The sequence below is a fragment of the Halomonas colorata genome, assembly GCF_014897985.1.
In the GTDB taxonomy this organism is placed as follows: Bacteria; Pseudomonadota; Gammaproteobacteria; order Pseudomonadales; family Halomonadaceae; genus Vreelandella; species Vreelandella colorata.
This window is the reverse complement of sequence record NZ_JABUZA010000031.1, coordinates 1-57,193: the sequence shown is the minus strand read 5'-3', so window position 1 is coordinate 57,193 and position 57,193 is coordinate 1. Positions and strand designations below refer to the sequence as shown.

The following is a 57,193-nucleotide window of genomic DNA, read 5'->3' as shown; positions in this document are numbered from 1 at the left end:
CGACGCTGAACGAAGACGATCTCAGTGCACTGTTGCCCTGGCACTGGAAAGAAACCTTACCTACCTGAGAAATGCTTGACTAGATGTGGTTAGTGGCGCGCTTACGGTGAGAGTAAACTGCAGGCCTGTTTTATCCGCCATGGTATCGCTCCTTGAACCGCGTTTGCTAATGAGAAACGCTTAGGGTAGCGGGCTGAGCGGGAAGGGCAACCCTTGGAGGTTAAGAGGCGTTAATCTCTTACAGCGTTGTAAGACATTGCTTACAAAATTATTGGCATCGGCTTACAAAGACGGTGGAAGACTAAAAAATTAGCGTTTTCGCATGTAAGAAATGAGTAACGATTATGGTCAAGCAACGAAAAGCTTTTGGCATGGATGTGCTTAAGTACTGAGGCGATAACTACCGAGGCAATAACTGCAGAAAGGGAAATGTCTTACACGCAGGAAGACAAGTAATAGCTTATAAAAAGAATGCTAATAGTAATAAGAACCTAAAAAGGCAAATGCAGCGATGCGCTGAGTTGATTGAGGTGGCTTAGCGTTGGTGCATCAACGCGTTCATATTCCAAACGGGTGATCAGCCGGTTAATGGTGACGGTGGCGCCAAAGCCTTGCAGCCAGGCGGTGCCGCCTTCGTCTGCACCTTGAGGCTGGTCGGTATCGCCGCGCCATTCGGTCAGGCCAGACTTAGCGTACATACTGAAAGCCCCCATACGGATGCCTGCCACAATGGCGCCGCCTAAACTTAGCGTATCCATGATCATGGGTGACATGCTGGAGGCAATCGGCACTTCTTCGCTTTCGCGGTAGGCAATTTCAGCGCCAATATCTAATTGGGGGAGTTGCCAGGGACTAAACCCGGCCGTTAAGCGAAAACCGGATGTGTAGGTGTCCAAACTGCTTAAATCGCTGCCTTCCAGTACCACGCCGTTATCGAGTCGCATGAGCTCGCTCTCCGGCATGGCATAGGCAATTGCTGGCACCTCGTCATTGGCGACAGCGGCTACAATAGTTAAATTCAAACCGATAACACTGTACAGGATAGCGCCAGCCAAGCGTTTCATTGGCGTTCCTCATCCTTGGCTTTAATTATTATCCCCACCAGCATAGCAACTGGCTTTAAATTCTACCAAGTTAATTGCCTGCTGCTTGAGGTTAAAAAGCAGGTTTTTGCCCATTTCCTGGAAGCGCTCACCAAATACCCACTGCGGCGAAAGGATTGGCATCTGGGCGGTTTGCTCTTTATTGCCCTGGCGCTCACGCCACTCCAGGGCGATATCGCTCCAGTCAACGCAGTGCTCAAGCGTAAAGCCGCTTTGCTGCAGTTGCTGGGTAAGTGCCGTTTGGCTAAGCAGGTGCGAGTGCGTGGGTTCTGTCGCCCAGGGCACAGGGTAGCGCAGGGCGTCTACATTAGGCCCGCTCACTACTTCATGCATTACCAGCTGCCCGCCAGGGCGTAATACCCGGTGGCTTTCGGCAAACACCCGGGTGGCATCAGGCATATTGAGCAGGCTGTGCTGAAATAAAAGCGCGTCAAAGGTGTTATCTGCAAACGGTAGGGCAGTCGCATCTCCCGTTATCCAGAAAAGCGGCGTTGAGTGGGGTTCGCTCAACTCACTTAGCGCTTTATTGAGTGCGTTAAAACGGTGGGTAATGTCCAGGCCGGTCACCTGAAAACCCTGCGCTGCGCCTTGGCGCATTAACCCGCCCAAGCCTGCACCAATATCCAGAACGCGTGGATGAAGGGCTGGGTCAAGCAGCGCGAGCAACCGCGTAGTGGCCGTTACGCCGCCGATATGCAGCTGATCAAGCGGGGCCAACTGGTGCAGGGTAGGGCCCGCCGGATAATGGCTGCGAATTTGCGCCAGCACATCGGCATCGCGCAGCCCCTGCTGGTAATGCTCAGCCAAACGCGGTGCGTCTGTCATGACGGTGATTCTGGATTCAATCCCAGCTCTTGAGTGGAAATTTCGCGCATCTTGAATTTCTGGATTTTGCCGGTCACCGTCATGGGGAATTCATTGACGAATTTAAAGTAGCGGGGGATCTTGAAGTGGGTGATCTTGCCTTTACAGAACTCACGCAGGTCTTCGCCGCTAATCTCACCCGCCGTAGCGTTGAGTTTTACCCAGGCAACCAGCTCCTCACCATATTTTTTGTCGGGCACGCCGGTGACCTGCACATCGGAAATCGCCGGGTGGGTGTACAGAAACTCCTCGATTTCTTTGGGGTAAACGTTTTCACCCCCGCGAATCACCATGTCTTTAATACGTCCGACGATCTGGATATAACCCTCTTCATCCATGGTGGCCAAGTCGCCGGTATGCATCCAGCCGGATTCGTCGATGGCCTCACGCGTGGCCTGCTCGTTGTTCCAGTATTGGAGCATGACGCTATAGCCCCGGGTACACAGCTCACCGATTTCACCGCGGGGTAAGATGGCGCCATTGCCGGGGTCAACAATTTTGCTCTCCAGATGCGGCTGGGTACGCCCCACGGTGGAAACCCGCTTTTCAATACTGTCATTTGCGCCCGTTTGGGTAGAAACCGGGCTGGTTTCAGTCATCCCGTAGGCGATCTGCACGCCCTTCATGTTCATCTTGTTGATGACTTGTTTCATGATCTCGGCTGGGCAAATCGAGCCTGCCATGATACCGGTACGCAGTGAAGAGAGGTCGGTGTTGGCAAACTCGGGGTGATCCAGCTCAGCGATAAACATGGTAGGCACGCCGTAGAGCGCGGTGGCTTTTTGTTCGTGAACGGCTTTGAGTACTTTACCGGGGTCAAAGCCTTCATCGGGGTAAATCATCGCCGCTCCATGGGTCATACAGCCCAGATTACCCATGACCATGCCAAAGCAGTGATAAAGCGGCACCGGAATGACCAGACGATCTTCGCTGGTAAAGCCCATGCTTTCAGCCACAAAAAAGCCGTTATTAAGAATATTGTGATGAGAAAGCGTGGCGCCTTTCGGAAAGCCGGTGGTACCCGAGGTGTATTGAATATTGATCGGGTCGTCAAACTGAAGGGTGCTTTGCAGGTCGTTTACGTCGGTTTGGCTAACCTTGCTCGACTCCTGCATTAAATCTGACCAGCGCCACATGCCGGGATGTTTCTCGCTGCTTAAGTTAATCACGCACTCAAGCTGGGGTAGCTTTAGCGATTTGAGCGCACCTTCTGCACTGGTTTGAAGCTCCGGCGCCAGCTCATAGAGCATGCCGCGGTAGTCTGAGCTTTTGAAACTGTCGGCGCAGACCAAAAAACGCGCGCCGGATTGGTTAAGCGCATACTCAAGTTCATGAGTACGGTAAGCCGGGTTGATGTTGACTAAAATGGCACCAATTTTGGCGGTAGCGAATTGGGTTAATGTCCACTCGCTGCAGTTAGGCGCCCACATACCGACCCGATCACCACACTTCACGCCAATGGCCAGTAACGCACGTGCGCAGCGGTTTACCTCTTCATGAAGCTCGCAGTAGCGCCAGTGAATATTCTGGTGCAGCACAATCAGGGCATCGTTATCGGGATACTGCGCGGCAATTTGATCGAATTTATCGCCGATAGTCATGCCCAGCAGCGGTTTGTCAGCGGTGCTGCTGGCATAGCTGGGCAGGGCTTTAGATAGGCTGGGGTCATGTAGCGCCATGATGTCTCTCCGTATTTTTATTGTCTGATCGAGCAGGCCGCGTTGATGAGGGTTAGCTTGAGCGTGCGCCTCTGGCCAGGGCAACTTTTGAGGTCGGCTTACGGCCCAGCGCCTGGGTAATCCAATTACCGGTATCCAGCACGGCCTGCAGATCAATCCCCGTTTCAATGCCTAAACCTTCCAGCAGGTAAAGCACGTCTTCGGTGGCGACGTTACCGGAGGCACCTTTGGCATAAGGGCAGCCGCCCAAGCCGCCGGTCGCAGCATCAATCACGCTGACACCTTCTTGCATGACCGCATAAAGATTGGCGATGGCCATACCATAGGTATCATGAAAATGCGCCGCCAGCCGATCGATCGGCACCTGCCCGGAAACGGCCTCAATCATGCGCTTGGCAGCCAGCGGCGTACCCACTCCAATGGTGTCACCGAGGGAAATCTCATAGCAGCCCATGTCATAAAGGGCCTTGGCCACCTGAGCGACTTTCTCAGGGGGAATATCGCCTTCATAAGGGCACCCCAGCACACAGGAAACGTAGCCGCGCACACGCACATTCGCATCACGTGCGCGCTTGAGCACAGGCTTGAAGCGCTCAAGGGATTCAGCAATCGAGCAGTTGATGTTCTTTTGTGAAAACGCTTCAGAGGCCGCACCAAATACCGCTACTTCATCGACGCCTGCGGCCAAGGCATTTTCAAGCCCCTTGAGATTAGGGGTAAGGGCCGAGTAAACCACGCCGGGAGTACGGGTAATGCCATGCATTACGTCGGTCGCATCGCCCATTTGCGGCACCCACTTGGGTGATACAAAGCTTGCCGCTTCAATATGGCGGATGCCGGCATTGGCGAGCCGATGAATCAGATCGATTTTGGTCGCGGTAGGCACCATTGACCCGGGCTCGTTTTGCAGGCCGTCTCGGGGGGCCATTTCGAACAGGCGCACGCGCTGGGGAAGGCTGGATTGGCGCAGTACCATGGTCAAGCTCCTTATTCGCCTGGGGCGAAGTCGAGTAATACATCACCCTGGCTAACGGTATCGCCTGCCTGAAAGCGGAAACCTTCCACGCGGCCGTTAGTCGGCGCGGTCATGGTGTGTTCCATCTTCATGGCTTCCATGACCATCAGGGGAATGCCTTTTTCGACGCTCGCCCCGGCTTCAACCAGCAGCGCCACCACCGTGCCATGCATGGGAGCGGTAAAGCTCGCCTGCACTTCATGCTGGCCGTGATCAATCGCATCAATGCGCTGCCAGTAAAGGCGGGTTTCGCCCTGCGGGTCGACCATGATTAACACATTGCCATCGCGCTGGGCATGCAGGCGGCGGCGATGCCCGTTAAGGGTAATCGCCACGGCATTGCCGGTAAGCGGTTGAAGGCTGGCGCTAAAGGTTTGCTCATTAACGGCGTGGCCATTAATGGTTAGGTGCCACTCTGGGTCACCCGGGTGTCGTTTGCCTTCCACAACCACTAGGGGGCTTGCATCCTCCGGCGCTTGAGAGTGCTTGGGATCGTGCAGGGCAATGCGCACCGTGCGTGGCGCGTTAAGCCGAAAGCCATCATGGCGATCCCAGGGCGAATTGCTTTCGCACTCCTGGGCCAGCTGGTGTAACGCTAGTAACGCGGCGCTGGCATAGTCTTCAGGCTGGTAGTGGTGCGCGGCAAACAGGGTGGCCTCGTGGCGCTCGATAAACCGTGTATCCAGCTCTACGTTCTTAAACGCGGGGTGAGTCGCCAGGCGCTGCAAAAAAGCCCGGTTGGTGACCACGCCCTGTATATCGAGGGCCGCTAGCGCGCGGTTAAGGGTGGCCAGGGCGGCATCCCGGTCACTGCCATGCACAATCAGCTTGGCAAGCATGGGGTCGTAGTGCATGGAAACCGTATCACCGCTTTCCACACCGCTATCCAGGCGCACCTGCTCGGCCTTTAAGTCGGTGTCCGCTAAATCGAGCGCAAAGCGAGTAAGCTTGCCCGTGGCGGGTAAAAAGTCCTGATCAGGGTCTTCAGCATAAAGGCGTGCTTCAAAGCTATGCCCGGTGATCGTCAATGCTTCCTGTGTGCAAGGCAGCGATTCACCCATTGCCACCCGCAGCTGCCATTCGACCAGATCCTGGCCGGTGATCATTTCAGTCACCGGGTGCTCGACCTGCAGACGGGTGTTCATCTCCATAAAGTAGAACGCCCCGTCCTGGCCTGGCGAAGCATCCAATAGAAACTCAACCGTGCCCGCGCCCACGTAGCCAATTTCCTGAGCGGCACGCACGGCTGCATTACCCATCGCCGCGCGTAGTTCCGGCGTCATGCCCGGGGCGGGGGCTTCTTCGAGGACTTTTTGGTGGCGGCGTTGAATGCTGCAGTCGCGCTCGAATAGGTACACGCCGTGGCCCTGACTATCACAAAATACCTGTACTTCCACATGACGTGGCTGGACCAGGTATTTTTCGATAAGCATACGATCATCGCCGAAAGCGGCTTTAGACTCGCGGCGACAGCCTTCCAGCGCTGCCTGAAAGGCCTCGCTTTTTTCGACCACGCGCATGCCTTTACCACCGCCACCGGCGCTGGCTTTGAGCATGACCGGGTAACCGATTTTATCGGCCTCAGCCCGGAGCAGGTCATCATCCTGGTTATCGCCGTGGTAGCCCGGCACCAGCGGCACATCTGCATTGGCCATGCGCGCTTTGGCGGCCGATTTATCCCCCATGGCGGCAATGGCTGACGCGGGCGGCCCGATAAAGGTAATACCCGCTTCTTCGAGTGCTTTTACAAAGGCGCCGTTTTCTGAAAGAAAGCCGTAGCCGGGATGAATGGCGCCACTGCCGGTGCGCTTGGCGGCGTCAATCACCGCCTCGATATTCAAATAGCTTTCGCGCGCAGCGGCGGGACCAATACGAATGGCTTCATCGGCTTCACGTACGTGGCGGGAGTTGGCGTCGGCATCGGAATAAACGGCAACGGTTTTAAGCCCCATAAGGCGTGCCGTGCGCATTACCCGACAGGCAATTTCACCCCGGTTGGCGATCAGCAGGGTGTCAAAGGGCGTGGTGCGCAGGTTAGATTCAGACGACGTTAGGTGGCTCATGAGCGGCGCTCCTTGGCATTGCCGGATAGAGGCGTTTCAGCCCAGGCGGGGCGACGCTTTTCAAAAAATCCAGCCAGTCCTTCCTGGCCTTCCTGGCTAACCCGCAGCTTGGCAATCACCTGACAGGTTTGTTCGCGTGTGGCGTCAGAATCAGGCGACTGGCTGACCGTTTGGAGCAGCGCTTTGGTAACCTGCTGCGCCTGCGGGGAACCGGCGAGCAAAGTTTCCAGCATGGCATCTACCGCGCTATCCAGTGCGCCGTGTTCAACGACCTGATGGGCCAGGCCCAGACTGAGTGCGGTGGGCGCATCAATGACTTCAGCGCTCAACGCGTAACGGCGCATCTGGCGTGCGCCGAGTGCGCGGTGTACATAGGGGCTAATGACCGCAGGCGAGAGGCCAATCTTGACTTCTGAAAGGCAGAACCTGGCTTTATCGGAGGCAATAACGATATCGCAGCAGGCGGCCAAGCCTACGGCGCCACCAAAGGCTGCACCCTGAACCCGGCACAGCGTGGGGCAGGGCAGCGTATCCAGGCTGTGCATCAGCGTGGCGAGCTTGCGCGAATCGGCCAGATTGTCTTCAAAATCGTAATCGACCATGCGCTTCATCCAGTTCAAATCCGCGCCCGCTGAGAAGCTATTGCCTTCAGAGCCCAGTACCACCACGCGTACCTCACCGCTTTTAATCAGCATCTGAAGCTTGTCGAGGTGTGCATTCAGCTCGGCAATTAGCTGGTCATCAAAGGCGTTGTGAACGTCCGGGCGATTAAGGATTAAGCGGGCAACACCTGCATCTATGGTTAACGTTGAATTCGTCATGATAGGCCCCTTACATCCGGAACACGCCGAAGCGTGTCTCTTCAATCTCAGCGTTCATGGCCGCGGCCAGCGCTAAACCCAGTACATCGCGGGTCTGTAGCGGGTCGATTACGCCGTCATCCCAGAGCCGGGCACTGGCGTAGTAAGGGTGTCCCTGGTGCTCATACTGTTCGCGGGTGGGCTGCTTGAACGCCTCTTCGGCCTCTTTAGTCCATTCGCTGCCTTCGCGCTCATACTGCTCGCGCTTAACCTGAGCCAGTACGCCAGCGGCCTGCTCGCCACCCATGACGGATATACGCGCGTTGGGCCACATGAATAGCATATTAGGATCATAAGCGCGGCCGCACATGCCGTAGTTACCCGCCCCGAAGCTTCCGCCAATCAGCACGGTGAATTTGGGTACCTTGGCACACGCTACGGCGGTGACCAGCTTGGCGCCATGCTTGGCGATACCTTCATGCTCGTACTTGGAACCCACCATGAAACCGGTGATGTTCTGCAGAAAAATCAACGGAATTTTGCGCTGGGCGCACAGCTCAATAAAGTGGGCGCCTTTGACGGCACTCTCTGAAAACAGCACGCCGTTATTAGCCACAATACCCACCGGGTGGCCATGAATATGCGCAAATCCGGTGACCAAGGTGTCGCCGTAGTAGCGTTTGAATTCATCAAAATCAGAGCTGTCGACGATGCGCCCGATGACTTCACGAACATCAAAGGGCTTTTTAAGGTCGGTGCCCACAATGCCATAAAGCTCCAACGGGTCGAGCTTGGGCGGCTCGGGAGCCTGCATGGCAAGCTTGCCGCGCTTTTGCCAGTTCAGGCGCGAGACACAGGCCCGGGCAAGCTGCAGGGCATGCATATCGTTTTCGGCATAATGGTCGGCCACGCCGCTGACCTTGGCATGTACATCGGCGCCGCCCAACGCCTCGGCACTGATGCTTTCACCGGTGGCCGCTTTGACCAGCGGCGGGCCACCCAGAAAGATGGTGCCTTGCTCTTTAACGATGATCGATTCATCGGCCATGGCGGGCACATACGCGCCGCCTGCCGTGCAGGAACCCATCACCACGGCAATTTGCGGAATGCCTTCGGCCGACAGGGTGGCCTGATTATAAAAAATGCGCCCGAAGTGGTCGCGGTCAGGGAAGACTTCATCCTGACGGGGTAGAAAGGCACCGCCGGAATCGACCAGATAAATACACGGTAGGCGATGCTTGCGGGCGATTTCCTGGGCGCGAATATGTTTTTTGACCGTCAGCGGAAAGTAGGTGCCGCCTTTTACCGTGGCATCGTTGGCCACAATCACGCATTCAACGCCTGATACGCGCCCAATGCCGGTCACCACACCGGCGGCCGGTACGTCGCTTTCATACACCTTGTGGGCAGCAAGCGCTGAAAACTCTAGAAAAGGCGAGCCTTCGTCGATCAGGTGATCGATGCGGTCACGCACAAACAGTTTACCTCGGCTCTCATGACGCTCACGAGATTTAACGCCGCCACCCTGGGCAACGGCCGCGGTGAGTTCATGCAACTGGGTAACCACGCCACGCATCGACTGCTCATTGGTCTGAAAGAGCTCGCTACGTGGATTAATCTGAGTGCTGAGAATGCTCATGGCGCGCCTCTACTGGCTTTCGGTGAAGAGTTCGCGGCCAATCAACATCCGCCGAATTTCACTGGTGCCCGCGCCGATTTCATAAAGCTTCGCGTCGCGCAGCAGGCGCCCGGTGGGGTATTCGTTGATATAGCCGTTACCGCCCAACAGCTGAATGGAATCCAGCGCTACCTGGGTGGCTTTCTCGGCACAGTAGAGGATGACGCCGGCGGCATCCTTGCGCGAGGTCTGGTCGCGATCACACGCGGCCGCGACGGCATACAGATAAGCGCGGCAGGCATTCAGCGTGGTATACATATCCGCCACTTTGCCCTGTACCAGCTGGAACTCACCGATCGACTGATTAAACTGTTTGCGCTCATGAATATACGGCATCACGACATCCATGGCGGCCTGCATGATGCCGACCGGCCCTGCGGCCAGTACGGTGCGTTCGTAGTCCAGTCCGCTCATCAATACGCGCACACCTTTGCCTTCTTCGCCCAGCACGTTTTCAGCGGGAACCTCGCAATCCTGAAACACCAATTCGCAGGTGTTGGAGCCGCGCATGCCCAGCTTGTCGAGCTTCTGCGCCGTGGAGAATCCCGGCATGCCTTTTTCGATCAGGAAAGTGGTAATGCCTTTGGACCCGGCTTCCGGGTCAGTCTTGGCGTAGACCACCAGCACATCGGCATCGGGGCCGTTGGTGATCCACATTTTGTTGCCGTTTAGAAGGTAGTTATCGCCGACTTTTTTAGCCCGCAGCTGCATGGAGACCACATCGGAACCAGCGCCAGGTTCGGACATGGCTAGCGCGCCGACGTGTTCGCCGCTGATCAATTTGGGCAGATATTTGGCTTTCTGTTCGGCGGAGGCGTTGCGCTTGATCTGATTCACACACAGGTTGGAGTGGGCACCGTAAGACAGTGCGACCGATGCGCTCGCCCGGGAGATCTCTTCCATGGCGATACAGTGGGCAAGATAGCCCATGCCACTGCCGCCATCTTCTTCAGACACGGTGATGCCTAAAAGGCCCATGTCGCCAAACTTCTTCCATAAGTCGTTAGGAAATTCATTATTGCGGTCGATTTCCGCGGCGCGCGGGGCAATTTCGCTGGCGGCGAAGGCATTGACCTGCTCGCGCAGCATGTTCATTTCGTCATCAAGACCGAAATTCAGTTCTGAGTAGAGAGAGTGCATGGTCAATCACCTGTTTATTAGAAATTGTTTATGAGAAATTGCTTATTGAAAATCATTGTTGGATAGGGAATGAGACGCCACGAAATCTTAAGTAGACGATGAAGCCTGAATGCGTTCTTCATCGGATTGTTTTTCGTGTAGCTCCTCAAGCGCCTGACGGCAGCGAATCTCGGCACTTTCAAGCTCCAGCTGTACCATGGTGATATCTTTCATCTGCTGTTCAAGCGCTGCCCGGCGTTCGCCGATTTTGTTCAACATAAGCTGCAGCTGTTTTTCACTACCGCTGCGGGTCTCATCCCAAAGCTCAAATAATTCTCGGATCTCCGCCAGTGAAAGCCCCAGCCGTTTGCCCCGTAGGGTCAACTTTAGCCGTACTCGATCCTTGCTGCTGTAAATGCGTGTTTGGCCCCGCCGTGCCGGGTGAAGCAGTTCCTGATCTTCGTAAAACCGAATGCTACGGGTGGTGACGTCAAACTCGCTGGCCAGTTCGCTGATCGAGTAGGTTTTGCTCATGGGTTAATTCTCTTCAAAAGGGGCTGTTCCTATGGAACACTGCTGATGAGGCTAAAACAAGTTTACGTTAACGTAAAGAAGTCATTGCCTAAGCCAATGGTTTAATGGTTTGGTTTAACTCTATGTAAAATAAATACTTAATGTTTTATTAGCATTTAATGTTATTTTTTGTAGACCAAAGTTGTAATTGTAATTGCCTGCTAGAGATTGCTAGTTTGCACTTAAACCTTACGTAAAGGTAAAGATGCATTGCCAGCTAACAATAATAACGAACCTACCTCATTAAAGCGGTAAGGAGCTGGTGAAACGTCAGCACGAGAATTGCTCAGCATAAGAACAACAAGAGGCTTATTGCTCTATGAGTGCAGACAGTACTTCCGCAAACAGTACTTCCGAGAACAGTACTTCCAAGAGCAGTACTTTCACGACCGGTACTTCTACACAAAGTGCTTTGGCAACAAGTGCTTCGACAACAAGTTCTTCCCAAGCGCCAGTGCTCGAAACGCGAGGGCTGACAAAAGCGTTCCGTGGCTTTACGGCGGTGGATAACGTTAATCTCAGCGTTCAGGAAGGCCATATTCATGCCCTGATCGGGCCTAACGGTGCCGGTAAGACCACCGTCTTTAACTTACTCACCAAGTTTCTTCCCCCCACGCGGGGCGAAATTCTGTATCACGGTAAGCCGATTACCGCGCTTAAATCCAACCAGATTGCCCGGCTTGGTTTAGTGCGTTCATTTCAGATTTCCGCGGTGTTTGCCCATATGACGGCGCTTGAGAACGTACGCGTTGCGCTTCAGCGCCAGCTCGGCACATCCTTTCACTTCTGGAAATCGGAAAAATCCCTAGATCACCTTAACGAGCGTGCCTTGGCACTGCTTGAAGAAGTGGGGCTGCGCGAGTATGCCGATACGCTAACGGTTGAAATGCCTTATGGGCGCAAACGGGCGCTGGAAGTTGCGACGACGCTGGCGCTAGACCCTGTGATGATGCTGTTGGATGAGCCAACCCAAGGCATGGGGGCCGAAGACGTTGACCGCATCGTAGCGCTTATCAAACGCGTTTCCAAAGGGCGAACGGTCCTGATGGTCGAGCACAACCTGAGCGTGGTGAGCCGCCTGTGTGATCAAATCACGGTGCTTGCCCGGGGCGCTGTTCTGGCTGAAGGGGACTATGAAAGCGTGTCGCGCAATCCGCTGGTGCGTGAGGCGTATATGGGCAGCGACGCCGCTGAACAAGAGAGGGCCAGCGCATGAGTATTGCCGATGCAGCAGCCGTTGATACGCAAGCCGCGGCGCCCAGCACCCACGTTCAGCCGCGCGAAATGCTTAGGATAAAAGACCTGCACGCCTTTTATGGCGAATCGCACATTCTTCACGGGGTGAACTTTGACGTAAAGCAGGGCGAGCTTGTCACCCTGTTAGGCCGCAACGGCGCTGGGCGAAGCACCACGCTTAAGGCCATCATGAACATGGTAGGACGGCGAACGGGCTCTATCGTCATCAACGGCCAGGAAACACTGGCGATGAAGCCCCACCATATTCCACGTCTGGGTATTGGCTATTGCCCTGAGGAACGGGGGATTTTCTCAAGCCTGGATGTTCATGAAAACCTGCTGTTACCGCCTACGGTCAGTTCGGGCGGTATGAGCTTGGACGATATTTACGCCATGTTCCCCAATTTATATGAACGGCGTAAAAGCCAGGGAACGCGGCTTTCCGGAGGCGAGCAGCAGATGCTGGCCATGGCACGCATTTTACGTACCGGCGCACGCCTTTTGCTGCTGGATGAAATTACCGAAGGGCTGGCGCCGGTCATCGTGCAAAAACTGGGCGAGGTGTTGGTGCTGCTCAAGGCCCAAGGGATGACCATTGTGCTGGTCGAGCAGAATTTCCGCTTTGCCGCACCGCTTGCCGACCGCCACTTTGTGATGGATCACGGCCAGATAGTAGAAGAGATCAGCGCCGCACAGCTACCTGCGCGGCGCGAGCATCTCAATTCGATGTTAGGGGTATAACCAGGTTACGTCGCAACACAACAACAAAGGCTTAAGGGCCAGGAGACGAACATGACGTTAATGAAAAAAACATTGGTTGCCAGCATTGCCGTAGCAGCTGCTTCCAGCATGGCAATGTCGACAGCGCAGGCCGAGATCAGTGACGGCGAGGTGCGGATTGGCTATCTGGCCGATATGTCGGGTACTTATCGCGATCTGGCCGGGCCCGGTGGATTATCGGCGCTTGAGATGGCGATTGAAGATTTCGGTGGCAGCGTTAATGGCTCGCCCATTGTGGTCTTCAGCGCCGACGACCGTAATAGCGCCGACGTAGGTACCAACACGGTGCGTGAATGGATCGATCAGCGCAACGTGGATATGGTGGCGGGCCTGGTGGCCTCTTCTGTTTCGATCGCCGTTACCAAAGTGCTTGAAGAGAACGATGGCTTAGGCATTGTATCCGGTTCGGCGGCTTCAAGTATTACTAACGAGCACTGCACACCGAACCATATCCACTGGGTTTATGATACTTATCCGCTGGCCAACGGTACCGCTAAAGCGGTGGTCGAGCAGGGCGGTGATAGCTGGTTTTTGCTCACTGCTGATTACGCCTTTGGCCATGCGCTTGAAGCCGATGTCACTAACGTAGTGGAAGCTAGCGGTGGTGAAATTGTTGGCGGTGTCCGCCATCCGTTCCCAACCAATGACTTCTCTTCTTATATCCTCCAGGCCCAGGGTTCTGGCGCCAAAATTGTTGGTCTGGCCAACGCCGGTGCGGATACGGTTAACGCGATTACCACTGCGAGCCAGTTTGGGTTGACGCAAAGCGGCCAGCAGCTTGCGGGCCTGCTGATATTCTTGAATGACGTGCATGCGCTAGGCCTTGAGGCCACCCAAAACCTGCTGTTAACCACCGGCTGGTACTGGGACATGGATGACCAGGCACGCGAATGGTCCGAGCGCTACTTCGAAGAAGTTGGCCGCATGCCCACCATGGTACAGGCGGGTATCTATTCAAGCACCATGCATTACCTGCAAGCCATTGAAGCCGCGGGCACCGACGATCCTGAAACCGTACGTGCCCAGATGGCTGAAGAGCCCATCAATGACTTCTTCGCCCGCAACGGTCGTATTCGTGAAGATGGCCGCATGGTGCACGATATGTACCTGGCGCAGGTGAAAACCCCGGAAGAGTCCACCGGTGAGTGGGATCTTTACGAAATCCTCAGCACCATTCCTGCCGAAGAAGCTTACCGCCCGCTGTCTGAAAGCCAGTGCAAACTGGTACAGAACTAAGCTCCGTCTTAGTCATTATTCAGCGCCAGGGCATTGTTAAGCGCTAAGTCATTATTAAGCGTTACCGCTTGGGTCGCCGGGTAAGGCGGCCCAACGCGGCGAGGAGATTCGTGCTATGACGATGATATTTGGTGTGCCCATGGCGGTGTTCATGGGGCAGCTCACCCTGGGGCTGGTCAACGGTGCGTTTTACGCGCTGTTAAGCCTGGGGCTTGCCGTCATTTTTGGCCTTTTAAAAATCGTCAATTTTGCACACGGCGCGCAGTACATGCTGGGCGCATTTGCGGCCCTTTTGGGGTTTCGTTATCTGGGGATTAACTACTGGCTGGCGCTCATTTTAGTGCCGCTGGTGATTGCTGGGCTAGGCATGCTGGTAGAGCGTTTTCTACTGCGCCGCATTGCCCATTTGGATCACCTGTATGGGCTTTTATTAACCTTCGGGTTGGCGCTTATTTTTGAGGGCACGCTGGTTAACTTCTTTGGCGTTTCAGGTGCCCGCTATGCAACGCCTGAAATACTCCAGGGCGGGCTGAATCTGGGCTTTATGTTCTTGCCTACGTATCGGGCCTGGGTTCTGGTGGCCGCACTCGCCATGTGCCTGTTTACCTGGTTTATGATCGAGCGCACCCGGCTAGGCGCCTATTTACGCGCGGGAACCGAGAACTCGCAGCTGATGCAGGCATTCGGAGTCAACGTACCGCTGTTGATCACCCTTACCTATGGCTTTGGCGTAGGGCTGGCGGCGTTTGCCGGTGTACTGGCAGCACCGCTTTATCCGGTTTCGCCGACCATGGGGTCAAGCCTTTTGATTGTGGTGTTTGCCGTGGTCGTTATCGGCGGGATGGGGTCGATACTAGGCGCTATTCTCACCGGGCTGGGGATGGGCATTATTGAAGGGTTAACCAAGGTCTACTATCCGGAAGCCGCCAATACGGTGATTTTCCTGGTGATGATTTTAGTGCTCATGTTGCGCCCAGCTGGGCTGTTCGGGAAGGAGGCATAGCCATGACCGAATCTCACACTTTGAAAGCGCCTTCTGTGGTGGCAAAACGCCAGCGCCGGGCCAATCAGCGTCGTACGCTCTTCTATATTGCACTGGTCGTGATGGGGTTGGTGGCACCGTTTCTAGCGTACCCCGTGTTCTTGATGAAGATACTCTGCTTCGCGCTGTTTGCCTGCGCCTTCAACCTGCTGCTGGGTTACGCAGGATTGCTGTCTTTTGGCCATGCTGCGTTTTTGGCCACCGGCGGCTATGTAACGGGGTATTTGCTGGCAAGCTACCCGGGGCTTACCCCTGAGCTTGGAATTATTGCCGGTACGCTTTCGGCCACGCTGCTAGGCGTGTTGTTCGGCGTGTTGTCTATTCGCCGCCAGGGCATCTACTTTGCCATGGTGACGCTGGCGTTGGCGCAGCTGATGTTCTTTGTGTTTATCCAGGCACCGTTTACCGGCGGGGAAGATGGACTGCACGGCGTGCCGCGGGGCAATCTGTTTGGGCTTATCAGCCTAAGTAACAATCTGGCGATGTACTACTTCGTGTTTACGGTTTTCCTGCTCGGCTACGCGCTTATCCAGCGCACCGTGCATTCGCCGTTTGGCCAAGTACTGAAAGCCATTCGTGAAAACGAGCCGCGGGCCATTTCGCTGGGTTACAACGTGGATGCCTATAAGCTGGTGGCGTTTGTTATCTCTGCGGCGTTGGCGGGGCTTGCCGGTTCAACCAAAACCGTGGTGTTCCAGCTGGCGTCCCTTACCGATGCCCACTGGCATATGTCGGGCGAGGTCATCCTGATGACGCTGTTAGGCGGGGTAGGCACGTTGCTGGGGCCGATCATGGGCGCAGGGCTAGTCGTCAGCTTGCAGCATATTCTGTCCCAGTCGCCGCTGGGCAACTGGGTAAGCGTGATGCTGGGGCTAATCTTTGTGGTCTGCGTACTAAGCTTTCGAAGCGGTATCGTAGGGGAGCTTGGCAATATGTATCGTAAAAACTTCAAGTAACTTCAGGCTGTTTAAAACCGCGCTGTTTTGGTTGAACAGGCCTTTGGATGTGGCGCCTTCGAGGCGCCTTTTTTATACGCGTAAATGAGTCGCTCTACACCGAAGGTCGTGGGCGCCAAATGGTTGCGCAGCACTGGTTTAGGCGATAAGTTAACGTAAACGTCAATTACAACGACAACATCTAATGTGTGTACACATTAGCGGAGATTGGCCATGAACTTTGAGTTGAGTGAAGACCAGGTAGCCTTTGCCGATATGGCGCGGGCCTTCGCCCAAAATGAGCTTGAGCCCCATGCTGCACAATGGGACGCCGAGGCTATTTTTCCCGTAGACGTTATCCGTAAGGCCGGTGAGCTGGGCTTCTGCTCGCTTTACGCGCCGGAAAGCGTGGGCGGGCTGGGTCTTTCCCGGCTGGATGCCAGCATTATCTTCGAGCAGCTTTCCATGGGCTGTACCTCTACCACGGCGTATCTCACCATCCACAATATGGTGACCTGGATGCTTGCCGATTTCGGCCAGCCCGATGTGGTTGAGCAGTGGGGGGCGAAGCTTGCGACCGGCGAGCTGCTCGGCTCTTACTGCTTAACCGAGCCCAATGCGGGTTCCGATGCGGCCTCGCTTAAAACCACGGCCAAGCGCGATGGCGAACACTACGTGCTCAATGGCAGCAAGATGTTTATTTCCGGCGCGGGCAGCACCGATTTTCTGGTGGTGATGGCGCGTACCGGCAGTGAGGGCGCTGGTGGCGTTTCCGCGTTTGCCGTGGATGCCAAGTCGCAAGGCATTAGCTACGGGCGCAAAGAGGACAAAATGGGTTGGAACAGCCAGCCTACCCGAATGGTTACCTTTGAAGACGTCCGCGTACCCGCCAATCACCTGCTGGGTAGCGAAGGTGATGGCTTCAAGATCGCCATGAAAGGTCTGGATGGCGGGCGGATCAATATCGCTACCTGCTCTATCGGCACAGCGCAGCAGGCGATCAATAAGGCCCGCGAATATATGCTTGAGCGCAAGCAGTTCGGTAAGCGTCTGGCAGAGTTTCAGGCCCTGCAGTTTCGCCTGGCCGATATGGTCACCGAGCTGGTAGCCGCCCGCCAATTGGTAAGAATGGCCGCGACCAAACTGGATGCCGGCCACGCCGATGCCACCACTTACTGCGCCATGGCGAAACGTTTTGCTACTGATGTGGGCTTTAACGTCTGCGATGAGGCGCTGCAGCTATACGGCGGCAACGGTTATATCAAGGAGTACCCCATGGAGCGCTATGTGCGTGACACGCGGGTACATCGAATTCTGGAAGGCACCAACGAGATTATGCGCCTGATCATTTCGCGCCGAGTGCTCGCCGATAACGCCGCCGAACTATAAATCTACCGGACTATAGTGATAGTCACTGATTACCTATCAAGGATGGTTGAATGAGTAGCGTACTGTTTACCGAGCACTCTACCGACGATGGCCATGCGATCGCTGAAATCAAACTTAACGCCGAGCGCTCGCTGAATGCGCTAACGTTAGACATGATTGAGGCCATCCTGCCCCAAATAGACGCCTGGGAAGCCGACGAGCGTATTGTCGCCATCCTGCTGGATAGCGCAGGTGAGAAAGCCTTTTGTGCGGGCGGCGATGTGGTCAGCCTTTATAAAGCCATTACCGGCCAAGGCGACCCCAACTTCCCTGAGCGGTTTTTCGAGACGGAATATCGCCTGGATTACCGGCTCCACACCTATTCAAAACCGGTTATTTGCTGGGGTAATGGCATCGTGATGGGCGGCGGCATGGGGCTTTTAAACGCCAGCAGCCACCGTGTGGTCACAGAAACCTCCCGCTTAGCCATGCCCGAAGTGACCATTGGCCTGTATCCCGATGTAGGCGCCAGCTGGTTTTTAAACCGTCTGCCGGGCGGTGCCGGGCGGTTTCTAGCTATGACCGGCAGCCAGATTAACGCCCCTGATGCGCTAACCCTGGGCCTGGCCGACCGCTGTATCGCCAGCCATTACCGCGACGAGCTTATTCAAAAGCTTATGAACGCAACCTGGGGTGCCGGGGAAAATACCGATGCCCACGGCGTGGTAAACCGCACTCTGCGCGAACTCGAGCAAGCCTCTAAAGCCGATTTCGCGGAGCTGGATACGCCGGTGGGTAATTTCGCCCCGTTGATTCGCGAACTGATGGATCACGACACCGCTGAGCAGATGGTCGCCGCGCTACTTGCCGTAGAAAGCGACGATAAATGGTTCAACAAAGCGCAAAAGACCTTGGCCCACGGCAGCCCGGTTTCCATTAAATTGATCGATGAGCAGCTAAAGCGCGCCAAACATATGTCGCTTGCCGAGGTGTTCCAGTCAGAGCTCGCACTTTCGGTGCAGTGCTGCCGTCATCGCGAGTTCCCGGAAGGCGTACGTGCCTTGCTCGTGGATAAAGACGGCCAGCCCGCCTGGACCTATGCCGATGTAACGGCGGTGGAAGACAGCTTTATCGACGAGCTTCTAGCCTCGCCGTGGCCGGAGAGTCCGCTCGCTGATCTTAAGTGAACCAGACAAAGCAGACGTTCTTGAGCGTTAACAACCAACAATAAGGACAATATTATGGCTATCGTGGCATTTATCGGTTTAGGCAATATGGGCGGCCCCATGGCGGCCAACCTGGTCAAGGCCGGTTACACCGTGCGTGCATTCGACCTGTCAGAAGCCGCTTTGGAAACAGCCCAATCGCAAGGCTGCGAGGTGGCAAGCTCGGCCCGTGAAGCCTCCGCCGAGGCAGATTTTATTATTTCCATGCTGCCTGCCGGCAAGCATGTAAAAGCGCTGTACGTTGATGGGGATGTGCCGCTGTTTGACGTCGTCCAACAGAGCGCGCTGATTATTGACTGCTCGACCATTGATGCCGATACGGCGCGCAACGTTGCCGATATCGGTGAGAAGCGCGGCATCAGTTTTGTGGATGCGCCGGTGTCCGGTGGAGTAGGCGGTGCCCAGGCAGGCACGCTGACCTTTATTGTAGGCGGCAGCGACGCCCAGTTCGCGAAGGCCAAGCCCGTACTCGATGCAATGGGCAAAAATATCTTCCACGCGGGCGACCACGGTGCGGGGCAGGTGGCTAAGGCGTGCAACAACATGCTGCTATCAGTATTGATGGCGGGCACCTGTGAAGCGATCAATATGGGGGTTAAAAACGGTTTAGACCCCGCGGTGCTGTCTGAAATCATGAAGCAAAGCTCGGGCGGTAACTGGGCGCTAAACGTTTACAACCCATACCCTGGGGTAATGGAAAACGCCCCCGCGTCAAAAGGCTATCAAGGGGGCTTTCAGGTAGACCTGATGATCAAAGACCTGGGGCTTGCCATGGATGTCAGCCAGCAAAGCGCCGCCCCCGTGCCCATGGGCTCTGCCGCACGGGCGCTGTTTACGCTTCATAAAGCCGACGGCAACGGCAAACTCGACTTCTCCAGCCTGATGCAGTTTTATCAGGATAAGAAAGGTGAAGGGTGAAGGGTGTGGGGCGAAAGATGTTGTAGCGCGTGGTAACGAATCTTGCGAGGCTCGAGCAAATGAGGCACCCGCAGTGGCGGCCCGGCGCGAAAGGGCGACGAAGTCGCCCCACACCTAAACCACCTTTATCTCACGGCGTGATCGGGTAAACTCTTAAAAAAACCAACCAATAAGGAACGTTATGATCACGCTGTGGGGTCGCAATAACTCGACCAACGTTAAAAAAGTCATATGGGTGCTTGAAGAGCTGGAAGTACCTTTCGAGCAAATTCAGGCGGGCCTTCAACACGGGGTCAATAACACCCCGGAATACCTGGCAATGAACCCTAACGGGCTGGTGCCGGTATTAAAAGACGACACCACTGACAGCGTGCTTTGGGAATCCAATACCATCATTCGCTATCTGGCCGCGCAATATGGCCAAGACAAGCTCTGGGTAGAAGACCCGGCAAAACGCGCCCAGGCAGAAAAATGGATGGACTGGTCAAGCAACACGCTTTCGCCCGCCCACCGGGTGATTTTGATGGGCTATGTAAGAACACCGCCCGAGCAGCGTGATAACGCCAAGATCGAAGTGGGCATGCAGAACTGCGAAAAACTATTTGAACTGCTGGATAACGTACTCGCCAAGCAGGCATGGTTCTCCGGCGAGGAGTTTGGCCTGGGTGATATCGCCGTCGCGCCGTTTATCTACAATTTATGGAATATAGGCCTGACCTGGCAGCCGCGCCCTAACCTGGAGCGTTGGTACCAACAGCTAACTGAGCGGCCTGTATTTCGTGATGTAGTAATGATCCCAGTTACCTAAACCGCTTCATCTTTATAGCCGTATCCTCCGCGGGTGCGCTAACGCTTACACCGCGCTACAAAATCAATGGTTTCAAATGCTTGCTCGCGATGTGGTGGTTCGCGTTGTCTAAACCGTTTCACCGCTGTGGCCGCATCCTCCGCGGGTGCGCTAACGCTTACACCGCGCTACAAAACCTGAAATATGCGAAATTTCAAACCTGTAGCGCGTGGTAACGAGTAGTGAGCGCAGCGAGAAACGAGGCACCCGCAGCGGCGGCCCGGCGCGAAAGGGCGGCGAAGCCGCCCCAACAACCCTGAACCGGGCTAAAACCCCGCCTCCAACACCGCCAACTCACGATTCAACCCCCGTAAAACCTCACAACCTACTTCATGCCGCTCACCACTCCCAATCAACGGTCCTAAAATCGCCTCGCGCTCGGTAAGCCGCTTAGCCTCCACATCTTGCAGCATCGACGCCTTATTGTTCGCCGTCTTCTCAATAACGTCCCAAGCCAGCGCCAGCCAGTCATCCAAACCGCTGTCACCGTTAGGCGCCTGAACTCCTTCGGCCAACATAATCGCCGCCACCTCCTCAACAACCGCCTCAACACGGCCTGCGTAAGCAGCGCCACGCAGCTCACCGTTACGAATTCCATTTAAAGCCACCAATGGATTAATCGCCGCATTCACCGCCAGCTTCTGCCAGAGGCGGCTGCGAATATCATCCACCGCCGTGGCCGCAAGCCCGGCTTGAGCAAGCTGATGGGCTATCTGCTGAGCCAACGCACCGTGGCGATTCTCCAGATCCCCCACAAACGTATGCCCACGCCCCGCATGCACCAAGTTTTTATCACCGGTTAGATAAGCGCCCTCCGTAGTTGTGGCACAAAGCACTGGCCCCGGCCAAAGCTCAGTCAGCCTCGGCTGAGCCAAAAAACCGTTCTGCCATAGCACCAGTGGGGTAGTTGTAGAAAAAATGCTCGCCACGCTTTCCAACGCCGCTTCAGCAGCCATCGCCTTGGTGGTGATATGCACACAAGCGGGCGGCGCTGGCGCCTTGGCTAACAGTTGTGAAGTGGTTATCACGTTTAAGTGCTGGCTACGCGGCTCGCCTTCCGGTGTCGTTATCGTTTGCTGCGCAGGCAGCGCACGGCGACCGACTAGTGTGACGTCAGCAAGAGGGGAGAGCGAATGGGCCAACAGGCGGCCGATCGCGCCAGGGCCGAGAATCCAGTGTGAGGTCATTGAGTATGTACTCAGCAGCGGTGTTGTCGATCAGCTTAGCTTGTTTGCTATGCAGAAATGAAGGCGAAGTGAGAGAGTTCAGAGAGACGTCTAATTGCTAATGACGATGCTTAGTATTATCTGCTGGCGTTAGGGCTAGGCCGATTTTGTGAATGTTAGTGAGGGTTTTAGCCGTAGCGCTTATTAGGGCGAAGTACAACGACGAGGGCCGTAAGGTACTGTGCTTAATGCCCTCTTTCGACCCAAAGTGAGCAAAGCTGGTTGCTGGGAGGATTCAATCCCAAATGTCTTTCGGCTTCAGATGAGCCTTATGGTCAAACAGCTTGCATAAGCGGATAGATGATCGCTTACAGCAAGTTGAACGAGTGCCCACCACCGTATCGACGTGCTGCGCATTGCGCTCGCCAAACACTTATGCATCGTTTGAGAATCCGACCACCGTACCGAAATGTTATGTGGTAGAGCGCAGTTTGTGCTTTGACGACATGCCAGCAGGTGCAAACGTAAGCCTACTGGCAGCGGCTGAATAGACTTGCCAACCCTTAAGAACCGACTGTGTCGGGCGGGGGGCTAAGATTAGCGAGCTATGCGGGTGCTGGCGTCGGTAAAGCCGATCAGCGAAATATCTAGATCCATGCGCTCTCCGCGTGGATCAATAATGCTGAGGGTTGCCGTATTACCACTGCGGAGTTGCTGCAACATCGATGGTTCAATAGGGGTGTCAGCACGGCACCCTTGCTCCTGGCAGACCTGATAGGGGAACTGGATTGGCTCACCGTTACCCACTTTCAATTGCAAGCCCGCGGCTAGACGTACCCCCAACGGCACGAAGAAGCTCATCACCGGGTCATCGATCTGGGGCGGATAGTCGAGAATTACCTGCATCAAAGGCTGGTCGCTATTAGGTCGAGTAATCAATTGCGACATCGCACAGGGGGTCTGACCCTCGGCATTACGCTGGCAACGGACCTCCCAATCCTGGAACGACTCGGTGGTGGCATTATTACCGGCAGCCGTGGCCGGTTGCTGTTGGCTGAAGGCATTGGGAGACAATACCAAGATCGATAATAGCCCCATCCTACAGAGGTGTTTAGTAAGATAGTGTGGCATTGGCGTAACCTCCTGTTGGTTCGCTGACGGTGGATAATAATAACTACCATGCACGCTTGTTCGCTTGAGGTCGAGTTCTTGGATGACGAAATCGTGGGCTACGTAGGTGAACTTAAAGCACTAGGCAGTTCATGCCGCCGATAACACCGGTAACCAAAGCGTCAAAGCAACCAGCGTTGCCAATATCACCGGCGGCGTGATTAGCAGGCCGATTTTCATATACTGGCCCCAGCCAATCTTGTATGCCTTGCCAGCTAGCACGTGTAGCCAGAGCAGTGTGGCAAGGCTGCCAATCGGGCGAACTTGGGGCTCAGGTCATTGCCGATGACGTTAGAGTAGAACATCAATTCCTGCGTTACGATGGGCACGTTCGTCGGATTATCACCGCAGACATTATTGAGTGGCGCTTGGAATGCTGGCGATGTTTTCGCTACTTCAATTCGTTAGAAAAACGCCGTACAGCGTCTACCACCTGTTTGGCACCTTCCTGAATCTCGACAATTACGGTGCCCGCTTGGCTTGCCAGTTCCAGGCCTTGCTCGGCTTCTTCTCGGGTGCTGAACATCTGGCGCCTGACGTCATCTGAAAGCACCTTGTTTTTCTCGACGACGCTTACAATCTCTACGGTGGCGGCACTGGTGCTGGCTGCCAACTTTCGCACTGCGTCGGCAACCACGGCGAAGCCGCGCCCCTGTTCACCGGCTCTGGCGGCCTCGATAGCGGCGTTTATGGCCAGCAGGTTCGTCTGCACCGCAATACCGCCGATGGTTTGTACGATGGCATTAATCTGTAGTGATTGCTTGCTCAACGCATCTAGGCTTTCGGTAGCGGCCTCCATCTCCGAGGCTATCTGCTGCATGGTGTCGACCGTCTGCTGAACCACCGTAGCGCCCTTGGTGGCGCTTATGTCCGTTTGCTGCGAAACCTCAAAAGCAACGTTTGCGCCTTCGCGTACCTGGGCTTCGCGTGCCACTTGCTCGGTGACGACGCTGGCAAACTTTACGACCTTACAGAGGTGGCCATCAGCGTTGTAGACCGGATTATAGGTGGCCTCCAGCCACACTTCAGAGCCGCGGCTGTCGATCCGCTTGAAGCGATCCGCCACATACTCTCCGCTGTTTAGTTTTTCCCAGAAGGCCGTGTATTCGGGCGAGCCAACCTCCTCCTTTGTACAAAATAGGCGGTGGTGCTGGCCGGTTATTTGTTCAAGCCGGTAGCCCATGGCCTGAAGAAACTGCTCGTTTGCAGTGATGATGGTGCCATCAAGATTGAACTGGATAACGGCCGTGGATCGGAGCAGCGCCGCAATGAACGACTCGCTCTCTTTTGCACCTTCCACCTTGGTGGTTACATCGCGGCCATAACCCTGTACGTAAGAGAGCTTGCCGCTCATTCCTCGTATCGGAAGCCAATCGATATTCAGCCAGACAAGAGAGCCATCGGCACGTAAGTAGCGATAGTTGTCGTTAATTGGCGCGAGCGCTGCGATGGCTTGATTGAAATCTCGAAAACAGGCCAGCTTGGTGACGTAGGTCGGCACAATTTCCGACATTGGCCGCCCTTGCAGCTGCTCTCGCTGGTAACCGAGGGCATCAGCAAAGCTCTGGTTCACAGAAGAGATAATGAAGTCGGCGTTCAATGTGATGGACAGCATTCCCCGGTCCATCTGGGCAGTCAACTGGCGGAGCATCGCTAACCCTCCACGCTGGTTTTCAGGTTCTTTTTTTAGACGCAGATTAAGCATCAGGAGACTCCGATAGACGATAACATTACTTATCGGCAGCCTGGGCAGGCTCTTGAGTCCTTTAGCGTATGTCGCAGTGATGACAACGGTGCGCTCTATCGGTTAACACTTCAGTCCCGCGCAACGAGGCGTTTGAATCATCCCTGTGATTTTTTTGCAACCGATTGATAATACATATAATTCATAACCTACGTTAGCTTGGTGAAGTAAGCAAATGTTTTAGAATAACGCTAATAAACCATTTGCCTAAGAGGTAACGGAGTGTCTCTCATTGATACAGAAGTGATGCGGGGCCTTAATACCCAAGGCGCTCTGTCTCATGAAAATAAAGCGCTATTGCTGGGCCTGGAGCTTACCCCTAGGTACATGTCAGCCAGCGAGGTGTTATGGCAGGAAAGGGAGGATACTGATCAATTCTGCGTGGTCAAGGAGGGCTGGGCATACTCTTATCGTAACTTGAAAAATGGTTCGAAGCAGATCTTCAATTTCTACCTGCCTGGCGATATCATCGGCATTCGCGATTTTGGCTTCACTCGCCGTCTGACAAGTGTGGCAATGATTAATAAAGGTGTGATTTGTCCATTCTCGTATCAGCAGCTTTTTGAACTCTTCGGGCGTTCGAGCTTAGCCGTTGGTATCGTGGCCACAGCAACGCGTCAGCAGGCGCAACTTTCCGAGCGGCTTATCTATCTCGGCAAGTATTCGGCCTACGAGCAATTGACACACTTTCTCTATGAAATTTATCTGCGACTCAAGCGTATCAAGGCCGTTGAGAACAATAGTTTCTTCATGCCGCTTACTCAGGAGCTGATTAGCGACGCACTGGGAATGAGTTCGGTACACGTAAGCCGTACTTTCTCGATGCTGCGTGAAGAGGGGCTGGTGATACGAAAGCGCCAGCATGTGATGCTGCCTGACCCTGAAGCGTTGGCGCGGTTAGTCGAATTTAATGACAGCTATATTGATGAATTCCTGCCTCCCTCATTTTCTGAGCTTTTAAAAAGTTAGTCCTTTAAGTTACAACAGAACTGCCTAAACGACCGTTCCATAACCGATACAGGAAGCTAGGAAGAAATGTTGTCTAACTTCCGTCACCAATCTCATTTCCATTCATACCGCTGACAATGCAGGAAGCCAGAATGCCAAAGCAATCAGCGTTGCCAGCAATACCGGCGGCGTAATCAGCAGGCCGATTTTCATATACTGGCCCCAGCCAATTTTGTATCCCTTGCCCGCTAGCACGTGTAGCCAGAGCAGGGTGGCGAGGCTGCCAATCGGGGTGAACTTGGGACCTAGGTCATTACCAATTACATTGGCGTAGACCATTAACTCCTGCGTTACCGCAGGCACGTTCGCTTGATCAATCGCCAGCGCACCAACCAGTGTCGAGGGCATATTGTTCATGACAGAAGCGACGATGGCGGAAAGGAAGCCGGTACCCAGCGTGGCGATAAAGTCGCCCTGTTGAGCCAGCCATTCAAGCGCCATCGCGCCATAGTTCGTCAGCCCTGCATTACCCAGCCCGTAAACGACGAGATACATGCCGATAGAGAACAGCACTATCTGCCAAGGGGCGCCGCGTAGCGCACCCGATACGGAGACGATGGCGCCACGGCCTGCTTGCCACCAGCGCCCGGCAATTGCCATTAGTAGAACGGCGGCCGTTCCGGTCACAAATGCGATGGGAATGCCCAGCGGGGCGGTCACGAAGTAGGCGATAAGAAGCGTTGACAGCAGCGGAAACGCCACTCGAAAGATTAGTGGGTCCTTTATAGCTGAGCGCGGTGGGTCGAGGTTTTCGACGGCGTAGTGTTTAGGGATTCGGCGGCCAAAGGCTATCCAGAGTACGGCAAGCGTAGCTGTTATGGAAACCAGGTTCACCGGCACCATAACCGCCGCATAGCGATCAAAGCCAATATCAAAGTAGTTGGCACTGACGATATTAACGAGGTTAGAGATCACCAAGGGCAGGCTTGCGGTATCGGCGATAAACCCCGTCGCGATGATGAAGGCCAGCGCCGCAGGTGGCTCAAAGTTTAGGCGCAGCAGAATAGCGATCACAATGGGCGTTAGCAGTAGAGCGGCACCGTCATTCGCGAAGAAGGCGGCAATAATTGCGCCGAGTAACACGACCAGCGGGAAAAGCAGATGTCCGCGCCCATTACCCCAGCGCGCCACATGCAGCGCTGCCCAGGCGAAGAACCCCGCTTCGTCTAAAATCAGCGAAATAATGATCAGGGCAACAAACGTAAACGTGGCATCCCAGACGATATCCCACACCACAACGATATCAGTCAAATGCACCACGCCCATGAGCAGTGCCACTAAAGCGCCGCCCAGCGCGCTCCACCCGATACCCAAACCTTTAGGCTGCCAGATCACCAGCACCAGGGTGACGACAAAAATGGCCAGTGCCAACATGAAAGGACCTTACGTCAGTGAGTGTTTTGGTTAACGCGGCGAGAGAGTTCTTTAGCACTCTCGACACGCTCTGAATAGCGGTCGGTAAGATAGGCGGACCTGTCTCGCGTCAGCCAGGTGAATTTCACCAGTTCTTCACATACATCGACGATACGCATATAGAGAGGTGAGGGCTTCATGCGCCCAGCATCGTCAAATTCGGTAAACGCTTTGGGTACAGAGGATTGGTTGGGGATGGTGATCATGCGCATCCAGCGCCCGAGGATTCGCATCTGGTTGACGGCGTTAAAGCTTTGGCTTCCGCCAGACACTTCCATCACCGCCAGCGTTTTTCCCTGAGTAGGGCGAACACCGCCCAGCGATAGCGGTATCCAGTCGATTTGCGTTTTCATAATGCCCGTCATCGCCCCATGGCGTTCGGGGCTGACCCAGAACATACCTTCAGACCATTGGGCAAGGTCACGCAGCTCTCGTACCTTCGGGTGATCGGCCTCTGAATCATCTGGTAGCGGTAAACCTGACGGGTTAAAGGTGCGTACCTCACAACCGAACCAGCGTAGCAACCGCGCCGCTTCTTCGGACGCCAAGCGTGAAAAAGAGCGTTCGCGCAGAGAACCATAAAGCACCAGAATTCTGGGTGGATGACGCGGCGCATCTGGCCCCGCTAGTAAGTTCACATCAATCGGCTGTAGCTTTTGCGGATCGATATTGGGGAGATCGTCGAAACTGACTATGTGACTCATTACTGACTGCCCTTGAAATGCACGACATCGCCATCTTCTTTGGTAAACGTGGTTACCGGGTTGGCCAATAACTCGAATACACGCTCAGAAGGGCGGCACAGGCGTGCGCCTTTTGCTGTTACCACAATGGGGCGATTGATCAGGATAGGGTGCGCGATCATGGCGTCTATCAGTTGATCATCGCTTAACGCTGGATCATCGAGATTGAGCTCTTCAAAGGGCGTGCCCTTGCGGCGCAGTAGCTCTCTTGGAGTAATTGCCATCATTGAAAGCAGCTCCACCAGCCGCTCGCGGCTAGGGGGTGTCTTCAGGTATTCGATCACTTGGGGTGCCTCACCGGACGCTTCGATGATGGCTAGCGTATTGCGCGAGGTGCCGCAGGCAGGGTTGTGGTAAATCATCGTTTTCAAAAGGGTTATTCCTTCTCTGTATTAAGAGAGCAGTCAGTGAAGGCCGTGAACAGCGGCTCGCAAAACTCGGGGTGGCCTGCACAACAATCGCGAATCAAAAAGCTGAGGGTTTGCTGCATATGTTCTAGATTGGCGCGATAAATAATCGAGCGACTCTGCCGATGAGAATTGACCCATCCCGCTCGTGCAAGCACTGAAAGATGCGTCGACATCGTGTTATGGGGCACAGCTAACTGACGTGCGATTTCCCCAGCAGGCAAGCCTTCGGGCTCGTGGCGTACCAGAAGCCTGAAGGCTTCGAGACGCGTTTCCTGAGAAAGGGCGCTGAAACTGGCGGTAACGTTTTTTATTTCCATATGTCTATTGTTGTGGACATAAAGAAATAAAACAATCAGTTTTTTTGCGCACTGCCTAAATAGTTGGCGAGAACCGCATGGCGCGACGAAGTCGAGCATGCAATGGGCGCTACAAACCCGAGCGAATCGTATTACAGACAAGATGAGCGGCTTTGGATAATCCTGATGCATATGGATGAGGTAAATCATATGACGTTAGGACGCTATTCCGTCGTATCATCTTCTGTCAGGTCGTCTGCCCTTCGACCCGCGGTGCGAGTGAGGTAAGGATATGATCGATAACGACTTTCTTTCCGAAATGCTGTGCAGCGTTCGCCTATCCGGCGCGGTGTTCTTCGAGGTGGACGCGGCAGCGCCCTGGGTGGCTGCCGCACCGCCCAAAGAAAAAATTGCGCAAACAGTGGTATCTGGCGCACAGCATGTGATCGACTACCACGTCATTGTCGAAGGTAGCTGCTGGACTAGGCTGACTAATCCTGATAGCCAGCCGATTAAACTGGGTGCAGGAAGCGTGGTGGTATTTCCACAAGGCGACACCCATGTGCTTGCCAGTGATCCGGGCCTTGATGCTGAGCCGAACTTTGCTGCATTCGACGAAATCGCACGCGGGCGCTCACTGCCGTTCCACATTGACTTACGGGGCGGTGAAGTTGGTACCACTCGGCTCTTGTGTGGTTTCCTTGGCTGTGATGTGGCGCCTTTCAATCCGCTGATCTCGGCACTTCCCCGGGTCATTCATGTCCCGGATGGCTATGGCAGCGGCGAGGGATTCCTTGGGCATTTGATCGGCGCTGCAGTGCGCGAGACGCAAGCAACCGACGCTGGCAGCGATGGGATTCTGGTAAAGCTGAGCGAGCTCATTTTTATAGAGGTGATTCGGAGGTACGCGGCTTCCATGCCTTTGGATGCGGATGGTTGGCTCGCGGGTCTGCGCGATCCGGCGGTAGGCCGCGCATTACGCTTGTTGCATCGCGATTGTGCTCACCCCTGGACGGTTGCAGAGCTTGCGCGTGAGGCGGGAATGTCGCGCACCATTCTTTCTGAGCGATTCACCGCACTTCTGGGCATACCGCCCATGGCCTATCTCACGAGTTGGCGGATGCAGCGAGCGGCTAGTCTGCTTTGTGCCGGTACGGCAACGCTCGCCCAGATTACGGACGCGATCGGTTATGAATCCGAGGCCTCGTTCAGCCGTGCTTTCAAGCGGATGACAGGCCTCTCACCATCGCACTGGCGGCAGAACGCGCGGCATCGCTAACTGGCTCAGATGTTTGCGTGGCAAGAACGGTCTGACCTACCGTGCAAACGCCAACAGGCGCACCATTGGTTGGGCAGTCAGTGCTAAGCCAGCGAAGCTTCAAGCTCCGCCGTTTTGTTCTGTCCAGAACACATGTCGAGGCTACCCTAGAGGTATATTATGACCATCACCCGGCCAGCTGTATCTCGGCGTTGGGTAAGATATTTTGGTTGAGGCGGAACCGGTTCTCGGGGTCGTAGCAGGCCTTGACTGCTGTGAGCCGTGCATAGTTTGCGCCGTAAGCTTCAGCCACACGGGCACTTTCTTCGGCTGGCATGAAGTTGACGTAGACGCCCGCTGAGTAAGGAGAAAGAGCCTCGAAAAGCCCACGCGCCCAATGCCGGGCTGCGTCGTCCTTTGTTGGATCTTGCCAGCGAGTGTGAATATTAACTACGTAATGGGGTCGGCGCTGAATGAAGGCGGTCTCATGCGGAGCGATGCGAGACATTGCCCCGCCCACATGAGCGACAAAAATCTCCGTTTCCGCATCGGGTAAGCGATCGACGGCCTCGATAAGCGCTTCGACTGCGGTGTCGGGTAGATTGAGCAAGTCGTGGGACTTCCAATAGTTGCGTGCGCCGGGGATCAGGAGCGGATCGAATATCTGCTGAAACTCGGCAAAAGGCTGAATGCCAGCCAGAAACGCGAGCGGGTTGTTGATCGCTCTGAGCGGCGCGATTAAGGCCTCTCCATCTTCGGGGTCGCCTGAATAGCAAAACGCCATCATCGCGATACTGGTGCCGTGCGATTCCTCGGGCAGGAAAGGCATCGGGGGTGCATTGCGCACCACCACCCATGCCGTCAACTCCTCCGTATCGCCTTCCATCAGTTCCCGCTGGAGAGCGAAGAGTTCCCGTGCCCGTATGAGCGGTAAGAAGAGTAAACCACACAGCAGGTTGGGTCGGACAGCCTTGGCCTGGAACTCGAAACGCGTGATGATGCCGAAGTTGCCGCCCCCACCGCGGATCGCCCAGAATAGGTCGGGGTTCTCGTCCGCTGTAGCACGCAGCCGTGCGCCATCGGCGGTGATGACATCGGCTGCAACGAGGCAATCGATGGTGAGCCCATGAGCCCGCGTCAGCCAACCGAAGCCGCCGCCGAGAGTGAGGCCTGCAATGCCGGTCGTCGAGTTTATTCCAACGGGTACCGCTAGTCCGTAGGGCCTAGTCGCCGCATCGAGATCTGCCAGCGATGCGCCGGGTCCCACCTGGACGCGGTGCGTCTCAGGGTTCACGTCGACGTTGTTCATTGTGGAAAGATCAAACATAAGGCCGCCTTCTGTCACCGCATTCCCCGCGATATTGTGTCCGCCGCCTTTGATGGAGATGAGCGCATCGGTCTGGCGTGCGAAGTTAACTGCCGCGGCGACATCGTTGGCGTCGGCGCAACATGCAATCAGAGCGGGCCGCTTATCGACCATCGCATTCCAGACACTGCGGGCCGTGTCGTAGTCTTCATCGCCAGGCAGCAGTAGCGGGCCGGACATATCGGCGCGTAGCGTCGTAATCATCTTGGCAGGGAGGCTTAGCGTCCTGCCATTGAGCGTCTTGAGAATAAAGTCGGTCATGGCTTTGATCCTTTTTCAGTCTCTTACCCGTTCGTCGCGCTGCCTGCTATAAGGTCTAGGATACAGTCGCGGCAGCAAGAAGAGTGGTCGTGTAGCGTTGCAAGAATGTTCTCTTGTTTCGATAAAATACGGGTAAGCGCCCATCGCTCTTCTACGCTAGAAGCGGTCAGGGCGGCGAACCATTGTCGATATCTATTTAAAGGACACGCCTTAAGCATACGAGTCGGCCGCATAACCAGGAATTGCCGTGCGTCCGGATGAAACTACCGTTCGTCCGGAATAGCAGAAATCGAGGGTCAATTTGCAAAGGTTAGTCACTGTCAGAATAGTGCTTGCACATTTATGCGCAGCATCCCGCATCATAAGCTGCACCCATCGATTTCGGGTAAAGCGGTGGTGGTGCGGATCAATGGCTGTTTTGTCGTTCGGGTAACCGCCTTTCGAGGCAAAGCGGTACTGTATTTTGATCAGAAAAACCTGTTTGATCAGTACAGGCATCACTAATAAGAACTAATCAACCGGTAGCTAGCTCGCGACTGCGACAGCGCGTTGCGGGCTCTATGGCAGGTCATGCTCTGCCGCTACGAGACCTGATCTGCACAGAGTATGGAAACCCTTTTTGTATTGAGCGATGTGTGAGAGCCGATTTTTCAGACAGAACCAAAGGAGGTCTGTATCGCCAGCAGCTTCTGAATCGACGCTGCCCCTCGGCCTAATACCATCAATTGGCAAAATGATGATCGCAGCCGATGAGAGAATTGATCTTGATGATTCTAAGAATGGCGGCAATATTGACTAAAGTTGACCATCCCAGCTTTTAAGATATCAGCCGTGAGGTGGAAAGAACGGCAGTGGTTTAAAAGAACTCACCTGACAACGACCCCAATCGCAGCGTCATCGATAGCGACTGTTTTTTATTCGGACTCCGTTGGGAGATGTGCAGTGAAAAATCATACAATGATTTTTTTGCGTTCAGGCGCAACTATCGGATTAATGACGGGTGCTCTGTTGGGGCTTCCCTCCTTATCACAAGCGGCAAGTATTGCATGCAGTGTGGCGACGCAGGAAACAGAAAAAGTACTGCAGTGCTTCAATGACGATGGCACACCAGCCCGTTTGCGTCCCCCCTTACGGGATACCGTCAATCTTGAGTTTGGCCTTTTCCTGTTGGGTTGTAACGTGTCAAAGATCGACGGCGATTTAAACGATGCAGACGAGGCCATAGCCTGCGTGCAGGCTATGTTCGGTTTGACGCCAGGACCGCTCTCGAGGGTAGACGCTAATCGGATCAGTTCCTTAGGTCGAGTGGTGCACAGCCGAGAAGATGCATTAAGGTACATGGCTACCCGAGGCTATCATCCCATTGAGGTCCAAGTAGCCCAGACCGAGGCACCTCCGCCTGCTGAACTGCAAGCATCAGCCCCAGCCGAGCATGGCTCGGAGTTTCCCTATTTGCCTCATGATAAAGCTCGTTATTTCACCCGTATACTGCAAGGTGATGCGAGGACGGGCAACTCGGCCAGCAATAAGATCGGCATCTACCTTGCCTTTCATAGAGCATTCTCTGCGTCCTGCCCCGTGGAGATAGGCGACGATTCGGCGGAATATACGCTTACGCGCGAAAGTGAACGACTGGGTCTTCGAGAGGCTGAGCAAATCCGGCTTCGCTCTACCGACTTGGATGAATTCTACCTCGCCGCTTCGACGCTGGTTCCGGTCGTTATACTGGAGTATGACGAAGACCCGACTAAGGACTTCGACATTCGCCGTATATATCAAATTCGCGTTGCAACCGATGCAGAAAACCAAACCGCCTTCGCCGAGGTGCTGGCTCGGGAAGGTTGTCATTCTGACTTAACAGAGACTCTTCGCGCGGCGTTGTCTGAGAATTTGCCCCAAATGTCTGCCAGCGCTGGCGAATCTACCGTATCAATGTATTTTCAAACAATCACAGGAGCGCGAAGCTTAAACGTCACGCTTAATTCTCCTTATGATCCAGATAGCATAAGAGCCACGAAAATTGTCAGCAGTTCGGACACTGGGCTCTTTCCGCTGGGGGGCGATTATGGTGGGCGAATGCTGTCCTACCTTGCATTAGGAGACTTCCACGCTGCGCGTGGTGAGCATCGCAAACCTGCCGATGAGGTTATACGCCAGATTAGAGCGCTAGGGCCTGCAGGATACAATCCAGTCGCCGAGTTGTATGAATGGGGCTTCCAGAACAGTGCGAATTTCAGCCCGATGAGTGCGCTTATTACGTCCTATATCATTCGTAGGGTGCAGACGCTTGGCTCATGCGGAGATCCGCTTGTCACTGTTACCCGAAATTACGTCGAGATTGAGACGACGCGGGTGGGCGGGGTGGAAACCGGATCGCGCCAGGTCGGGAGTTTCTCCCGCGAAGCCATCGTTCCAGCAGCCTTCAAGCAAATCGTGGAACGAGCCGAGGACATTACACCTGGGGTAAATTCACGTGAGCTTGTCGATGGTGCGATCGAGAGGCTTACGTGCGATTCCGAGATGCGCAGAAACCTCGAAGCGAACATGATTGCCTTCAACAGCGGTGTAGAACCTGTGTGGGTAAATCCCGAGAGTAGGAGAACGTTTGGCTCCGACGAGAATAATGCTGAGGCAAGCCAGAGTGCATATATCTATACAAATTTCGATGCGGCTGTTGAACTCATTGAGAATGCGGCTCAGAAGAATGATTCACGGCTCTCGCTGCGTTACGGCTTGCCAAATAATTCTGACCGGTCTGCAGCACAATTGAACCTTCTTTTGATCGAAGATGTGCCGGCCATGGTTTTTGACACAAGCTATTTCGGCCGGAAGCCCGGTGGCCGTGATCCAGGCCGGATGGTGCGGTTGATAATGACATGTGCGGATAGCGGAGAGCTTGAGGTAAGCCAGTTCCTGTCCAGCACTCAACCGAACGATTTAGATCCAGATTCAATCTACAATATAACCTATGGCGCATATGGGCTGAATGGTCAGTGGCCTATGACAGCGCATCTGGAAAGTGAAATCGCTAATAGTAATTCTTTCACCTTCGCTCGTTTCCGAGGGCGGATTGCAGCGGACGACACCACTTTTGTCGGGCTCCGACCAACGTCCAACTTCACAAGCTCACTGGCGATGCCGAATGGAAATTATCATCTGAGTTTTGGAGTTGACGGAGGCCGCGTCAATACGACTCTCGCACCTCTTATTGATCATTGCAGGTCGATTGAAACGCTTTGATGTCTTAATCCATATTAAGCATTGATCTCAGTATAGCTGGCCGTGAAGAAAGGAGTTGCAGAAGCGTCAATCGATCGAGAGTTTGATAAAGCGCCATAGTCATCACCTGGTTTCGAGAAGGTTCGACGTCTGCCGTAAAGCTCTAGTAAGCTGCTTGTTACTTTCAGCAGTCGGGAGATCCTTTTACCATGACGCACGCGACCATTTTGCAGCAGGGCACGATCCACTGTTTTCCTGCGGGACTGCGCGATGATCAAGGCAACTTGGTTAATGCCGAGGTGTCTGCCGTGCTTTATGACGGTAAGCGGCTTATTTTAGCCAGTGATAAGCCGATACCGGGGGAGGAGCGCTCGGCGATGTTTGCCATGCCGATGACCGGGCAGGGGCCGGATGACCGTCAGCTTGAGTACTTCACCATGCCGTTGATTAAACAGGCTATCAAGTACGAGGATCTCTCCCTGACGGCGGATGGACATCATGTTCTGGCCACCACAGGCTTTGATCGCATCGACAGTCAAAGCCATGACCTTAATGACTACAATCACTTGCTGATATGGCCGCTGGGCGAGCCTGACAAGGTGCAGGTGGTCGACCCTGATCCGCGGGATGGTGTAGAAGGTTCCTTGGAGCTTCGTCTCAAGCTCGATCAAGCGATTGGCTTTCCCTACTATAAAATCGAAGGGCTGGCCGCAGTTCCCGGCGAGCGTGGCGATGGCTTACTGCTGTTTGGTATTCGTGAGCAGGGACAGTCCCATGATGATTTCGCCTATGTGAGTCGTATCGTGGGCGCCCATTACGAGATTAGCGACAGTGGCAATCTGGTGTTCGTTGATGAAATGCGCGAGCACTACGTTTTCGACCCAGGCAGCCACCCCGAGGTCCGTTTTGATTGCGGCTTGTCGAGCCTGGAATATGATCCCTATCACGGACGCCTTTATCTGCTAAACAGCTTCGAGGTTGAGAAAGCCGGTGAAGAGCGCATCGGCGGATACTTGTGGGAAGTCAGCCTGGGTGATTTTCGCGCGCGCTGCGTGCCCACCCTTGTGACTACGCCTGCGGGATTGCCGTTGGAGTTTGAGCATAAGGCCGAAGGGCTTGCCGTATTGGATCATGATCGCCTGTTTGTGGCTTATGATAATGACCGGCACCTGGGGCTTGGTAGTATTGATGAGCGCGATGAACGACACGCCTGCGAAGCGCCTTATACGTTGCTTCACGTGTCTTAACCCAAGCGAATCTTTAGTCCATATAAAGCTCTAGACCAGGCGAAACTATCGATGCGTCGACGATTTCTGTTACACCTGTTGGCCATGTTGCCATTGGTATTTCTGACGGGCTGTGATGAGACGCCGACAGGGCGTGCCCAACTGGCGCTGGTGCCTCATAACATGATGGCGCAAATGGGCGAAGATGCCTTTGAGCAACTGCTAAACAGCCAGCCGATATCACGCAATGCGGCCGTTAATAACTTGGTGCAGTGCGTGGTCCAAAAGGTAGTAACCGCCGCTAAAGTGAGCTATCCCGCCCTCGATTTTCCTCAAGCATGGGAAGTCGTTGTGTTTGAAGAACATTCTCCCAACGCCTTTGCGCTGCCAGGTGGGCGTATCGGTGTGCATAGCGGTTTATTGGATGTGGCCGAGACGCCCGCCCAGCTAGCGGCGGTGATCGGACACGAGGTAAGCCATGTGCTGGCGGATCATGGCAATGAACGGCTTACCCAGCAACTCGGCATAAAAGCCGTATTGATGTTGGTAGGTGTGATGGGAGAAGGCGATATGGGGCATCAACAATTGATGCAGGCGTTGGGCATTGGTGCCCAGCTTGGCATTAGTCTGCCGTTCAGCCGCACCCATGAGGAAGAAGCCGATTTGATGGGCCTAGCCATCATGGCTCGTGCCGGGTTTGATCCGCAACAGAGCGTGGTGCTATGGCGCAATATGGCCGCTTCCGGTGGCGGCCAGCCGCCTGAGTTTTTGTCTACTCACCCCGCCCACGCCTCTCGTATCAAGGCATTACAGCAAGGTTTGGAAGAAGCTACTGCAACCTACCAAACGGTTGCTCCTGCTGACTGTTCAGGTTAGTTGAGTGTTCAGGTTAGTTGAGGTCAACCAAGCAAGATTGGCACCGTCTAAAGACATTCTGGCTAATCCCACCGATCGGTACTCACGGCATTAAGACTTGTCTTACGGTGTGGCTTTCGACTAAACGACGTTGGCCCGCTCGCTTAAGCTTCACTAAGATCAGGGCTACCTTTTTTAGGAGCTGCCTTATGAAACCTGAAACTATTGCCCTCCATCATGGATACACGGCTGATTCACAAAACGCCGTTGCGGTGCCGATTCATCAGACTACCTCGTTTTCATTTGATAGTGCCCAGCATGCAGCGGATCTATTTGATCTGAAAGTGGAAGGAAATATCTATTCTCGCATTATGAATCCTACCTGCGCCGTGCTGGAGCAACGTGTGGCTGCGCTGGAAGGCGGCCTAGCGGGCTTGGCGGTTGCATCGGGGATGGCGGCGATCACCTATGCCATTCAAACTATCGCCGAAGCGGGCGACAACATCGTCTCCATTAGCGAGCTGTACGGTGGCACTTATAACCTGTTTGCGCACACGCTACCGCGCCAGGGTATTCAGGTGCGCTTTGTCGATAAAGACGATATAGCAGGCATCGAAGCGTTGTTTGATGAGCGCACTAAAGCGGTTTTTTGCGAAAGCATTGGCAACCCCTCTGGCGGTGTTGTTGATCTGCGTGCGCTCGCCGATGTCGCTCACCGTCACGGGATACCGGTCATCGTGGATAACACCACTGCCACACCGTTTCTATGTCGACCAATTGAGCATGGAGCGGATATCGTCATCCATTCGGCAACCAAATATATTGGCGGCCACGGCACCACAGTGGGCGGCGTCATTGTCGATTCAGGCAAATTTCCGTGGGCGGAAAATGCCCGCCGATTCCCGATGCTTAATGAACCGGATGTCTCCTACCACGGCGTTAGCTATACCCAAGATGTTGGCGATGCGGCCTTTATTACCCGTGCCCGGGTAGTGCCGTTGCGCAATATGGGAGCCGCGCTATCCGCTCAGGCGGCCTGGAACCTTCTTCAGGGGCTGGAAACATTGTCACTCAGGATTGAGCGTATCTGCGCTAACGCGCTGGCCGTGGCAAAGCACTTGGAAAATCATCCCCAGGTGGCGTGGGTGCACTACGCTGGCCTGGAAAGCCATCCAGATAATGCGTTAGCGCAGCGCTATATGTACGGCCATGCTTCGGGCATCCTTAGCTTTGGTATTAAGGGCGGCCAAGCCGCTGGCGAGCGTTTTTATGATGCATTGGCGCTTATTCTGCGGCTAGTGAATATCGGTGATGCCAAGAGTTGCTCCTCTATTCCAGCGTCTACTACGCATCGTCAGTTGAATGATCAAGAGCTAAAAGCGGCAGGCGTCACTCCTGATATGGTGCGGCTGTCGATAGGTATCGAGCATATTGATGATCTGATCGCTGATATCGATCAGGCGTTAGCGACTTCTCAAAACTAGCGGTGTGTTTTAGCGCGCTGGGTCGCTAGGATGATAACTCCCGGCGCGTGTTTCTCGATACACTCGTGAATCCTTTGCACAAGCAGGTCGGCTTCTAAGAAAACCTGCTTAAAATCTTAGCCACAGCCTAAGCCGCTTGCCGCTTACTTATATCCAATATATGCTTTATATGCGTTTCATATATAGCAGGTTTGCCATGGGCATCGTAAAAATCAACGACCAGCTTCACGAAGATATTCGTAAAGCCAGTTCAGTCATGGTGCGCTCGATCAATGCGCAGGCGGAATATTGGATTAAGGTAGGCATGCTGGCGGAAGCCAACCCGGGCATGACCTTCTCTGACATCATGCGCGAGCAGATGAAGCAGGCGGACATTGAGGTAAGGAAGGTGATCGGTGGCTAACGTAGTACTCAAAAATGAACAAGAGCTGACGTTGATGCGCGAAGCCGGGCGTTTGCTCGCGTCGGTATTCAGCTATCTCGATACGCTGATCGTGCCGGGTGCTACCACCATGCAGATCAATGACTGGGCCGAGCGCTATATCGTTGATGAGTTAAAAGCTCGCCCCGCCAGCAAAGGGCAATATGACTATCAATATGTGCTGAATGCGTCTGTGAATCATGTGGTGTGTCATGGCGTTCCTTCTGAAGCGCAGGCGCTTAAATCCGGCGATATTGTTAACGTCGATATCACACTTGAGAAGAATGGGTTTATTGCCGATTCAAGTAAGATGTACCTAGTGGGCGATGTAAAACCCATCGCAAAACGCTTGGTCGATAAAACCTATGAGGCCATGTGGGAAGGCATCCGCACCGTTAAGCCGGGCGCAACGCTTGGCGATGTAGGCCACGCAATTCAGCAGCATGCGGAACAGAACGGCTACTCGGTAGTGCGTGACTACTGTGGCCACGGCATTGGCCGCGAAATGCATGAAGAGCCCGAAGTGCTGCATTACGGCAAGCCGGGCAAAGGGCTGGTATTAAAACAAGGCATGGTGTTTACCATTGAGCCCATGATTAACCAGGGCAAAGCCAAGATAAAAACCAAGAAAGATGGCTGGACGGTAGTGACCAGCGACAAGACATTATCCGCGCAGTGGGAGCATACGGTTGCGGTTACTGCAGAGGGTGTCGAGGTGCTGACACTTCGCGATGAAGAGCGTCTTTAATAGCCTAAATCAACCTGGCGATGCAGGACGACCTATGCCAAGAATACCGCTGCTGATCATTGCCTTGTTTTTCTTGTCGGGTGGCATAGCCCATTTTGTCTTAACAGATTTCTTTATAATGGCGATGCCAGACTATCTGGGCTATCACAAAGAGCTGGTGCTTATCAGCGGTGTTTTTGAACTGCTCGGCGCCATTGGAATCCTGGTTTCCAAAACGCGGTTTCTGGCGGGGTGTGGCTTGATTGCCTTAATTATTACTGTTTACCCCGCCAACATAAATATGGCGTTACATCCTGAGCAATATCCCGATATACCTGCGCTGCTGTTATATATCCGTTTGCCCCTGCAGTTTCTATTTGTCTGGTTTGTTTGGTGGGCTATCACGCCTGAAAAGCGCCAGAGCGGGTAGAGGCAATAAGGTTGAATACAGGCCACCGCTAAAAACAGGTTCCACGCCGTTATAGCAAACGATGGCGTTTTCATTATCATTTTTCGTACAAAGCCTAGCGCGGCTATCTCTTACAAATACTCCAACACATCAAAGTGATCACACCCAGGCAGCTCAACCAGCTCTGCCTGCACGTCGGCGGCGCGTAGCAGTGCTATAAAATTGTGCCCCTGCTGGTGAAACGTGGGCGGATCATTTTCAGCAATCACTATCTGGCTGGGCGGCAGCTTGGCCAACTCGCCAAACTGCGGGCTTAGTGCTTGTGCCTGCGTTTGGGTTAAACCCAAGGGTTCATTAACGTAGGTGTCGACCAGTGGCGTAAGGTCATAAACGCCGCTAACCAGCACCAGCTTATCAATAGGCACTTTGCCGCTAACGGCTACCCAGTAAGCCAACTGAGCGCCTGCGCTATGGCCACCGAGTGTGATGGACCAGGTTCCACCGTTGTCTTCAAGCGCATGATACGCCGCTTTAAGGCCCTGAACGCACTGAGCGATCATGGTATCGATCGTGGTGGTGGGGGCTAAGCCATAGCCAATGGAGGCAAAAGCCATGCCCCTTTCCAGATAGTGCTCGGCCAGAAAATCAGTCGCGGTGTGATCAAGCTCCTGCCAGTAGCCGCCGTGAATGAAGACCATCAACGGCCAGGGGCCTTCCCCGGGTGGAATAAACAGGTGCAGACACGCCGCCGGATCATCGCCATAGCTCAACGCCATCGGCTGATGGCGGGCTCTTAACGCGTGTCCGGCAACTGCCTGGCGCGTGAGAGTGGCTTCAAAATCCGTCGCGAAATGACTCGGCGAGTAGGCGAGATCCAGCGTTAGCTCTGTCATCAGTTCTGGCATCAGCTCTGGCATTAGGTGACGGCGCCACGAATATGAAACTGCGGGTCCTGATATTCGCCGCTTTCGACAACCTCGCGGAAGTGCTGCGCGGCCTGCCAGACATCCTCGTAGCTTAAATACAGCGGGGTGAAGCCGAAGCGCATCAAGCCGGGTTCGCGGTAGTCGCCAATGACGCCACGGGCGATCAGCGCCTGCACAATGGCGTAGCCGTTTTCACCGTCGATCAACGATATCTGGCTGCCACGTTGGCTGGCTGTGGGGGTAATATCTTCGATGCCACGCGCTGCAAAGATATCTTCCAGGCACTCACGGAACAGATTACTCAGGGCGAGGCTTTTATCACGTAGGGCCTGCATATCAACCTCGGCCCACATGCTAAGCGAGGCTTCAAGGGCTGAGTAGATAAGGGCCGAGTGGGTGCCGGTACGAAAGCGAGAGATGTCATTGGCAGGGGTGTAATCGGCCTGAAAAGCGAAAGGCGAGGTATGCCCATGCCAGCCCGAAAGTGGCTGCCAGGTGCTGTCCAGATGATCGCGATGCACGTAAAGAAATGCCGGCGCGCCAGGGCCACCGTTCAAGTACTTATAGGTGCAGCCGACCGCGTAGCGTGCGCCCGCACCGTTAAGGTCGATAGGCAGGGCGCCGGCCGAGTGAGCTAAGTCCCAGATGATCTCGGCGCCATGCTCGTGTACCAGCTGAGTGGTGGCGGCCATATCCCGCAGCTGGCCGGTGCGGTAGTTGACCTGGCTAAGTACCACAACAGCCACGCCATCCAGATGTTCTGCCAGGTTGCCGCCTTCGGGCAAGAAGCGGTGTTCATTGCCACTGACCCGGCAATAGCCCTGGGCAATATAAGCATCAGTGGGGAAGTTGCCGCCTTCGCTGAGTACGATACGCCGTTCATCCTGGCGCTTGTCCAAAATATACCCCAACAACTTGAAGATATTGAGCGTGATATTGTCCGTCACCACCACTTCACCATCCTGGGCACCGATCACCGGGGCCAGAAGGTTACCCAGGCGTTCGGGGGCATCGAACCAGCCCTGGTTCCAGCCTTTGATCAGTTGGGTACGCCACTGGTCCAGCGTGCCATCTACCGCTTGTTTGGCGGCTACTGGCTGAGCACCCAGCGAGTTGCCATCCAGGTAGAGCACGCCCTCGGGCAGGGCAAAGCGACGTTTGAAATCCGCCAGGGGGTCTTGGCGATCCATTTCACGAACGTTATCCAGGCTCACGCGCATCTTGGTACTCCAGCAAAACGAAAATCGTTACTCATGAAAAAGGGGAAGCTTCATTAGGCATGTGCCCTTAAACCGACGTTCTTACACTCCAGAGTTCGGGGAAGAACTGAAGGTCCAGCGCCTTGACCAGGTAGTTCACGCCAGACGATCCACCGGTGCCGCGTCGGTAGCCAATAATACGTTCTACCGTTTTCATGTGACTGAACCGCCAGCGCTGGAAGTTGAATTCGACATCCACAAGCTTTTCGGCAAGCTCGTATAAATCCCAGTGCTTTTCACTATTGCGGTAGATCTCCATCCAGGCGGCTTCTACTTCGCTACTCGGCGAGTAGGGGATGCTCCAGTCGCGTTCGATTTTGTCAGCGGGAATGGCAAAACCACGCCGACCAAGCAATTGAAGCACAACATCGTAAATACTGGGTGAGTTAAGCGCTTCGGTCAGTTTTTGATAGTGTCGCGGCTTGGCGCGATGTGCTTCGATCAGCTTGGCGTTCTTGTTGCCCAGCAGAAACTCAATCTCGCGATACTGATAGGACTGAAAGCCTGAACTCTGCCCCAGGCTATCCCGGAAGCTGGCGTAATCGGCCGGGGTCATGGTGACCAGTACTTCCCAGGCTTTGATTAGCTGCTCTTGAATTCGGGATACGCGGCTTAGCATCTTAAAGGCCGGGCTGAGGTTGTCGGCGGCGATATGCTGGGCCGCCGCGTGGGCTTCATGCAGGCAGAGCTTGATCCAGAGCTCCGATACCTGGTGGATGACGATGAAGAGTAATTCATCGTGCTGATCAGACGCCGGGTTCTGGCAAGCCAACAACGGCTCAAGGTCCAGGTACTGGCCGTAGCTGATGTCCTGGTCCCAGTGGATGGCTTCGTTATCGACGCTGTTCTTGGGTGTTGTCATTGTTGATCACGCCTTTTGAGTAGTAAGTGTATGCGCCTGGGCTTCGCCTAGATCCCAGAATACGCCAGCGGCCATTTTTAATCCCTGCTCGACCACGTTTTCAAGCAGGTGCTCGTCGGGCGCGTGCTGATTGCATGAAGGGTAGGAGTGGGGCAGCCATACCGTGGGCAGGTTCAGCGCATCAGAAAAACAGTGGTTGGGAATCGTGCCGCCTAGGTTGGGCAGAATGTGTGCAGGCTGACCCAGGCTTTTCTGCGCCGATTCCGCCACGAAGCCGACCCAGGGGTGGCCGGGGTCAAGCCGTGTAGCAGCGTAGCCGCCCAGCATCTCAAGCGTGAGATCGCCAAAGCCGTGGGCATCCAGGTGCGCGCGCAGGTTCTCTTCCAATGCCTGCCATGCGGTGCCTTTCACGAATCGCAGCTGCAAGACCGCTTCGGCGTTGGCGGGAATCGCGCCTACCGGCTTGTCCGTTCGGCCTGCGCTCATGCCCAGGATTTCCAGAGTGTTGGTGCCATACAGGCGTTCGCCGTTGGTCAGACCCTTTTCGCCCCAATTTTTGTTGATGGCAGGATCAGTGCTGTCACCGCCTACCGGCAGCTCACGAATCAGCTGGGCGAGTTCTTCGGTAATGGCGGGCGCTTTGAGAAAATCGACCTGAATGCGTCCCTCGTTTGATAGCAGGGTGGCGATGGCGTTACATAGCACCACAGCCGGGTTGGTGATCACTCCGCCCCAGTTGCCCGAGTGGCGACCGCCGTTGCCGGTATGTAACCCAAGTTTGAACTGCACCACACCACGGGAGCCCAAAAATAGCGTGGGCATATCAGCACGGATGCGCGGGCCGTCGGAGGCCAGAAACAGATCCGCCGCAAGGGCTTCTTGATAGGCAAGGCAGGTCTCTTCAAGCCCGGGCGAGCCGATTTCTTCGCTCATCTCGAACAGGATCTTGACGTTGTAGCCAAGCTTGCCATCGCGCGCCGTGATGACCGCTTCAAGCGCTGCGAGGTTAACGCTGTGCTGGCCCTTGTTGTCCGCCGTGCCGCGGCCGTAAACGCGGCCATCGATAAAGGTCAGCGTCCAAGGGTCAATGCCCTCGGCCCAGGTTGTTTCCTGGCCATCGGTGACATCGCCATGACCATAGAGCAGTAGCGTCGAGCAGGCTGGGTCTTCGATGCGCTGGCCGATCAGCAGCGGCGGGCGGCCGGGCTGAGGGTTATCGATGATGTCACAGGCAAACCCCAGTTTGCTTAAAAGCGGCACCATTTCCTGGGTCAGGTAATCGTGCAACGTGGCTTGGCGGGCGGGATCCTGGCTTACCGTTTTCATGGCTACCCGTCGCGCCAATGTGTCGTAAAAGGTGCCGTCGGTCAGTGTGTCAGTGGCCAGTTTTAAGGCGCGTTCGCGTCCTGAAAGTGATCTATCCATTAACTGCCCTTGTCGTTGTCATTGCAGAAAAGCGGTGCGGGAAAATCTCTCACCCAGAGACTAAATCTTGCCGCGCCTTGCTACCATCATTAATATCTCAAATAGTCTTTCTAATTATTGGAAGCCGTGTTCACGTTCAACCTGCGCTAATGCCTGCCGGTTGCGCCTGTCAGTAACGGATAAGCCAGGAGGCAATATGCAGGAACTCAACTTGCGCTATTTTCATAGCGTAGCCAAAACCGGCTCGCTTTCTGCTGCCGCGGAAGAGCTGCACGTTGCCGTCTCGGCGGTGAGCCGCCAGATCACTAATCTTGAGCAGCGCCTGAGCCTTAAACTGTTCGACCGCCAGCCCCGGGGTATGCAACTGACCGAAGCGGGCAGGCTGCTGCAAGCCTATGCGCTGCGTAACCAGCTGGAGGTGGAAAGCGTTATCACCCAGATGCAGGATGTCACCACACGCCAGCAGCGTAAAATCAGCGTTGCCTGCCCGGATGGCATGGCTTGGCACTTTCTACCCAGCGTCATTTCAGGGTTTATCAGCCACTATCCCGATACCCGATTTGATCTGCAGGTAGTTGATTCAGTACGCGCTTCAGAGCTTGTAAAAGAAGGAGCGGCGGATATCGCCCTGACGTTCAGCCTCTCGCCGGATATCGGCATCCAGGTGGTTTCCAGCCATAGCGCAGCGATTGGCGCGCTGATGTCACAACATCATCCGCTGGCTGATAGGGAAGCCCTTTATGTGGAAGACCTAAGCCACTATCCGCTGACCATGTCACTGAACGGCTCGACCATGCGCTATCTATTCGATGTGGCATGCAGCCTGTCGGGCATCAAGGTCCACCCCAGTTTTTCCTGCGATTCACTAGGTGCCACTTACACCATGGTATGCGAGCATCCGAACATGATTGGCCTGTGTAGTGCCGTCGCGGTCAGTGGTAAAACGCACAGTGAAGGCCTGGTGTTGAAACCGCTTCAGGAACCGCAGCTATCGTTAAGAAGCCTTCAGGTACAAGTGATGGCAGAGCGCCATATGCCTGAGCATATCGACGCTTTTTTAACCTTTCTTGAAGCGCGGCTGAAGGCGGCCTGTTTGTAGTGGCGTGCCGCCTTCGCCGTCTGAGTTACCAGTGGCTCTTTAGAAAGGGCCGTAATTGATGCCCACGGCTACCGCCACGAACACGCCACCGGTCACGATCCAGATCGCGACCAGGGGCAGGGCAAACTTGAACCATTCGACGTAAGAGATCCGCGCGATGGCAAGGCAGGCCATCAGCGTGCCGGAAAGCGGGGTGATGATATTGGTGACTGCATCGCCCAGTTTGAAGGTAATGAAGGTGGCCTGGCGGGTAACTTCCAGCATATCGCCAATCGGCACCATGATGGGCATGACGATCGCCGCCTGGCCGGTTCCGGAAGTGATCAGCCCGTTGAAGACCAGGTTGAACACGTAGAGAAGCTCCATCGCAACGATCTTGCCGTGGCCATCCAGCGAGGTGGCCACGCTGTGCACCAGAGTGTCGATCAACTGAGCCTGTTTCAGCAGCACGATGACTGCCGCCGCCACGCCGACTACCAGCGCACCGTACATCACTTCACCTGCGCCGTTCATCAGGCGTTTGATAAAGGCGTTGGGTGAGATCCGCCCGATGAACGCTGTGACGATACCCAGCATGATGAAGGTGGCGGAAAGCTGAGGAATACCCCAGTCCCGATTGAAGGCGCCGAACAGGAAGAAGCCGATGGCCAGGGGGAACAGTGCCAGCACCAGCTTATGGGTAAGGGTAAAGGTCGGGTAGGCATCCAGTTGGCTATCGTGGCCCGCGCTTTCGAATGCCTCGGCGCCCATCACGCTTAAGCTTGGATCTTGCTTGATACGCTTGGCGTAGCGGCAGATGTAAGCGGCGGTAATCGCCAGGAAGACTACAAAGATCGCCGCGCGGTACATGAAGCCTGAAAACAGCGGAAGCTCGGCAATGGTCTGGCCGGTGACGGTCACGGTGGGGTCGAACACGCCAGCGCCAAAACCGGCGTAGGAGCCCAGAAAGATGATGGCGACCCCAACGATAGGATCAAGCTTCATCGAGCGGGCCAGAATCAGACCGATAGGAATAAACGCGATCGCCAGGTTGGCCCCCACGCCCACCGAGGCAAGCGTTGCAAAGGTGGCGCAATAGACGAAGATAAGCAGGTTCTGCCGACCTTGCGCCAAATTGAGCAAACGGTAAATCCCCGCGCTAATCGCCCCGGTAGACTCGATGACTTTCAGCACGCCACCCACGATCAGGATAAGAAAGACCAGCGTGGACGCCGCTACCAGCCCGTTATGGATGGCGGTGAACAGATCCATGACGTTTAGCGGCGCAGCCTCGATGTAGCGAAAGCTGTCGGTGGCCACCTGGGTCAGGCCGTTGGCGGTACTGCGCTCATAGGTGCCGGCAGGAATGATATAGGAGGCCAGCAAGACCAGGATCATGAAGCCGAATAGGATGATAAACACATCCGGCATGGGCAGCTTTTTCTTGACTCGCGTAGCACCTGCCTCGCCTGGGGTGGTCTTTGAGGACATGAGGATCTCCACTTTCAGAGGATTGTCATTTTAATGGTTACGGCTTGCGTAGAGAGGCGTATTTAGGGCGCGTTTTGGCCGGTCATAGTGCCAGATCTTGCGTCGTTAACATGCGTCGTCAATACGCTTGTGAACGGCTTTGCCATTGTATGGTTGTTTGAAAATCAAGCTACCAAGGAAGCCACAGGCGGACAATTGTAAATAAAACAAATGTGCTTTCTATTTTCGGCAAGGAGAGGGGCTGCATGATCGCGTTGCAATAAATGATGGGCATTACGCTATCCTGATGAGTTATTACGCAAGCGCCCCTTGAGGAAAGCTGGCCGACACTACACTGACGTTATCAAAGGTAGATGCACACAAAGCGAACAATATTGGCTGTGTGCGTTCGCTAAGGTCACATCGATGAGATACTTTGATCGCTCTACCATCATTTTTACCTCACGCGCTTAATGATTCAGGAGGGATATGACCCCTTCATTTCTTTTACTCCTGGCCGACTCGATATTAGTCGTTCATGTGCTGTTCGTTGCTTTTGTCGTCTTGGGGTTGCTGGCTATTTATGCGGGCTATTTTTTAAGGTGGCAGTGGGTGCGCAACAAAACGTTTCGTATCTTACATTTGTCCGCCATTGGGTACGTGGTGATGCAGTCCTGGTTGGGCGTCGTTTGCCCACTCACCACGTGGGAAATGACATTGAGAGCAGAGGCTGGTACAGCAACCTATGCTGGCTCTTTCATTCAGCACTGGTTGCAGCACCTGCTTTACTACACCGCTCCAGAGTGGGTATTTGTTGTGGTGTATACGGTGTTCGGCAGCTTGGTAGCCGCCAGTTGGTTGGTCGTGCGACCCAACCGACGCGTTCACTGAACGTCGCGCAGTGCCTGTTTTCAGTGAAAGTGTGTGGAACGCTAGCCGTAAACCACTTTTTGTTTGAGAGGCTTTAACTATTTGAAATCTATCTGGCGAAGATCAATAGGTACGTTAAGCTGAAAACAATGCTTTAACGCTCAACGGAAAAGGGGCCTGGGATGGCTAAAAAACCTCAAGGTAGTAGCAGTACGTCTTCTGGCGAACGCGGGGCAAATGCTTCGGTTTCGTGTGGCACCGAAAAACTTTTGTTGGCAGCACTGGCGCGCGGAAGTTGCTGCCTTGAAACCGGGCGCTTTTTGATCAGTTATCGTGAAGGACGAGTGGAAGAGGGGATCAAGTCGCTCAAGGCTCAAAACTTTCGGGTGGCCGACGCGCGTGACTTTGCTGACCAAGCCGTCAGTTTGGAAGAAGCTGGTGATGCGGAGGCGATGGTGTTTCCGGAGCTTGGGGTTGCGCTGGTTGGCGGTGATGCCTTACAGCTGCATGGGATGAGTATCAATGATCCTATCTCAGCGGATAGCCCCATAGAAATTATTGAGCCCGAGTATTTTGCCTTCTCGGAAAATTCAGAGTACCTACGCGGTTTTTTGCGTGCCGCAAGTACGATTGCTCGTGATCTTGGCGCTGATTTTGACCTGGATGAAGCCCAAAACACGCTTGAGCCTGGCGAGCTTGAGGCGACATGGGGGTTGATTCAATGCAACGTTTTACAGAGCCGATGGAGTGGGGCTGGCATTAAAGTGGCTGTGCTGGATACCGGAATGGATCTTGGCCATCCTGACTTTGTGGACAGAGAGTTTATTACCCGCTCATTCGCCGGGGAGCCGGTTCAGGATATCAATGGTCACGGTACGCACTGTATCGGTACGGCCTGTGGCCCCAAAATGCCTCTCGAAAGCGCGCCACGCTACGGTATCGCATTCGATTCGCAGGTGCTCGTTGGCAAGGTGCTCACCAACTCGGGTAGCAGTACGGGGGCGGGGGTGCTTGCCGGCATGAATTGGGCCATCGCCAATCGCTGCGAAGTCATCTCAATGTCGTTGGGTAGCCAAAGCCCCGTGCAAGCCGCCTACACCCACGCTGGCGCGGCGGCACTGCGTAAAGACTGCCTGATTATTGCCGCTGCAGGAAACTCCTCTACCCATACGGGAGCGCCTGCCAACTCACCTACTATCATGTCGGTTGCGTCGATCGACGCTAACTTGAAGCCCTCAAGCTTTTCTAACGCAGGCAAAATCGAAATTGCCGCGCCTGGGGGCGATATTTTTTCATCCTGGCCCCGGCCGGTACATCATAAAACGATTAGCGGAACCAGCATGGCGACGCCCCACGTTGCAGGCTGTGCCGCACTCTGGGCAGAGTCCGATGCCTCGCTGCGGGGTATGAAGCTCTGGCAGCGGTTACTGGATTCTGCAAAGCCCTTACCGTCCTCCGATTCCCGCGTCGGGGCCGGGTTGGTACAAGCACCCTAATCGAGGATGATCGATGCCGATGATAGCGCTTTGGATAATTACTATTTCTGAAGATCAATCGATCAATGAAATAGCCTCGCGCCTTAGCGATGAAGGCCTCACCATTAGAGATGTGCTTGAGGAAATTGGGTGTATTACCGGGTCTGCAGATGATGTTACCGCTGAGCGGCTTAAAAAGATTGAAGGGGTGGTGGATATCGCCCCTGACATGCAGCTCAATATAGGCCCGCCAGGTGCTGATGAGACCTGGTAACTCCTCAAGCCATTGTTGGGGCTAGCAAAAAACTGCGTGTCTCAGGCTTAAGGTGGGCCTAAGCTTACGCGTAGCGGGGCATTTTTTTTCAGGTCTTAATCAATGAGCAGGACGAAACGGATCGTAATAGGAGCGACCCAATCTCCGCCGCTGCCAAGCGCGAATTTAAGGTGATGATGCAGAAAAATCGATACTGCCACCATTAAGGCGGCACTTCACGGTTGCAGCAGATTGTTAAAAGAGCCGGAAGCTGCCCATTAAGAATGTGTTGACTACAGGGCCGAAGCAATGGAGTTTGTGCGCACAATCGTTATATCTGAATTTTCTGATTTTAATGATCTGGGTGAATTTATAATTGTGGTCGTTCGGTTGCTAATGGCTGCTTTACTGGGCGGTCTCTTGGGACTTGAGCGTGAACAGAGCGGCAAGCCGGCTGGAATACGTACTCACATGCTTGTATGTATGGGGGCGGCGGTCTTTGTATTAATTCCGCAGCAAGCAGGCATTTCTGATGCGGACATGAGCCGAGTCATCCAAGGGGTGGTTAGCGGGATTGGGTTTCTATGTGCTGGCAGCATCATCACCCGTCAGAATGACTTGTTTGCTACAGGACTTACTACCGCGGCCGGTATTTGGTTTACAGCAGCTATAGGAATGGCCGTTGGCCTCGGGCGCGAGCAAACGGCAGTGGTGTGTACATTGCTGGCTTGGGTAGTGCTTTACGTGGTGCCATTCTTTTCGCGTACCATCACCAAGAAAAAGGCTGAGCGGCCAGAATCGAATGAAGATAGCCCTGGTATGAAATGACGTTGTTTTATCAAATATGCAACATCAGTAGAATAAAATGTTAATCGTGATTCGGCATTGGCGGATGCGGTGGGGTAATGGATAGTATGCCTTGCTCGCACCACCTCTTGCAGAGCATCCAAGCGTAAATCCACTGCGAAAGCTCCAGTATGAAATGCCGAACACACCAATGCACAAAAGGTTTATCTAACATCATATGGCTGAAATTACGTATATCCTTCTTTTATCGTTAATGGCAGGTGCCGCTATGCCTGCTGGTGCATTATTGGCGAAGTTTGATCTGGTCCACCCTTCTTTTTTAGGCTCTGCCTGGCGACATTTTATAGTCGCCTTTGGCGGTGGCGCGCTCGTTTCAGCGGTTGCCTTGGTATTAGTGCCGGAGGGTGCTAGCAAACTGCCTCTTATACCAGCGGCCTTATGTTTTGCAGCTGGTGGAGCATGTTTTTACTTATTGGATACCTATTTAAATAAGCTTAATAGCTCGGTAGGCCAGCTGGTAGCTATGTTGTCCGATTTTATCCCAGAGGCTATTGCTTTGGGTGCTGCCTTTGCTGTAGGAGAAGGTACCGGGCTATTGCTCGCGATGTTAATGGTTTTACAAAACTTACCTGAAGGCTTTAATGCTTATGAAGAGTTAAATAGTAGTGCTCAACTATCTTCCAACAAGATCGTATTGGCATTTAGTGGTTTAGCATTAGTAGGCCCTATTTCGGCGGCAACCGGTTATTATATTCTGGCGCAGTATGATGTGCTGATGGGGGCGTTAATGTTGTTCGCTAGCGCGGGAATTTTATATCTCGTTTTTCAAGATATTGCACCTGAGTCAAAAATCGAACGTCAAGGTATGCCTGCGATAGGCGCTGTGGCTGGATTTATGCTTGGCTTAATTGGCAACATGATGCTTCTTGCTAACTAATAGCGCCCAGAGCAATGTTTAGAAAGTTCGTTTTATTAGAAGTCTTACTTACTCCCCGACATAGGGGGTATTTCGCTAACGCTTTCTATAACGCTAAATTAGCAGTGGCTTTTATTTTTAAATGCAGGATAATTAATAATTATTGTTATTAAGGATCCTAATATGCCTGCTACTAAAACATTAATTTTGACTGCTGCTGGCGTTGTAGTACTCGGGGCAGGGGGATATCTAGGCGCCCAGGCGGTAGTGGGTAATGAGGTTGAAAAAGCGCTCACCCAAACCTTTGCGCAGCTGGATGATTCTGTTTCCTGGTACGCAAGCGACGTCATGATCGATAAATCGTTGCTCAATACAACGGCGACAGCAACGATCGGTATGGAAGGTATTGAACACGCCAATGCCCAGGTAAACCTGCTGGTGGATCACGGCATTATCAATAGCCCGATTACCGGCACGATTCATCCCAACGAGCAGTTTCTAAGCGGGGACATCGACGTTGATCTGGTCGCTACTCGCAGCTCCGTCACGGGACAGCTGACGGCTGGTTCGTTAAGCGGTGTTGAGCTCGACGGCACTCTGCACGACTTGGTAGTGGACCTTGACCTTGAAGATGAAGAGGTTTGGAAGGTAAACGGTCAGGCGCGTGAAATTGTCGTCAATAACGAGAATGACTCATTTCGGATTGTTTCGCCGCGCTTTGAAAACAACTCCCAGAAAGCGTCTAATCTGATACATCAACGCCTGGAAATACCCAAAATTGAGTTTTTAGCGCAGGGCATCAATGTATATATGGATGGCGTTGAGCTAGAAGCCGAGTCTGAATCCGTGGGTGAGAGCCAGATCGTCAATTCAGGCGGACGTTTCAAGGTAGCCGATATTGGCGCCGACGGCACCTCAATGGGTAGCTTGTCACTTGATATGGATGCCAAGAGCTGGGATATGCCAGCATTTCAAGCGCTCCAGGAAGCCTATGCACCATTGCAAGCCATGCGTGCAGAGTATGGAGAGGCCGGCGTACGCGGCGATGAGCAGGAAGAGCGTGAACTGCTGATCCAGGCTATCGAAAGTGGCTATGATGTACTGATTGCAAGCCCCTCAATCGCGTTCCAGCCGCTGGAAGCGCACGTTACGCTGCCTATGCTGGGTATCGATTTTAATCCCCGCATTACGGCGGATATCCGCTTTGATGGTGAAGAACTTTCCAAGGAGGCGCTATACAGCGCTTCATGGGACAACCGTTTGCCGTTACCCAATCAGCTTCAGGCATCGCAAGATGTTATGAGCACACTGGAGGCACAAGAATACCTTCAAAATCGCTTGAGCCTGGATATCAGCGTAACCACGCCGCCTCAGATGGTTCTTTCACTCATTCCCATGCCTTATGCCCTGTTAATCGATCCGGACGTTGAAGAGCAGACGCTGCTCTGGCAAGACGGCGTCCTGACTGTTAATGGTGAAGAGGTGATGTAAGTAAGGCTTGAATCATAAGCACTACGCCACATGGAGTGGCGTAGTGCTAATTTGGTGACGCTGAAGCGGGTAAGCAAGTCGCACCAAGTAACCAGGAACGAGCCAATATATTTCTATTTAAAGGACTAAATATGCGTGTCATTGCCATCGTAAAGTATCTGACGCTTATTGTGGGTCTGGGACTTCTCATCGGCGCTTTCTATTTTTATCAAAGTTCAAGCAGTTTTCTTGATGGGGCCGTCACTACTGAAGGCACGGTAATTGAGCTTGTAAGGTCCCGCTCAGAAGACTCGATTACTTACCGACCCGTTGTTCAATTTACGTCCCAGAATAATTCAACCATAGAGTTTCTATCAACGACGGGGAGTAACCCGCCCAGCTATTCGCCAGGCCAGCGCGTTGAGGTTATGTACGACCCGAGTAACCCAGTCAATGCCAAGCTTAAAAGCTTTTTCTCGTTATGGGGCGCGCCGCTTATCGTGGGCGGATTGGGAGCCTTGTTTTTCCTAACGGGTATCGCCGGCTTTTTTGTACCCGGATTGAATACGCGCAGTTATAAAGCATTGAAGGATAACGGACTGCGTATCGATACCCAATATCAGGGCGTTGAGCGTAATTCGGTGCTTTCGGTCAATGGAAAACATCCTTATCAGGTTATAACGCAGTGGTTGAATCCCGCTACCATGCAAGTACATGTGTTTAAAAGCCAGAACATCTGGTTTGATCCTTCGCCTTATATCAATACGGATACGATTGCTGTCTTTATTGAGCAGAATGATCCCCAGAAATATCACATGGATATAGATTTTTTACCTCAACTCGCCAAGTAAAAATGTTAGGCCGTGATACGTTATAGTTTCTATTTTATTAACCACAGGAAGGATCAATTATGGTTTTAACTATCATTATCGTGGCGATAATAGCGGTTATCGCGTTCTACCTTATCGGTGTGTACAACCGACTTGTCTCACTACGAAACCGTTTTCAAAACGCCTTTGCTCAAATTGAAGTGCAGCTAAAGCGCCGTCACGACTTGATACCGAACCTGGTCGAAACCGCCAAAGGGTATCTCAGCCACGAACGCGAAACGTTGCAGTCGGTCATTGAGGCGCGTAATTCAGCGGCGGCGGGGCTCAAAGCGGCGGCTGCCAATCCAGGGAGCGCTAAAGCGATGGCCGAACTGGGCGGGGCAGAAGGTGCGCTAAGCCAGGCGATGGGGCGGCTTAATGTGGTGATGGAAGCCTACCCGGATCTCAAGGCATCTGAAAACATGCAGCAGTTGTCGGAAGAGCTTACCAGCACGGAAAACAAGGTGGCTTTTGCCCGCCAGGCGTTCAACGACTCTGTCATGCAATACAACACCTACCGCCAAAGCTTTCCCCCGGTGGCCGTGGCTGGCATGTTGGGGCATGGCGAGGATGCTTCTTTCCTCGAATTTGAGGACAGCGCCCAGATTCAGTCAGCGCCCAAGATTTCATTTTGAGGTCTGCGTGAACCTACAGGGATAGATGTGCATGGATTTCTTTACGGCTCAGGACCACGCTCGGCGTAAAACCGGGCAGCTGGTGGTTTTATTGATAGCGGCGGTAATAGCGCTGATAGCGGTCACCACCGTAGTGATCGCTATCGTCATCCATTTTATGCGAGATGACCGAGGTAGCGTGACAGCGGACAGCCTGCTGGCCGCGCTATCTCCAGAACTGGTAGCCGTGGTTGCGCTTGGCGTGGTGGCGTTCGTGAGTATCGGCGGGCTTTTCAAACGCTCTCAGCTGCGTCGCGGCGGCGGTAAAGTGGTGGCCGAGGCGCTGGGTGGGCGAGAAATCAATCCCAACACCGAAAACGCTAACGAGCGCCGTATTCTCAACGTAGTGGAAGAGATGGCAATTGCCTCGGGCATGCCTGTTCCGTCTGTTTATCTACTTCAAGAGACGGGTATCAACGCTTTTGCCGCCGGTTTTGATACCAGTGATGCCGTGATAGGTATCACGCAAGGGGCGATCAATCACTTAAGTCGCGAGGAGCTACAAGGCGTGGTGGCCCATGAGTTTAGCCATATTCTGCATGGCGACATGCGCTTGAATATGCGTTTGATCAGCGTACTTCACGGTGTGCTTCTGATCGGCCTTTTAGGCTATATCCTGCTGCGCAGTACGACATCACGAGGGCGTTCCGTCCGGCGCAACAATCAAAATAATAAAGGCGCTGTCGTCGTACTTGCCCTTGGCGTTGCCCTGGCCGTCATCGGCTATGCGGGCACGTTTTTTGGCAACTGGATCAAGGCAGCAGTTAGTCGCCAGCGAGAGTACCTGGCCGATGCCTCCGCCGTTCAATACACGCGTAACCCTAACGGCATCGGCCAAGCGTTAATCAAGATAGGCTCCCATACGCAGGGGGCCAGAATCGAGGCCTCCCAAGCGAGCGAATATAGCCACCTATTTTTTGGCCAGGGCATGAAGCTTGGTTTCACTCGTTTATTGGCAACCCATCCGCCCATCCGTCAGCGCATCACACGCGTTATGCCGGGCTGGAACGGCGAGTTTAACGCATCGTTCAGCGCGCCTGCTGTTAGCGATGTGGCAAATGCTGGCGATAAGTCAGTGGTTGGCTTTGCAGACATTCCCTCCGTTCACTCCAGCGCAGCAACCATGACCGGTGCCTCGGCCCAGGCCGCAATTGCTTCCATGGGCCAACCCGGCCCGCGCCATTTGGCTAATGCAAAAGCTACCCTTGATGCGCTACCGGCGCGGATCAGGCGGGCAACTCAGGATCCTTACGCAGTGCGCGCATTAATGTACGCACTGTTGCTGAGCCAGGATATTGAGGTGCGTAAGCAGCAGTTGGCATCACTTCAGCAGGTAGCCTTACCCGATGTGTATCGTGAAGTCATGAGTCATGCGGGTGAGGTATTAATGCTTAGAGACCAGCTTCGCCTGCCGTTAATGGAATTGGCGTTGCCTGCCTTAAAAAACCTGTCGGTGGATCAGGCCACGCATTTTCGCCAATGTATGGTAGAGCTGATCAATGCAGATAGTAAGGTCAGCCTGTTTGAATGGACCCTGTATCACTGGCTGGTTCATCACTTGGGCCTAGGCAAGAAAGATAGTGGTGCTGCTGTTCGTAAGTTGAGCGATCTACAGCCAGAGTGCCAGCTGCTGCTCAACGTGCTGGCCAGGGCAGGGCAGAGTGATCCTGACAAGATAAACGCCGCGCTGGATGCCGCTGAAAAAGAGCTGCCGTTTGCTTTAAGCGTAAAAAGCGAGGTCCCCGATATCAAGTCGCTGGGCCCCGCGGTAAGTCGCTTGCGCCGCTTACGGCCTCAGCAAAAGCCTGCTGTTCTGCAGGCCATGGCGCGCTGTATCGAGCATAGCGAGCAAATAAAACCCGCAGAGGCCGAGCTGTTTCGCGTCATCGCCGATATGCTGGAATGCCCCATGCCGCCACTGTTGATAGAGGGATGAGCAGTCGAGAGTGCTCAGCGTTTTGTTCTAAGCCATAAATGATCGTGTCTGAGCAATATCCTGAGAAGTATTGACGGTGCGGATTCAATAGATATTGGTTTCCGCACCTGATAATACGGCTAGCTAAAATAATCGTGCCATTATGCCGGTTCGGTGGAGGAGTTCAGTGCCACCTGCAACTCCTTCACCAGCCGCTCGACCTGGTGTCGCGCGCTTGCAATCGATCCAGCCAGCACTTCGCCACCTACTTCCTGCCCCTCAATGGCGATAGTATGAATACGGGTAATGCCGACAAACTCAAGCGCTGACGCCAGGTGTGGTTCCAGGTGATTCATGTGCGCCATCTCTTCGCCCGGTGCCATGTTCGTACCGCCCCTGGCCGCGAGAACAACGGCGTGTCTTTCTCGGTCGTTAAGCTTGGGTATGTAAGGGTCGTGCGGACTGTTCTTATCGACACCCACCGTTCGCTCGGCGCGGACTATCTGGTCGACCCACGCCTTGAGCGCGGCAGGCATGCCGAAGTTGTATAGCGGCGTGCCTATGACCACGATATCCGAGGCAATCAGTTCATCCACCAACGCATCGCTTTCTTTCAGCGCCTGCTTCATCCACGGATCGCGCTGCTCTTCAGGTGTAAAAGCTGACGCGACCCAGTCATGGCTGATAAAGGAGGGCGGGTGCTGGCCTATATCTCGATAGGTCACCGCGTCCTGCGGACTATGTTGCTGCCACTGACTGACGAAGTGGTGCGACAGCTGACGGCTGTGCGAGCCATGATGATCTGTTCCCGCAATGCCGGGGCGGGCGCTGGCGTCGATATGTAAAATATGCAGCATGGGTAGCCTCCTATTGAGCTTAACTCATCTATGCTTAACAACAGCGTCAGATTAAGGCGCCTAATATGACGTCACAAACGATCATTTCTTGCTGATATAGATGAGTAAAATTCATTCATGAGCTCCCGACGATTACCCTCGCTTTCGGCACTTCGCGCTTTTGAAGCGGCTGCCCGCCATGAAAGTGCTAAGCAGGCAGCACTAGAACTTTCAGTTACCGCCACCGCCATTAGCCATCAGGTTCGTGGGCTTGAAGAGGCGCTGGGTATTGCGCTGTTTGTGCGTAGACCCAGGCAGCTTGAATGTAAGCGCGCCACTAACCACATCTAGTCAAGCATTTCTCAGGTAGGTAAGGTTTCTTTCCAGTGCCAGGGCAACAGTGCACTGAGATCGTCTTCGTTCAGCGTCG

The 57,193-nt window shown here is 54.2% G+C and carries 52 protein-coding genes and 1 pseudogene; 29 read left to right on the top strand and 24 right to left on the bottom strand.

Going from position 1 to position 57,193, the window contains the following annotated elements; genetic code table 11:
* Positions 1-491 precede the first annotated feature (491 nt).
* The 9 genes from INT33_RS14825 to INT33_RS14785 form a co-directional block, all read right to left on the bottom strand.
* Positions 492-1,064, bottom strand: a complete 573-nt coding sequence (locus tag INT33_RS14825; RefSeq protein ID WP_192538179.1) for a hypothetical protein — start codon at positions 1,062-1,064, stop codon at positions 492-494.
* Between the two features lie 21 nt (positions 1,065-1,085).
* A complete protein-coding gene (locus INT33_RS14820) occupies positions 1,086-1,928 on the bottom strand; it encodes a class I SAM-dependent methyltransferase (RefSeq protein ID WP_193092283.1) in 843 nt (280 codons plus the stop codon).
* On the bottom strand, positions 1,925-3,646 hold the full coding sequence (locus INT33_RS14815; RefSeq protein WP_193092282.1) for an AMP-binding protein: 1,722 nt from the start codon (positions 3,644-3,646) through the stop codon (positions 1,925-1,927). The genes INT33_RS14820 and INT33_RS14815 overlap by 4 nt, the downstream gene beginning before the upstream one ends.
* A 52-nt stretch (positions 3,647-3,698) precedes the next feature.
* Positions 3,699-4,622: a hydroxymethylglutaryl-CoA lyase gene (locus INT33_RS14810; RefSeq protein WP_192538182.1), complete on the bottom strand. Its 924-nt coding sequence runs from the start codon at positions 4,620-4,622 to the stop codon at positions 3,699-3,701.
* Between the two features lie 11 nt (positions 4,623-4,633).
* Complete coding sequence (locus INT33_RS14805; RefSeq protein WP_192538183.1) at positions 4,634-6,724, bottom strand: acetyl/propionyl/methylcrotonyl-CoA carboxylase subunit alpha; 2,091 nt, start codon at positions 6,722-6,724, stop codon at positions 4,634-4,636.
* Entirely contained in the window at positions 6,721-7,545 is an 825-nt protein-coding gene (locus INT33_RS14800; RefSeq protein WP_192538184.1) for an enoyl-CoA hydratase/isomerase family protein, read from the bottom strand. The genes INT33_RS14805 and INT33_RS14800 overlap by 4 nt, the downstream gene beginning before the upstream one ends.
* 10 nt (positions 7,546-7,555) lie before the next feature.
* A complete protein-coding gene (locus tag INT33_RS14795; protein ID WP_192538185.1) occupies positions 7,556-9,163 on the bottom strand; it encodes a carboxyl transferase domain-containing protein in 1,608 nt (535 codons plus the stop codon).
* 9 nt (positions 9,164-9,172) lie between these two features.
* A complete protein-coding gene (locus INT33_RS14790) occupies positions 9,173-10,342 on the bottom strand; it encodes an isovaleryl-CoA dehydrogenase (RefSeq protein ID WP_193092281.1) in 1,170 nt (389 codons plus the stop codon).
* A gap of 87 nt (positions 10,343-10,429) precedes the next feature.
* Positions 10,430-10,855 carry a MerR family transcriptional regulator gene (locus tag INT33_RS14785; RefSeq protein WP_192538187.1) on the bottom strand — a complete coding sequence of 142 codons (426 nt, stop codon included), beginning with the start codon at positions 10,853-10,855 and terminating at the stop codon, positions 10,430-10,432.
* A 493-nt stretch (positions 10,856-11,348) separates the two neighbouring features.
* On the opposite strand from INT33_RS14785, the gene INT33_RS14780 reads away from it, so the two are divergent.
* The 9 genes from INT33_RS14780 (at position 11,349) to INT33_RS14740 (ending at position 20,443) form a co-directional block, all read left to right on the top strand.
* Entirely contained in the window at positions 11,349-12,110 is a 762-nt protein-coding gene (locus INT33_RS14780; RefSeq protein ID WP_192538232.1) for an ABC transporter ATP-binding protein, read from the top strand.
* Entirely contained in the window at positions 12,107-12,871 is a 765-nt protein-coding gene (locus INT33_RS14775) for an ABC transporter ATP-binding protein (protein ID WP_407648096.1), read from the top strand. The genes INT33_RS14780 and INT33_RS14775 overlap by 4 nt, the downstream gene beginning before the upstream one ends.
* Before the next feature lie 51 nt (positions 12,872-12,922).
* Entirely contained in the window at positions 12,923-14,146 is a 1,224-nt protein-coding gene (locus INT33_RS14770) for an ABC transporter substrate-binding protein (protein WP_193092280.1), read from the top strand.
* A gap of 115 nt (positions 14,147-14,261) precedes the next feature.
* Entirely contained in the window at positions 14,262-15,149 is an 888-nt protein-coding gene (locus INT33_RS14765; protein ID WP_192538189.1) for a branched-chain amino acid ABC transporter permease, read from the top strand.
* A gap of 2 nt (positions 15,150-15,151) precedes the next feature.
* A complete protein-coding gene (locus INT33_RS14760; RefSeq protein ID WP_193092279.1) occupies positions 15,152-16,144 on the top strand; it encodes a branched-chain amino acid ABC transporter permease in 993 nt (330 codons plus the stop codon).
* Positions 16,145-16,357: 213 nt separating this feature from the next.
* Complete coding sequence (locus tag INT33_RS14755; protein ID WP_192538191.1) at positions 16,358-17,512, top strand: acyl-CoA dehydrogenase family protein; 1,155 nt, start codon at positions 16,358-16,360, stop codon at positions 17,510-17,512.
* A 50-nt stretch (positions 17,513-17,562) separates the two neighbouring features.
* Positions 17,563-18,678, top strand: a complete 1,116-nt coding sequence (locus INT33_RS14750) for an enoyl-CoA hydratase/isomerase family protein (RefSeq protein ID WP_193092278.1) — start codon at positions 17,563-17,565, stop codon at positions 18,676-18,678.
* A 54-nt stretch (positions 18,679-18,732) separates the two neighbouring features.
* Positions 18,733-19,635: a 3-hydroxyisobutyrate dehydrogenase gene (gene mmsB, locus INT33_RS14745; protein WP_193092277.1), complete on the top strand. Its 903-nt coding sequence runs from the start codon at positions 18,733-18,735 to the stop codon at positions 19,633-19,635.
* Positions 19,636-19,816: 181 nt separating this feature from the next.
* Complete coding sequence (locus tag INT33_RS14740) at positions 19,817-20,443, top strand: glutathione S-transferase family protein (RefSeq protein ID WP_193092276.1); 627 nt, start codon at positions 19,817-19,819, stop codon at positions 20,441-20,443.
* Between the two features lie 305 nt (positions 20,444-20,748).
* Here the strand turns inward: INT33_RS14740 and INT33_RS14735 are convergent, their stop codons facing one another.
* The 4 genes from INT33_RS14735 to INT33_RS14720 form a co-directional block, all read right to left on the bottom strand.
* Positions 20,749-21,669 (bottom strand): ketopantoate reductase family protein, encoded by a 921-nt coding sequence (locus INT33_RS14735; protein ID WP_193092275.1) that lies wholly within the window; start codon positions 21,667-21,669, stop codon positions 20,749-20,751.
* Positions 21,670-22,245: 576 nt separating this feature from the next.
* The gene (locus tag INT33_RS14730; RefSeq protein ID WP_192538196.1) at positions 22,246-22,779 is read right to left on the bottom strand and encodes an invasion associated locus B family protein; all 534 of its coding nucleotides are present in this window, start codon (positions 22,777-22,779) and stop codon (positions 22,246-22,248) included.
* A gap of 129 nt (positions 22,780-22,908) precedes the next feature.
* Positions 22,909-23,040, bottom strand: a complete 132-nt coding sequence (locus tag INT33_RS21185) for an ArsB/NhaD family transporter (RefSeq protein WP_319643934.1) — start codon at positions 23,038-23,040, stop codon at positions 22,909-22,911.
* 169 nt (positions 23,041-23,209) lie between these two features.
* Positions 23,210-24,523, bottom strand: coding sequence for a methyl-accepting chemotaxis protein (locus tag INT33_RS14720; protein ID WP_193092274.1), 1,314 nt, complete (start codon positions 24,521-24,523; stop codon positions 23,210-23,212).
* A 261-nt stretch (positions 24,524-24,784) separates the two neighbouring features.
* Here INT33_RS14720 and INT33_RS14715 point away from each other — a divergent pair, with 261 nt between their 5' ends.
* The gene (locus tag INT33_RS14715; RefSeq protein ID WP_193092273.1) at positions 24,785-25,531 is read left to right on the top strand and encodes a Crp/Fnr family transcriptional regulator; all 747 of its coding nucleotides are present in this window, start codon (positions 24,785-24,787) and stop codon (positions 25,529-25,531) included.
* A gap of 102 nt (positions 25,532-25,633) precedes the next feature.
* Here the strand turns inward: INT33_RS14715 and INT33_RS14710 are convergent, their stop codons facing one another.
* From INT33_RS14710 to INT33_RS14695, 4 genes are read right to left on the bottom strand one after another with little or no spacing between them, the layout of a single operon-like run.
* Positions 25,634-26,944: an arsenic transporter gene (locus INT33_RS14710; protein WP_193092272.1), complete on the bottom strand. Its 1,311-nt coding sequence runs from the start codon at positions 26,942-26,944 to the stop codon at positions 25,634-25,636.
* Between the two features lie 14 nt (positions 26,945-26,958).
* The gene (gene arsH, locus INT33_RS14705) at positions 26,959-27,687 is read right to left on the bottom strand and encodes an arsenical resistance protein ArsH (protein WP_193092271.1); all 729 of its coding nucleotides are present in this window, start codon (positions 27,685-27,687) and stop codon (positions 26,959-26,961) included.
* Complete coding sequence (gene arsC / locus INT33_RS14700; protein ID WP_193092270.1) at positions 27,687-28,097, bottom strand: arsenate reductase (glutaredoxin); 411 nt, start codon at positions 28,095-28,097, stop codon at positions 27,687-27,689. Before arsC ends, arsH begins: the two co-directional genes overlap by 1 nt.
* A 5-nt stretch (positions 28,098-28,102) precedes the next feature.
* A complete protein-coding gene (locus tag INT33_RS14695; RefSeq protein ID WP_226940213.1) occupies positions 28,103-28,552 on the bottom strand; it encodes an ArsR/SmtB family transcription factor in 450 nt (149 codons plus the stop codon).
* Positions 28,553-28,724: 172 nt separating this feature from the next.
* On the opposite strand from INT33_RS14695, the gene INT33_RS14690 reads away from it, so the two are divergent.
* Entirely contained in the window at positions 28,725-29,711 is a 987-nt protein-coding gene (locus INT33_RS14690) for an AraC family transcriptional regulator (RefSeq protein ID WP_193092269.1), read from the top strand.
* A 166-nt stretch (positions 29,712-29,877) separates the two neighbouring features.
* On the opposite strand, the gene INT33_RS14685 is transcribed toward INT33_RS14690, so the two are convergent.
* Positions 29,878-31,317, bottom strand: coding sequence for an FAD-binding oxidoreductase (locus tag INT33_RS14685; protein WP_192538203.1), 1,440 nt, complete (start codon positions 31,315-31,317; stop codon positions 29,878-29,880).
* A gap of 942 nt (positions 31,318-32,259) precedes the next feature.
* On the opposite strand from INT33_RS14685, the gene INT33_RS14680 reads away from it, so the two are divergent.
* The 7 genes from INT33_RS14680 (at position 32,260) to INT33_RS14650 (ending at position 39,679) form a co-directional block, all read left to right on the top strand.
* Positions 32,260-34,557, top strand: coding sequence for a hypothetical protein (locus INT33_RS14680; RefSeq protein WP_193092268.1), 2,298 nt, complete (start codon positions 32,260-32,262; stop codon positions 34,555-34,557).
* 188 nt (positions 34,558-34,745) lie between these two features.
* Entirely contained in the window at positions 34,746-35,783 is a 1,038-nt protein-coding gene (locus INT33_RS14675; protein ID WP_193092267.1) for a hypothetical protein, read from the top strand.
* A gap of 51 nt (positions 35,784-35,834) precedes the next feature.
* Positions 35,835-36,638, top strand: a complete 804-nt coding sequence (locus tag INT33_RS14670; RefSeq protein WP_193092266.1) for a M48 family metallopeptidase — start codon at positions 35,835-35,837, stop codon at positions 36,636-36,638.
* Positions 36,639-36,826: 188 nt separating this feature from the next.
* Positions 36,827-38,101: an O-acetylhomoserine aminocarboxypropyltransferase/cysteine synthase family protein gene (locus INT33_RS14665; RefSeq protein WP_192538208.1), complete on the top strand. Its 1,275-nt coding sequence runs from the start codon at positions 36,827-36,829 to the stop codon at positions 38,099-38,101.
* A 196-nt stretch (positions 38,102-38,297) separates the two neighbouring features.
* Positions 38,298-38,504, top strand: a complete 207-nt coding sequence (locus INT33_RS14660) for a ParD-like family protein (protein WP_192538209.1) — start codon at positions 38,298-38,300, stop codon at positions 38,502-38,504.
* Complete coding sequence (gene map, locus INT33_RS14655; RefSeq protein ID WP_193092265.1) at positions 38,497-39,270, top strand: type I methionyl aminopeptidase; 774 nt, start codon at positions 38,497-38,499, stop codon at positions 39,268-39,270. Before INT33_RS14660 ends, map begins: the two co-directional genes overlap by 8 nt.
* Complete coding sequence (locus INT33_RS14650; protein ID WP_226940212.1) at positions 39,254-39,679, top strand: DoxX family protein; 426 nt, start codon at positions 39,254-39,256, stop codon at positions 39,677-39,679. Before map ends, INT33_RS14650 begins: the two co-directional genes overlap by 17 nt.
* A gap of 110 nt (positions 39,680-39,789) precedes the next feature.
* Here the strand turns inward: INT33_RS14650 and INT33_RS14645 are convergent, their stop codons facing one another.
* The 4 genes from INT33_RS14645 to INT33_RS14630 form a co-directional block, all read right to left on the bottom strand.
* A complete protein-coding gene (locus INT33_RS14645; protein WP_226940211.1) occupies positions 39,790-40,575 on the bottom strand; it encodes an alpha/beta hydrolase in 786 nt (261 codons plus the stop codon).
* The gene (gene kynU, locus INT33_RS14640) at positions 40,575-41,804 is read right to left on the bottom strand and encodes a kynureninase (RefSeq protein WP_193092264.1); all 1,230 of its coding nucleotides are present in this window, start codon (positions 41,802-41,804) and stop codon (positions 40,575-40,577) included. The genes INT33_RS14645 and kynU overlap by 1 nt, the downstream gene beginning before the upstream one ends.
* A 67-nt stretch (positions 41,805-41,871) precedes the next feature.
* A complete protein-coding gene (kynA, locus tag INT33_RS14635; protein WP_018915915.1) occupies positions 41,872-42,705 on the bottom strand; it encodes a tryptophan 2,3-dioxygenase in 834 nt (277 codons plus the stop codon).
* Positions 42,706-42,711: 6 nt separating this feature from the next.
* Complete coding sequence (locus INT33_RS14630) at positions 42,712-44,130, bottom strand: M20 family metallopeptidase (protein ID WP_192538213.1); 1,419 nt, start codon at positions 44,128-44,130, stop codon at positions 42,712-42,714.
* Positions 44,131-44,326: 196 nt separating this feature from the next.
* Here INT33_RS14630 and INT33_RS14625 point away from each other — a divergent pair, with 196 nt between their 5' ends.
* Entirely contained in the window at positions 44,327-45,229 is a 903-nt protein-coding gene (locus INT33_RS14625) for a LysR family transcriptional regulator (protein WP_193092263.1), read from the top strand.
* A gap of 39 nt (positions 45,230-45,268) precedes the next feature.
* On the opposite strand, the gene INT33_RS14620 is transcribed toward INT33_RS14625, so the two are convergent.
* Positions 45,269-46,699, bottom strand: a complete 1,431-nt coding sequence (locus tag INT33_RS14620; RefSeq protein ID WP_193092262.1) for a YfcC family protein — start codon at positions 46,697-46,699, stop codon at positions 45,269-45,271.
* A gap of 468 nt (positions 46,700-47,167) precedes the next feature.
* Here INT33_RS14620 and INT33_RS14615 point away from each other — a divergent pair, with 468 nt between their 5' ends.
* From INT33_RS14615 to INT33_RS14575, 9 genes are all read left to right on the top strand, one after another.
* Positions 47,168-47,569 (top strand): DUF2784 domain-containing protein, encoded by a 402-nt coding sequence (locus INT33_RS14615; protein WP_193092261.1) that lies wholly within the window; start codon positions 47,168-47,170, stop codon positions 47,567-47,569.
* A 161-nt stretch (positions 47,570-47,730) separates the two neighbouring features.
* The gene (locus INT33_RS14610) at positions 47,731-49,044 is read left to right on the top strand and encodes a S8 family serine peptidase (RefSeq protein ID WP_193092260.1); all 1,314 of its coding nucleotides are present in this window, start codon (positions 47,731-47,733) and stop codon (positions 49,042-49,044) included.
* Positions 49,045-49,057: 13 nt separating this feature from the next.
* Positions 49,058-49,297 carry a hypothetical protein gene (locus tag INT33_RS14605; protein ID WP_192538217.1) on the top strand — a complete coding sequence of 80 codons (240 nt, stop codon included), beginning with the start codon at positions 49,058-49,060 and terminating at the stop codon, positions 49,295-49,297.
* Positions 49,298-49,585: 288 nt separating this feature from the next.
* On the top strand, positions 49,586-50,104 hold the full coding sequence (locus INT33_RS14600; protein WP_192538218.1) for an MgtC/SapB family protein: 519 nt from the start codon (positions 49,586-49,588) through the stop codon (positions 50,102-50,104).
* 196 nt (positions 50,105-50,300) lie between these two features.
* The gene (locus tag INT33_RS14595; RefSeq protein ID WP_193092259.1) at positions 50,301-51,020 is read left to right on the top strand and encodes a ZIP family metal transporter; all 720 of its coding nucleotides are present in this window, start codon (positions 50,301-50,303) and stop codon (positions 51,018-51,020) included.
* A 162-nt stretch (positions 51,021-51,182) separates the two neighbouring features.
* On the top strand, positions 51,183-52,490 hold the full coding sequence (locus INT33_RS14590; RefSeq protein WP_193092258.1) for a DUF945 family protein: 1,308 nt from the start codon (positions 51,183-51,185) through the stop codon (positions 52,488-52,490).
* 131 nt (positions 52,491-52,621) lie between these two features.
* Positions 52,622-53,320, top strand: a complete 699-nt coding sequence (locus INT33_RS14585; protein ID WP_193092257.1) for a DUF3592 domain-containing protein — start codon at positions 52,622-52,624, stop codon at positions 53,318-53,320.
* Positions 53,321-53,379: 59 nt separating this feature from the next.
* Entirely contained in the window at positions 53,380-53,973 is a 594-nt protein-coding gene (locus INT33_RS14580; RefSeq protein WP_193092256.1) for a LemA family protein, read from the top strand.
* Positions 53,974-54,004: 31 nt separating this feature from the next.
* On the top strand, positions 54,005-55,948 hold the full coding sequence (locus tag INT33_RS14575; protein WP_193092255.1) for a M48 family metallopeptidase: 1,944 nt from the start codon (positions 54,005-54,007) through the stop codon (positions 55,946-55,948).
* 140 nt (positions 55,949-56,088) lie between these two features.
* Here the strand turns inward: INT33_RS14575 and INT33_RS14570 are convergent, their stop codons facing one another.
* A complete protein-coding gene (locus INT33_RS14570; protein ID WP_192538224.1) occupies positions 56,089-56,784 on the bottom strand; it encodes an FMN-dependent NADH-azoreductase in 696 nt (231 codons plus the stop codon).
* A 117-nt stretch (positions 56,785-56,901) separates the two neighbouring features.
* Between INT33_RS14570 and INT33_RS14565 the strand changes: the two are divergent.
* Positions 56,902-57,084, top strand: a pseudogene (locus INT33_RS14565) (LysR family transcriptional regulator); the annotation flags it as partial.
* Between the last annotated feature and the right edge of the window lie 109 nt (positions 57,085-57,193).

Bases quoted from the DNA above. Each gene is read 5' to 3' on its own strand.
- INT33_RS14825 (WP_192538179.1), bottom strand. From the start codon at position 1,064: ATGAAACGCTTGGCTGGCGCTATCCTGTACAGTGTTATCGGTTTGAAT.
- INT33_RS14820 (WP_193092283.1), bottom strand. From the start codon at position 1,928: ATGACAGACGCACCGCGTTTGGCTGAGCATTACCAGCAGGGGCTGCGC.
- INT33_RS14815 (WP_193092282.1), bottom strand. From the start codon at position 3,646: ATGGCGCTACATGACCCCAGCCTATCTAAAGCCCTGCCCAGCTATGCC.
- INT33_RS14810 (WP_192538182.1), bottom strand. From the start codon at position 4,622: ATGGTACTGCGCCAATCCAGCCTTCCCCAGCGCGTGCGCCTGTTCGAA.
- INT33_RS14805 (WP_192538183.1), bottom strand. From the start codon at position 6,724: ATGAGCCACCTAACGTCGTCTGAATCTAACCTGCGCACCACGCCCTTT.
- INT33_RS14800 (WP_192538184.1), bottom strand. From the start codon at position 7,545: ATGACGAATTCAACGTTAACCATAGATGCAGGTGTTGCCCGCTTAATC.
- INT33_RS14795 (WP_192538185.1), bottom strand. From the start codon at position 9,163: ATGAGCATTCTCAGCACTCAGATTAATCCACGTAGCGAGCTCTTTCAG.
- INT33_RS14790 (WP_193092281.1), bottom strand. From the start codon at position 10,342: ATGCACTCTCTCTACTCAGAACTGAATTTCGGTCTTGATGACGAAATG.
- INT33_RS14785 (WP_192538187.1), bottom strand. From the start codon at position 10,855: ATGAGCAAAACCTACTCGATCAGCGAACTGGCCAGCGAGTTTGACGTC.
- INT33_RS14775 (WP_407648096.1), top strand. From the start codon at position 12,107: ATGAGTATTGCCGATGCAGCAGCCGTTGATACGCAAGCCGCGGCGCCC.
- INT33_RS14770 (WP_193092280.1), top strand. From the start codon at position 12,923: ATGACGTTAATGAAAAAAACATTGGTTGCCAGCATTGCCGTAGCAGCT.
- INT33_RS14765 (WP_192538189.1), top strand. From the start codon at position 14,262: ATGACGATGATATTTGGTGTGCCCATGGCGGTGTTCATGGGGCAGCTC.
- INT33_RS14760 (WP_193092279.1), top strand. From the start codon at position 15,152: ATGACCGAATCTCACACTTTGAAAGCGCCTTCTGTGGTGGCAAAACGC.
- INT33_RS14755 (WP_192538191.1), top strand. From the start codon at position 16,358: ATGAACTTTGAGTTGAGTGAAGACCAGGTAGCCTTTGCCGATATGGCG.
- INT33_RS14750 (WP_193092278.1), top strand. From the start codon at position 17,563: ATGAGTAGCGTACTGTTTACCGAGCACTCTACCGACGATGGCCATGCG.
- mmsB (WP_193092277.1), top strand. From the start codon at position 18,733: ATGGCTATCGTGGCATTTATCGGTTTAGGCAATATGGGCGGCCCCATG.
- INT33_RS14740 (WP_193092276.1), top strand. From the start codon at position 19,817: ATGATCACGCTGTGGGGTCGCAATAACTCGACCAACGTTAAAAAAGTC.
- INT33_RS14735 (WP_193092275.1), bottom strand. From the start codon at position 21,669: ATGACCTCACACTGGATTCTCGGCCCTGGCGCGATCGGCCGCCTGTTG.
- INT33_RS14730 (WP_192538196.1), bottom strand. From the start codon at position 22,779: ATGCCACACTATCTTACTAAACACCTCTGTAGGATGGGGCTATTATCG.
- INT33_RS14720 (WP_193092274.1), bottom strand. From the start codon at position 24,523: ATGCTTAATCTGCGTCTAAAAAAAGAACCTGAAAACCAGCGTGGAGGG.
- INT33_RS14710 (WP_193092272.1), bottom strand. From the start codon at position 26,944: ATGTTGGCACTGGCCATTTTTGTCGTCACCCTGGTGCTGGTGATCTGG.
- arsH (WP_193092271.1), bottom strand. From the start codon at position 27,687: ATGAGTCACATAGTCAGTTTCGACGATCTCCCCAATATCGATCCGCAA.
- INT33_RS14695 (WP_226940213.1), bottom strand. From the start codon at position 28,552: ATGCTCGACTTCGTCGCGCCATGCGGTTCTCGCCAACTATTTAGGCAG.
- INT33_RS14690 (WP_193092269.1), top strand. From the start codon at position 28,725: ATGATCGATAACGACTTTCTTTCCGAAATGCTGTGCAGCGTTCGCCTA.
- INT33_RS14685 (WP_192538203.1), bottom strand. From the start codon at position 31,317: ATGACCGACTTTATTCTCAAGACGCTCAATGGCAGGACGCTAAGCCTC.
- INT33_RS14675 (WP_193092267.1), top strand. From the start codon at position 34,746: ATGACGCACGCGACCATTTTGCAGCAGGGCACGATCCACTGTTTTCCT.
- INT33_RS14670 (WP_193092266.1), top strand. From the start codon at position 35,835: ATGCGTCGACGATTTCTGTTACACCTGTTGGCCATGTTGCCATTGGTA.
- INT33_RS14665 (WP_192538208.1), top strand. From the start codon at position 36,827: ATGAAACCTGAAACTATTGCCCTCCATCATGGATACACGGCTGATTCA.
- INT33_RS14660 (WP_192538209.1), top strand. From the start codon at position 38,298: ATGGGCATCGTAAAAATCAACGACCAGCTTCACGAAGATATTCGTAAA.
- INT33_RS14650 (WP_226940212.1), top strand. From the start codon at position 39,254: ATGAAGAGCGTCTTTAATAGCCTAAATCAACCTGGCGATGCAGGACGA.
- INT33_RS14645 (WP_226940211.1), bottom strand. From the start codon at position 40,575: ATGCCAGAGCTGATGCCAGAACTGATGACAGAGCTAACGCTGGATCTC.
- kynU (WP_193092264.1), bottom strand. From the start codon at position 41,804: ATGCGCGTGAGCCTGGATAACGTTCGTGAAATGGATCGCCAAGACCCC.
- kynA (WP_018915915.1), bottom strand. From the start codon at position 42,705: ATGACAACACCCAAGAACAGCGTCGATAACGAAGCCATCCACTGGGAC.
- INT33_RS14630 (WP_192538213.1), bottom strand. From the start codon at position 44,130: ATGGATAGATCACTTTCAGGACGCGAACGCGCCTTAAAACTGGCCACT.
- INT33_RS14625 (WP_193092263.1), top strand. From the start codon at position 44,327: ATGCAGGAACTCAACTTGCGCTATTTTCATAGCGTAGCCAAAACCGGC.
- INT33_RS14620 (WP_193092262.1), bottom strand. From the start codon at position 46,699: ATGTCCTCAAAGACCACCCCAGGCGAGGCAGGTGCTACGCGAGTCAAG.
- INT33_RS14615 (WP_193092261.1), top strand. From the start codon at position 47,168: ATGACCCCTTCATTTCTTTTACTCCTGGCCGACTCGATATTAGTCGTT.
- INT33_RS14610 (WP_193092260.1), top strand. From the start codon at position 47,731: ATGGCTAAAAAACCTCAAGGTAGTAGCAGTACGTCTTCTGGCGAACGC.
- INT33_RS14605 (WP_192538217.1), top strand. From the start codon at position 49,058: ATGCCGATGATAGCGCTTTGGATAATTACTATTTCTGAAGATCAATCG.
- INT33_RS14600 (WP_192538218.1), top strand. From the start codon at position 49,586: ATGGAGTTTGTGCGCACAATCGTTATATCTGAATTTTCTGATTTTAAT.
- INT33_RS14595 (WP_193092259.1), top strand. From the start codon at position 50,301: ATGGCTGAAATTACGTATATCCTTCTTTTATCGTTAATGGCAGGTGCC.
- INT33_RS14590 (WP_193092258.1), top strand. From the start codon at position 51,183: ATGCCTGCTACTAAAACATTAATTTTGACTGCTGCTGGCGTTGTAGTA.
- INT33_RS14585 (WP_193092257.1), top strand. From the start codon at position 52,622: ATGCGTGTCATTGCCATCGTAAAGTATCTGACGCTTATTGTGGGTCTG.
- INT33_RS14580 (WP_193092256.1), top strand. From the start codon at position 53,380: ATGGTTTTAACTATCATTATCGTGGCGATAATAGCGGTTATCGCGTTC.
- INT33_RS14575 (WP_193092255.1), top strand. From the start codon at position 54,005: ATGGATTTCTTTACGGCTCAGGACCACGCTCGGCGTAAAACCGGGCAG.
- INT33_RS14570 (WP_192538224.1), bottom strand. From the start codon at position 56,784: ATGCTGCATATTTTACATATCGACGCCAGCGCCCGCCCCGGCATTGCG.